45 protein-coding genes and 1 tRNA gene (2 of these 46 only partly in view) are annotated in these 57,671 nt (G+C 37.2%); 25 read left to right on the top strand and 21 right to left on the bottom strand.

Features of this window, described 5'->3' with window-relative positions:
- Positions 1–758: the 3' portion of a T9SS type A sorting domain-containing protein gene (locus BM327_RS03605; protein ID WP_090246429.1), read on the top strand. 3,649 nt of this gene lie to the left of the window's left edge; the window shows 758 of its 4,407 coding nt (coding positions 3,650–4,407); its start codon lies off the left edge, out of view; its stop codon occupies positions 756–758.
- 105 nt (positions 759–863) lie between these two features.
- On the opposite strand, the gene BM327_RS03600 is transcribed toward BM327_RS03605, so the two are convergent.
- A complete protein-coding gene (locus BM327_RS03600; RefSeq protein WP_090246427.1) occupies positions 864–2,090 on the bottom strand; it encodes a DUF4374 domain-containing protein in 1,227 nt (408 codons plus the stop codon).
- Positions 2,091–2,100: 10 nt separating this feature from the next.
- Positions 2,101–4,455 (bottom strand): TonB-dependent receptor plug domain-containing protein, encoded by a 2,355-nt coding sequence (locus tag BM327_RS03595; RefSeq protein WP_090246425.1) that lies wholly within the window; start codon positions 4,453–4,455, stop codon positions 2,101–2,103.
- 182 nt (positions 4,456–4,637) lie between these two features.
- On the opposite strand from BM327_RS03595, the gene BM327_RS03590 reads away from it, so the two are divergent.
- A complete protein-coding gene (locus BM327_RS03590) occupies positions 4,638–4,928 on the top strand; it encodes a hypothetical protein (RefSeq protein ID WP_090246423.1) in 291 nt (96 codons plus the stop codon).
- Positions 4,929–5,273: 345 nt separating this feature from the next.
- Here the strand turns inward: BM327_RS03590 and BM327_RS03585 are convergent, their stop codons facing one another.
- Positions 5,274–7,925 (bottom strand): PAS domain-containing protein, encoded by a 2,652-nt coding sequence (locus BM327_RS03585; protein WP_090246421.1) that lies wholly within the window; start codon positions 7,923–7,925, stop codon positions 5,274–5,276.
- A gap of 77 nt (positions 7,926–8,002) precedes the next feature.
- Positions 8,003–9,475, bottom strand: coding sequence for a sodium:solute symporter (locus BM327_RS03580; protein WP_090246418.1), 1,473 nt, complete (start codon positions 9,473–9,475; stop codon positions 8,003–8,005).
- 153 nt (positions 9,476–9,628) lie between these two features.
- On the opposite strand from BM327_RS03580, the gene BM327_RS03575 reads away from it, so the two are divergent.
- A complete protein-coding gene (locus tag BM327_RS03575; protein ID WP_090246415.1) occupies positions 9,629–10,426 on the top strand; it encodes a T9SS-dependent choice-of-anchor J family protein in 798 nt (265 codons plus the stop codon).
- 8 nt (positions 10,427–10,434) lie between these two features.
- On the opposite strand, the gene BM327_RS03570 is transcribed toward BM327_RS03575, so the two are convergent.
- From BM327_RS03570 to BM327_RS03540, 7 genes are read right to left on the bottom strand one after another with little or no spacing between them, the layout of a single operon-like run.
- Complete coding sequence (locus BM327_RS03570) at positions 10,435–10,860, bottom strand: hypothetical protein (protein WP_090246413.1); 426 nt, start codon at positions 10,858–10,860, stop codon at positions 10,435–10,437.
- Positions 10,860–11,537 (bottom strand): hypothetical protein, encoded by a 678-nt coding sequence (locus BM327_RS03565; protein ID WP_139230230.1) that lies wholly within the window; start codon positions 11,535–11,537, stop codon positions 10,860–10,862. Before BM327_RS03565 ends, BM327_RS03570 begins: the two co-directional genes overlap by 1 nt.
- 14 nt (positions 11,538–11,551) lie before the next feature.
- A complete protein-coding gene (locus BM327_RS03560; RefSeq protein WP_090246409.1) occupies positions 11,552–12,226 on the bottom strand; it encodes a GIN domain-containing protein in 675 nt (224 codons plus the stop codon).
- 12 nt (positions 12,227–12,238) lie between these two features.
- Positions 12,239–13,099: a hydroxymethylglutaryl-CoA lyase gene (locus tag BM327_RS03555; RefSeq protein WP_090246407.1), complete on the bottom strand. Its 861-nt coding sequence runs from the start codon at positions 13,097–13,099 to the stop codon at positions 12,239–12,241.
- Between the two features lie 48 nt (positions 13,100–13,147).
- Entirely contained in the window at positions 13,148–13,933 is a 786-nt protein-coding gene (locus BM327_RS03550; protein WP_090246405.1) for a DnaJ domain-containing protein, read from the bottom strand.
- The gene (locus BM327_RS03545) at positions 13,923–14,924 is read right to left on the bottom strand and encodes a DUF4421 family protein (protein WP_090246403.1); all 1,002 of its coding nucleotides are present in this window, start codon (positions 14,922–14,924) and stop codon (positions 13,923–13,925) included. The genes BM327_RS03550 and BM327_RS03545 overlap by 11 nt, the downstream gene beginning before the upstream one ends.
- A 60-nt stretch (positions 14,925–14,984) precedes the next feature.
- Entirely contained in the window at positions 14,985–17,021 is a 2,037-nt protein-coding gene (locus tag BM327_RS03540; RefSeq protein ID WP_170853660.1) for a S9 family peptidase, read from the bottom strand.
- A 121-nt stretch (positions 17,022–17,142) separates the two neighbouring features.
- Here BM327_RS03540 and BM327_RS03535 point away from each other — a divergent pair, with 121 nt between their 5' ends.
- Together BM327_RS03535 and BM327_RS03530 are read left to right on the top strand one after the other, a co-directional pair.
- Positions 17,143–17,910 carry a class I SAM-dependent methyltransferase gene (locus BM327_RS03535; protein WP_090246399.1) on the top strand — a complete coding sequence of 256 codons (768 nt, stop codon included), beginning with the start codon at positions 17,143–17,145 and terminating at the stop codon, positions 17,908–17,910.
- Between the two features lie 55 nt (positions 17,911–17,965).
- Complete coding sequence (locus BM327_RS03530; RefSeq protein WP_090246397.1) at positions 17,966–19,666, top strand: LamG-like jellyroll fold domain-containing protein; 1,701 nt, start codon at positions 17,966–17,968, stop codon at positions 19,664–19,666.
- Between the two features lie 77 nt (positions 19,667–19,743).
- Here the strand turns inward: BM327_RS03530 and clpB are convergent, their stop codons facing one another.
- The gene (clpB, locus tag BM327_RS03525) at positions 19,744–22,362 is read right to left on the bottom strand and encodes an ATP-dependent chaperone ClpB (RefSeq protein ID WP_090246395.1); all 2,619 of its coding nucleotides are present in this window, start codon (positions 22,360–22,362) and stop codon (positions 19,744–19,746) included.
- Positions 22,363–22,528: 166 nt separating this feature from the next.
- Here clpB and BM327_RS03520 point away from each other — a divergent pair, with 166 nt between their 5' ends.
- Entirely contained in the window at positions 22,529–22,993 is a 465-nt protein-coding gene (locus BM327_RS03520) for a type I restriction enzyme HsdR N-terminal domain-containing protein (protein ID WP_090246394.1), read from the top strand.
- Here BM327_RS03520 and BM327_RS03515 read toward each other — a convergent pair whose 3' ends face one another.
- Positions 22,994–25,267 carry an efflux RND transporter permease subunit gene (locus tag BM327_RS03515; protein ID WP_090246392.1) on the bottom strand — a complete coding sequence of 758 codons (2,274 nt, stop codon included), beginning with the start codon at positions 25,265–25,267 and terminating at the stop codon, positions 22,994–22,996.
- Positions 25,268–25,396: 129 nt separating this feature from the next.
- Here BM327_RS03515 and BM327_RS03510 point away from each other — a divergent pair, with 129 nt between their 5' ends.
- From BM327_RS03510 to BM327_RS15835, 3 genes are all read left to right on the top strand, one after another.
- On the top strand, positions 25,397–26,446 hold the full coding sequence (locus BM327_RS03510; protein ID WP_090246391.1) for a T9SS type A sorting domain-containing protein: 1,050 nt from the start codon (positions 25,397–25,399) through the stop codon (positions 26,444–26,446).
- 64 nt (positions 26,447–26,510) lie between these two features.
- The gene (locus tag BM327_RS03505) at positions 26,511–26,984 is read left to right on the top strand and encodes a YbhB/YbcL family Raf kinase inhibitor-like protein (RefSeq protein ID WP_090246389.1); all 474 of its coding nucleotides are present in this window, start codon (positions 26,511–26,513) and stop codon (positions 26,982–26,984) included.
- A 69-nt stretch (positions 26,985–27,053) separates the two neighbouring features.
- Positions 27,054–27,206, top strand: coding sequence for a hypothetical protein (locus tag BM327_RS15835; protein WP_170853659.1), 153 nt, complete (start codon positions 27,054–27,056; stop codon positions 27,204–27,206).
- A gap of 38 nt (positions 27,207–27,244) precedes the next feature.
- Here the strand turns inward: BM327_RS15835 and BM327_RS03500 are convergent, their stop codons facing one another.
- From BM327_RS03500 to rpe, 4 genes are all read right to left on the bottom strand, one after another.
- Positions 27,245–29,851, bottom strand: coding sequence for a S8 family serine peptidase (locus tag BM327_RS03500; protein WP_170853658.1), 2,607 nt, complete (start codon positions 29,849–29,851; stop codon positions 27,245–27,247).
- Positions 29,852–30,090: 239 nt separating this feature from the next.
- The gene (locus tag BM327_RS03495) at positions 30,091–30,483 is read right to left on the bottom strand and encodes a thiol-disulfide oxidoreductase DCC family protein (protein WP_090246384.1); all 393 of its coding nucleotides are present in this window, start codon (positions 30,481–30,483) and stop codon (positions 30,091–30,093) included.
- 36 nt (positions 30,484–30,519) lie between these two features.
- Positions 30,520–30,963 (bottom strand): DinB family protein, encoded by a 444-nt coding sequence (locus BM327_RS03490; protein WP_090246381.1) that lies wholly within the window; start codon positions 30,961–30,963, stop codon positions 30,520–30,522.
- Positions 30,964–30,974: 11 nt separating this feature from the next.
- Entirely contained in the window at positions 30,975–31,625 is a 651-nt protein-coding gene (rpe, locus tag BM327_RS03485; protein ID WP_090246379.1) for a ribulose-phosphate 3-epimerase, read from the bottom strand.
- Positions 31,626–32,044: 419 nt separating this feature from the next.
- On the opposite strand from rpe, the gene ffh reads away from it, so the two are divergent.
- The 6 genes from ffh (at position 32,045) to BM327_RS03455 (ending at position 39,896) form a co-directional block, all read left to right on the top strand.
- Positions 32,045–33,394, top strand: a complete 1,350-nt coding sequence (gene ffh, locus BM327_RS03480; RefSeq protein WP_090246376.1) for a signal recognition particle protein — start codon at positions 32,045–32,047, stop codon at positions 33,392–33,394.
- A gap of 227 nt (positions 33,395–33,621) precedes the next feature.
- Positions 33,622–35,697 (top strand): T9SS-dependent choice-of-anchor J family protein, encoded by a 2,076-nt coding sequence (locus tag BM327_RS03475; RefSeq protein WP_170853657.1) that lies wholly within the window; start codon positions 33,622–33,624, stop codon positions 35,695–35,697.
- A gap of 93 nt (positions 35,698–35,790) precedes the next feature.
- The gene (gene radC / locus BM327_RS03470; protein ID WP_090247602.1) at positions 35,791–36,477 is read left to right on the top strand and encodes a RadC family protein; all 687 of its coding nucleotides are present in this window, start codon (positions 35,791–35,793) and stop codon (positions 36,475–36,477) included.
- A gap of 50 nt (positions 36,478–36,527) precedes the next feature.
- The gene (wecB, locus tag BM327_RS03465; protein ID WP_090246371.1) at positions 36,528–37,673 is read left to right on the top strand and encodes a non-hydrolyzing UDP-N-acetylglucosamine 2-epimerase; all 1,146 of its coding nucleotides are present in this window, start codon (positions 36,528–36,530) and stop codon (positions 37,671–37,673) included.
- Positions 37,670–38,965: a polysaccharide deacetylase family protein gene (locus tag BM327_RS03460; protein ID WP_090246368.1), complete on the top strand. Its 1,296-nt coding sequence runs from the start codon at positions 37,670–37,672 to the stop codon at positions 38,963–38,965. Before wecB ends, BM327_RS03460 begins: the two co-directional genes overlap by 4 nt.
- A complete protein-coding gene (locus tag BM327_RS03455; RefSeq protein WP_090246365.1) occupies positions 38,958–39,896 on the top strand; it encodes a GSCFA domain-containing protein in 939 nt (312 codons plus the stop codon). Before BM327_RS03460 ends, BM327_RS03455 begins: the two co-directional genes overlap by 8 nt.
- A gap of 74 nt (positions 39,897–39,970) precedes the next feature.
- Here BM327_RS03455 and BM327_RS03450 read toward each other — a convergent pair whose 3' ends face one another.
- Positions 39,971–43,600, bottom strand: coding sequence for a TraB/GumN family protein (locus BM327_RS03450; RefSeq protein ID WP_090246362.1), 3,630 nt, complete (start codon positions 43,598–43,600; stop codon positions 39,971–39,973).
- Positions 43,601–43,846: 246 nt separating this feature from the next.
- Between BM327_RS03450 and BM327_RS03445 the strand changes: the two genes are divergently transcribed.
- The 4 genes from BM327_RS03445 (at position 43,847) to BM327_RS03430 (ending at position 47,354) form a co-directional block, all read left to right on the top strand.
- Positions 43,847–43,921, top strand: a tRNA-Pro gene (locus BM327_RS03445).
- Between the two features lie 57 nt (positions 43,922–43,978).
- A complete protein-coding gene (locus BM327_RS03440) occupies positions 43,979–44,911 on the top strand; it encodes a M23 family metallopeptidase (RefSeq protein WP_090246359.1) in 933 nt (310 codons plus the stop codon).
- Between the two features lie 171 nt (positions 44,912–45,082).
- The gene (locus BM327_RS03435) at positions 45,083–46,966 is read left to right on the top strand and encodes a sensor histidine kinase (RefSeq protein WP_170853656.1); all 1,884 of its coding nucleotides are present in this window, start codon (positions 45,083–45,085) and stop codon (positions 46,964–46,966) included.
- The gene (locus BM327_RS03430; RefSeq protein ID WP_090246352.1) at positions 46,950–47,354 is read left to right on the top strand and encodes a response regulator; all 405 of its coding nucleotides are present in this window, start codon (positions 46,950–46,952) and stop codon (positions 47,352–47,354) included. The genes BM327_RS03435 and BM327_RS03430 overlap by 17 nt, the downstream gene beginning before the upstream one ends.
- Here the strand turns inward: BM327_RS03430 and BM327_RS03425 are convergent.
- The gene (locus BM327_RS03425; protein ID WP_090246349.1) at positions 47,351–48,247 is read right to left on the bottom strand and encodes a DMT family transporter; all 897 of its coding nucleotides are present in this window, start codon (positions 48,245–48,247) and stop codon (positions 47,351–47,353) included. The two genes, BM327_RS03430 and BM327_RS03425, sit on opposite strands and share 4 nt — an antisense overlap.
- Positions 48,248–48,303: 56 nt before the next feature.
- Between BM327_RS03425 and BM327_RS03420 the strand changes: the two genes are divergently transcribed.
- Both BM327_RS03420 and pepT read left to right on the top strand, forming a co-directional pair.
- Entirely contained in the window at positions 48,304–50,073 is a 1,770-nt protein-coding gene (locus BM327_RS03420) for a MutS-related protein (protein WP_090246347.1), read from the top strand.
- A 19-nt stretch (positions 50,074–50,092) separates the two neighbouring features.
- Complete coding sequence (gene pepT / locus BM327_RS03415; protein ID WP_090246344.1) at positions 50,093–51,334, top strand: peptidase T; 1,242 nt, start codon at positions 50,093–50,095, stop codon at positions 51,332–51,334.
- Positions 51,335–51,378: 44 nt separating this feature from the next.
- On the opposite strand, the gene BM327_RS03410 is transcribed toward pepT, so the two are convergent.
- Complete coding sequence (locus BM327_RS03410) at positions 51,379–52,407, bottom strand: glycoside hydrolase family 113 (protein ID WP_090246341.1); 1,029 nt, start codon at positions 52,405–52,407, stop codon at positions 51,379–51,381.
- A gap of 59 nt (positions 52,408–52,466) precedes the next feature.
- On the opposite strand from BM327_RS03410, the gene BM327_RS03405 reads away from it, so the two are divergent.
- The 3 genes from BM327_RS03405 to BM327_RS03395 all read left to right on the top strand — a co-directional run bounded on the left by BM327_RS03405 (position 52,467) and on the right by BM327_RS03395 (position 55,946).
- Positions 52,467–54,305: an erythromycin esterase family protein gene (locus tag BM327_RS03405; protein ID WP_090246338.1), complete on the top strand. Its 1,839-nt coding sequence runs from the start codon at positions 52,467–52,469 to the stop codon at positions 54,303–54,305.
- A gap of 83 nt (positions 54,306–54,388) precedes the next feature.
- Positions 54,389–55,207, top strand: coding sequence for a 3-methyl-2-oxobutanoate hydroxymethyltransferase (gene panB / locus BM327_RS03400; RefSeq protein ID WP_090246337.1), 819 nt, complete (start codon positions 54,389–54,391; stop codon positions 55,205–55,207).
- Positions 55,194–55,946, top strand: coding sequence for a hypothetical protein (locus tag BM327_RS03395; RefSeq protein WP_090246335.1), 753 nt, complete (start codon positions 55,194–55,196; stop codon positions 55,944–55,946). The genes panB and BM327_RS03395 overlap by 14 nt, the downstream gene beginning before the upstream one ends.
- Here BM327_RS03395 and BM327_RS03390 read toward each other — a convergent pair.
- Positions 55,907–57,460, bottom strand: a complete 1,554-nt coding sequence (locus BM327_RS03390) for a L,D-transpeptidase family protein (protein WP_090246333.1) — start codon at positions 57,458–57,460, stop codon at positions 55,907–55,909. The two genes, BM327_RS03395 and BM327_RS03390, sit on opposite strands and share 40 nt — an antisense overlap.
- A 171-nt stretch (positions 57,461–57,631) precedes the next feature.
- On the opposite strand from BM327_RS03390, the gene BM327_RS03385 reads away from it, so the two are divergent.
- Positions 57,632–57,671: the start of a rhomboid family intramembrane serine protease gene (locus BM327_RS03385; protein WP_090246331.1), read on the top strand. Its footprint extends 584 nt past the window's final position; the window shows 40 of its 624 coding nt (coding positions 1–40); the start codon lies at positions 57,632–57,634; its stop codon lies off the right edge, out of view.

The following is a 57,671-nucleotide window of genomic DNA, read 5'->3' as shown; positions in this document are numbered from 1 at the left end:
AAACGCCAATTTTAAGTACCGTAGATCAAGTTTTGGTTTGTCAAGGTAATTCTGTGAATCTTACAAGTGAAATGAGTGGTTATGATGGAACTGTTTCTTGGTCCATCTTGGATCCAGGTGTTGTTCTTCAAGGAGAAACAATCTATACAACTAATATGAATTTAGGCGTATATGACGTTCAATTTAATGTGGCTAAAGGATGTTTGCAAGATTCATTAGTTGTAGAAGTTCATGTATTAGGTCCAACAGATGCAGGTACCAATGGTCAGGCTGTTTTCTGTAAAAATGAACCCATGGATTTACTGAGTGCCTTAGGCGGAACACCAGATAGCCTAGGGTATTGGACAAACGCTCAAGGGAATACATTTACGCATGATCAGTTGAATTCGGGTTCTGTTGGTGGCCAATTTATCTATACCTATACGGCAGACAATGGTGCCTGTCCTACAGAAGAGTCTGAAGTCTTTGTAATTGTAGATGAATTTTGTGATTATCTGACGACAGATGAACTTGAATTGACTTCTATAAGAGTATTTCCTAATCCTACACAAGATGACGTCTTCATTAAAGCTTCAACTGATATTTCAGGTATTTCTGTTCAATTGTTTAATGTGGAAGGGAAGAGTGTGAGTAATGCAGAGATGGAAAGGTCTGATCGTTTTATAAGGATAAACTTGTCGGCATGTGCTAAGGGAATCTATTTTTTACACTTAATGGAAAAGGGTGAATTAAATGTTTACAAAGTAGTACTTCAATAGACACTTCTATTCCTAGATAAAAAATATATCATGGATATAAAAAAAATCCCACTTCATTTAGAAGTGGGATTTTTTTGAAGTTTATCTAAAAAAAGAGAAGAGGTGCTAGTATTTGAAAATACCTTGTAATTGTCCGCCACCTATAGTTGCTCCTTTTGTTGCCGTCGCTGTTGAGGCATCTACTGCATATACTGCCGCTGAAGTACCATCGTTAATAGAAACCATTACTTTTCCATTTTCTTTAAAGAAAGGTGTTTTGTACTGACCACCGTGTAATGGAATATCGTTTACGATTTCGAAAGTTTCATTGTCTACATCAATAATAGCAATTTTACATATTGGGTTTTCCGTTGTAAATCCAGCCCAAGATCCTACTCCTGAAGCATCATCTGTAGCCACTTCAATAACACGGGCAACAATTTTTCCATTTCCTGCATACTCACCCGTCATTACTCTGTATCCGTGGTCGTCTTCTACATTCATAAAGAAAGAAGCGTCAAACTCATCCGTTGCACCATCAATTTTTAAGACTCCAGAAGGATTGTCAACTTGGGTATATCCTGCTGCATAAGAAGCTGTCGTTAAGGCATAAATGTCTCCATTTTCCGCTTCCATAATTACAGGTTGGTTTCCATAGTAACCTATAGGAGTTGAACGTGCATCTTTGATAATTTTTTGCAAGGTCATATCTGGATAACTGTAGATGGCTACATAAGCAGTATCTGTAATGGGTGTTTCCCAAGTATCTCCAACTAGCGGGTAAAAAGGAATGTATGCTTTTCCGTTTTTCAATAAAATATCGTTGGGCCAAACATTAATTTGAGTACCATTGTGCATAGGAGCGTAAATGGTTTGTGTATTGCTGCTGGTAATAGAAACACTTGTAGGGTCTATGATTTGGAAGTTACAATCAAATGCACCACCTCCCCATGGAGCTCCTATACCGAATAATACGTCGCTTTCTGCATCATATTCCATAAGGTCTACACGTTCAAAAATAAACTGACCTTTTTCTGTAAACATGCCGTTCTGCACATCATAAGCCGTAGCAAAATTTTCTGTGTAATTGAAAGCAAAATACGTGTCGTTTGTAGCTGCAAAATAACACCAACCCGTTTGTTCCACACCCATACCGGTTGATGATATGTTACCTTCAGTTACACTTTGTGTGCTTACAATAAAATCTGCCGTACCGTCTGCACTTCTTAATCCCACAACATAGCCGCTTGCATTCGCATTGTTATCTACATTGTCTTTAGGATCTTCTTTTTTACAGGCTACCATGCTCACTGTTAATAGGGACAAGGCACCTATTTTAATCGCGTTTTTCATTTGTTTTTATTTATTTTTTTGTGATGTAGTATCTCAATTTGAGATTGAAATTTCTTCCCGGTTTCTGGATTTTAAAATTGTCGTAAAGCTTACTGTCAAACAGGTTGTTGCAAGCGAGGGACAAGTTGTATTTTCCTTTTCCTCCGTTAAAAGTGATAGACAAGTTGTGCGCTATTTGTCGTGGGATAATGTTTTTAAATTCGGTAGCTCCTTGACTCGGCCACTTCAAATAAAATTCCTCCACAAATAAGCTGTGCCAGCGCAAGCTCACATGATTGCCCTTTTTTCCAAATTCCTTCGAATTGAAAGTGATGCTACCATTCCCAAAGAAGTAAGGGATGTTAGGGATTCTATCCAAATACAATGGATCGTCAAAACCAGCACTATATTGGTTAGTATTGAGCATGTTTTGGTAAGTACTGTTCAATTCAAGGTGCAGACGTTTTTTGTAGGTGTATTTAAAAGCTATTTCTAATCCGGTAACCTGAGCGCTCAATAAGTTTTGGTATTGAGAGGCAATACCAACAGCCACTCTTCGTATCATGTTTTGCGGAAGCCTGTAAATGAAACCAACTTCTCCCTGAAACTTATGTGTTTTTACTTGTTTACTACCGCCTAAACTCAGGTTGAAGTTTTGCGATTGCTCAGCGAGTAATTCATAGTTCCTTCTCAACAAGAGTCCGTCACCAAAAATTTCGTAACCTTCAGGCAAGCGATAAGCGTTTTCATAAGATGCTTTCACTTGCAGGTTTTTGCGAATGTGGTAAGTTGAAGCTGCTCCGTAGCCCGTATAATTTTGTTTGGCCTCTGATCGAATAAAATCCTCGTATTCAGATTCTGGATCTAGGTAAAGTACAGAACGTAACTGGAAAGATTTCACAAAGGCCGTACTTTCCCATTTTCCGTCCAAAAGGTTGAGGTTATAGGATAAGCCCATAAAGTTCTTTTGTAAAATGTTTGGGTTACTGAAAGGAACTTCGCTGTAGCTCAAAGTATCTTCACCTTGTCGTTGAAACCAAGAAAAAGTGTTGTTGAAAGTAAAGCTGTGCTTTTTGTTTAGTGCATAATCTACAGTACTGGTTACCAAGCTAGCTTTGTCATTAAAGGTGAAATAGCTTTTATACCAATTTAATTCACCCGAAGTGGCAGAGAAGTCCTTTTCTGTATAGTTTCCCGTCCAATCGTAAATACGTGAACTGGTGTCTACAGTAATGGCTTGCCTATCGCTATAGATGGCGGAAACCTTTAGGTCCAAACCTTTTAGCCACAAATCCTCCTTGGCGTATTTTAGGGTAGGGATGAAGGTGCGCTCTTGTGTAAATACGTGTCCTGCTACTTTGGTCATATTGGCTCCTTGCTGAATCTCTTTATAGGTTTGAGATGCGATGAATCCTATCAAAAGTCTATCTGCGTATTTTTTATTGACTACCCCCATTTCTAAAAGCCCAGTGGAACTCCTAAAGGCATCATTGAAACGTTGAATTCTTGTTGGCTCTTTGTCTATAGCACCCGTTAGAGGATTGGCCAAAAAGGCATCCATGAAATAGTTATTTTCGGAAGAAGTGTAAAAACCACTGGCATTGAGGATAAAGTTGTTTTTCGTGGTATGTCTTGCTACTAGTGCAGCTTTGTGCGTATTAAAAGAACCCAAACTGTAACTGGCATCAACAAAATCTTTGCTCTTGTTTTTGGTGACTATGTTAACAGCTCCTCCCAAAACGTCAGCACCCAAACGCACGGGAACAACGCCTTTGTACACTTCAATTCTGTCCAATAAATTTACAGGTACGATGTTAAGTCCGAAAGCTTGTCCCAAATAATCCGTTGGTAATCCATCAATAAAAAAGCGCACTTGTTTTCCTGTAAAACCATTTAAAGAAAAGCTAAAATCAGATCCTGTTCCCCCTGACTCTCTTACGCGAATGCCAGGTGTTCCATTTAAAACTTCATTTACATTTAAATTTAGGTTTTGTACAGGCTTTAAGTCTATGGCTGTGACATTATAGGCTTCTTGTTGGGTAATTTTGGTATCGGTTTCTGCACTTACAGTAACCCCTTCTATGTCTTTTATAGGTGTTAAATTAAAGGGGGAGAGTTGGGTAGTATCCTTTAGCAATTGAATGCGCGCCGTAAAGTTTTCATAACCAAAAGCGCTTACTTGTATAGTATATTCACCCGAATTGAGTCCATTTACTTCAAATGTTCCTGTAGCAGTGGTATATGCGCCTTTTCCATTGCCAAAATTTACCTTAGCATTTTCTATGACTTTCCCGTTTGCACTTACTTTTCCATAAACAGTGAGGTTTTGGGACAAGAGCGTGTTGGTGAAAACTAAGAAAAGGAAAACTCCTAAATAACGTAACATTTTTACAGCTAATTTTTTGTGCAAAGTAAGGGCTTGAATAGAGCAAGTGCAATACCTAGAGGTAGGTATTTAGAATTATTCTAAATAAATTGATCGTTCTTTTTTTTCGTTTAATACCCACGAGAATTGTAGGGTTGATTAGGCTTTAATCTTTATTTTTATAGCCCAGTAACAGCAGGGATATGAAACAGATTTTGTGCAAGTCATGTAAACAATGGTCAACGGATGAATTTAACTGTGAGCATTGTGGAAACCTATTAAATGAACACATTATACGCGAGGAGAAATACATTGCAAAGCATGGAATTCAAAAACCAAAACCTCCCGGAAAACTTGCTGTTTTTTTTGAAAAGACCCGTAATTCTAAAAATCCCTTTGTGCGTTTGTTGTACTACATTGTAATGGGGATATGGGGGATATATGTGGGCTTGGTAGTGTTCATGCTTTATTTGGCAATTGCAGCTTCTGCATGAGTATTTTAAGACACCCCCTTTTTCTGGCGTGCAACCTCTTGTACCTCTCTTATTACTTGCTTAAGCAAAGTGGCGTAGAATTGCCTTGGATGGTGCGGAATTATTTCTCAGATTTAGTTTGCCTTTTTTTAATCAACGCCTGGTCGCTTTGGATCATAAGAAAGGTCAAAGGTCAACCCCAATTAGAGCTTTCTGCCGCACAGGTATTCTTTAGTTTTTTGCTCTGTACAGTTTTGTTTGAATTCGTTTTACCAAATCAATATTCAAATATGTACACCCAAGATTATTGGGATGTTTTATGCTATTTTTTAGGGGCTTTACTTTATTATTTTTGGAGAAAAAGGGTTAGGCTTTTAATAAATAAACAGTGAACGACGTTCCTTTGCCTATTTCACTTTTAACCTCAATTTTCCCTTTCATCGCTTCTACCTGATTATGGGTGATAAATAACCCTATACCTCTTGCTTCGGCATGTTTGTGGAAGGTATTGTACATTCCAAATAGCTTATTTCTGTGTTTCTCCAAGTTAATGCCGAGGCCGTTGTCTGTGAATGTTATCGCTATATATCTGTCTAATTCCTCAGCGGAGATTTCTACATAGCTATCTTTTTTTACATCCCTGTATTTTAAAGCATTAGAAATGAAGTTAAAGAAGATGCTCTCTACATAGGCATTTATACCTTTAATGTAGTATTCTTTCTCTAGTTTGTTAAGGATACGAACATCGGCTTTTTCGGCGTTCATTCCCAAGTTATTGATGGAACTCTTCAGTACATGGTTGATGGTTATTTTAGTATAGTCGATGTTTTCACTACTTATCGTCAAAACTTCATTTAAATGTTCAACGGTATCAGAAAGTCCTTCTATAGATTGTACAAGGAATTTCAGTACTTTGTTTTCCGCTTCCTTTTTATTTTGGCGCACAAACAAGTTGATGAGTCCTGTTAGGTTATTGGTGTAGGTTTTTAAATTGTGCGATACGATATAAGCAAAATTAGAGAAACGCTCATTTTGCGTTTGTTTCAACTCTAAAAGCGTTTTTATCTGGGTTTGTGCTTCGTGTAGCTGACTAATGTCAACAGCAATACCTACGTAACCAATAATTTGCCCTTCTTCTCTGATAGGGTTTACGGTTAAAAGGACTTTAAACTCAGAGCCGTCTTTTCTAACATAGGTCCATTCTCTAGACTCAAAACCTACTTCATTGGCTACTACTACAAAAACATCATAGCCGTTTACAGGTCTATTGAATTCGCGGGTTAATTCAGCGCTACGGGCTTCCATCTCAGAAGCCTTGTGAATAATTTCCGGTGATCTTTTATGTAATACTTCCTCCTTTTTATAACCAAGTAAGTTTTCAGCACCTACATTAAACAAGTTTATTTTACCATCAGCATCTGTACCAATGATACTTACCTGGGTGCTACCGTTGACGATACTCTCCAATTTGGATAGGGTACTTCTCAAACTAATTTGGGCCTTTACCCTCGGCGTTATGTCCGTTATTTGCGAAATGAAATACAAAGGTGTTTTGTCCGCCTTTCTAACAACAGAAACGGAAAGTACGATGTAGATCATTTCACCATTTTTATGGAAATACCTTTTCTCCATTTGATAAGAATCTCTTTGGTTGTTCACCACTTCTTTGAGTAATGTTAAATCCTTATCTAAATCATCGGGATGGGTAATTTCTTGAAAAGTTAGATTTAGTAGAACTGAACGTTCATAGCCAAGCATCTCGCACAAACTATTGTTTACTTTGGTAAATGCACCTTCAGGTGAGACGATAGCCATTCCTATAGCCGCATTTTCAAAGTTATTTCTAAATGTTTCTTCCGAAATTCTTAATTGCTCTTCCGCTTTTTTTGCAACAGTTATATCTTGAGAATACATGGTTATCCCTCCAATCTCTCGATCTTTGTAATACCAAGGTTTTAATTCCCACTTAACCCATTGCTCAGTGCCATCAGCTCTAAGAAATAATTCTCCTTCGCTTTTTAAATGTTTTCCGCGTAAGGCTTCTTGATGGTCTCTTTTCCACTGCTCACCAATTTCGGGAAATACTTCATAGTGCGATTTTCCTATGATGTGATTATCCTTGATGTTGTAATCGGATATCCACTTTTCTGAGGCAGCAAGGTACTCTATGTTTTTATTGAACATGGCAATTGCAATAGGAGCTTGGTCCACAAAGCGCTTGTTTTGTTCACGGGCAATAATTTTATCCGTTATATCTTGATGAGAACCAACCATCCATTCTGGTTTGCCATCCTCTGTCCATGAAACCACTTTACCCTTATCGTGCACCCAAATCCAGTCCCCGTTTTTGTGTTTCATACGCGCTTCTACATCGTAGATGCGACTTTTCCCTTGAATATGTTCTTCTATGAGTTGATTGGAAAGTTCCAGATCATCTGGGTGACAAAATTTTATCCAAGTATCTATGCTGGTTACTCCGAGTTCTTCAAGGTTATAGCCAATGATATCGGCCCATTTTTCATTGAATACTGTTTCTCCCGTTTGTATGTTCCATTCCCAGGTTCCTATATCGGTTCCTTCTATAATAAACTTGTAACGCTCGAATTGTTGTTGCAGAACCAGTTGGTTTCGAGTATATTTTTCTTCGTTGTTAAATTCGGAATGCGCTCCAATCAGGTAACAAGTTCCATCCTCATGTGTAAAGTGTTTACAGTTAAGATGAAAATGCAATTTATTTTGTGCAGAGGTGATATAATTAATGCTTCCGCTTTTGTTCTCTTTGTTGTATTTGAAATATTCTATATAAGGAGCTAAAGCCGTTTTGTTAAGATTAATTTCTTTTAGCGCTTTATCAATTGCATTGATTTTTAAATAATCAAAACCAAACAATTTTATGAGTAGAGAAGATGCAAAAATGATTTCGTTTTTTTGAAGGTCATATATCCAATAACCGTCTATTCCAAAAGCATTTATAAAGGATAAATTCTCCTCGTTCCTTAATATAGGATGTGTAGTCATAGATTTTTTCTTCTAGCGAGGAGCAATTTAATAAAATCAAAGGTGGAATTATTAAAAAACATCGTCACATTTCAAAATTAATTTTGCTTACTAAACAATGAAGCTACATACAGGGCTGAATAACAAAGTAATCCGTTAATACCTAGTAATTCTGAACCGATTAAAAAATCACCGAAAATATCTTTTGAATGGTTCATCAGTACGATTAATGCCGTGGGTATACTTATACAAATTATCAACAATGCTGTAGCGTTTACTTTTCGCTTGCTTAAAATTCCGAAGAAGAACAATCCTAATAAAGGACCGTACGTATAGGAAGCCATCACAAACAATGTTCTTAAAACATTTTGTTCCTTGTAAATGTTCGCCAGGCAAATGGTGATAAAAATTAAAAGTGTGATACAGAGTTGAATAATCTTTCTGTAGCGCTGAGATTTGTTTTCCTCCAGTCGGTCTATTCTAAATAAATCCAGACTTACAGAGGTGGTTAAAGAGGTTAAAGCAGAGTCCGCACTAGAGTAAGCGGCAGCAATTAAACCTAATAAAAAGGTTATTCCTAATCCTGTACCCAATTCACCTTTTAAGGCGATAAGTGGGAACAAGCGATCATTGCGCTTGTCTGCCTCCATGGCGTTGAAAACTTCAAGTAATTCAGGACTCTCTTGAATGTACAGAAAAAGCATTCCTCCCAAAACCAAGAAAAGTAAATTGGAAAAGAATAAAATCACTGAGAAGCTCATCATATTTTTTTGTGCTTCCTTGATGTTTTTACAGGTTAAATTCTTTTGCATCATGTCTTGGTCTAAACCTGTCATTCCTAAGGTGATAAACATACCCGCCAGAATATACTTTAACCAATAGTTTTTTGCATTTCCATCCTCGCTTACAAACCAATCCATAGCACCTATTCCTTCCAAATGCTCCCAACTTTGCGCTGCACCAAATTGTTGCGAAATGAGGTAAATGCTTATCCCTAAAGCACCAAGCATAAAGGTGGTTTGTAAGGTGTCTGTCCAAACAATGGTTTTTATTCCACCGCGGTAGGTGTAGAGGTAAATCAAAACAAGGGTAATGAAAACCGTTACATAAAAACTCACCCCCATATCTTTGAAAACAAAGAATTGTAGTATGTCCGCCACTAAAAATAAACGTATAGATGCTCCGAGTATTCTTGAAATTATAAAAAATGCCGCGCCTGTTTTATGGGCTGTGTTTCCAAAACGTTCTCCCAAATAAGCATAGATGGAAGTAACGTTGAGGCGATAGTACAAAGGCATGAGTACAAAGGCTATTATGGCATAACCAATTAAGTAACCAATAACCATTTGCATATAACTAAACCCCAAACTGTCTACCTCTCCCGGCACAGAGATGAAGGTTACGCCAGACAAAGAAGCTCCTATCATTCCATAGGCTACCAAATACCATTTAGAATTTCTATCTCCCGAATAAAATGTAGAGTTTTTAGCTCCTTTGGAAGTGATAAATGAAATACTAATGAGTAAAACAAAGTATAGGGCTATAACCGTTAATATTAGGGTGCTCGACATCGTTTTTTTCTTTCAAAGATAAAGAAGGAGAGGTCTACATTTCGCTTGAGCTGCGAGAGTTATAAACATCCTTTTTTTACAATCTTTGTTAAAGAGTTGAGGGGAGTGCCCATGGGTATATGATACATCAGCAATTTTCCTATTTTTGTGACTATGAATAAAATTATGCTTTTTGCATCTTTGTTTGTAGTGCCTTTTGTTATGGGGCAAACAGAGGTTTTTAATGAAGATTTTCAACAAGGTGTACCATCAACTTGGACGATAGTTGATAACGATGGATTAACCGTAGACTCTTCGGTTGTAGAATTTGATGCGGCCTGGATTACGTATACAGAAGATAGTTTGTATGCAGACACTGTTGCAGCAAGTACTTCTTATTTTGATCCCATTGATAGGGCAGACCGTTGGTTAATAACACCTCCAATTAATTTAGGAGCCTATGGGAATATTCTAAATTGGGAGGCTATGTCTGCTGATCCTTCTTTCCCGGATGATTATAAAGTATTGATATCTACGACAGATAACAACATCAGTTCATTTACCGATACACTTATTTTGGTAAATAATGAAGTGCCTTATTGGTTAGAAAGAGAAGTGAATTTATCTGATAATGGTTACAACGATCAGGCTGTTTACCTTGCTTTCGTGAATACAACTTTCAATGGATTTAAGTTGTTTATTGACGATGTTAAAGTGAGGATAGATGATCCTTTAAGTATAGAAAATGAAAAGCTTGTAGCGTTAACCGTTTTTCCTAATCCAACTTCAGATATGATGTATATCTCTAGCTCGAAAGCAGTTAATTTTTCAGTAATTAACCTAGAAGGGCAGGTAGTGATAGAGCCTCAAATTGGAACTGAGTGTTCAATGGCACATTTACCACAAGGAGTATACTTCTTGCAGTATGAGGTGAATGGATCGTATGGAGTTGAAAGAATCGTGAAGCAATAAGAGGTGCCCTAATAAGGCATAGAAAAAGGAATGATATGAATGGATGCATCTTTAGAAGATGTGTCCATTTTTTTTGGATAAAAACGAATCTCATCTTTGCTAAATAGAGTGATTTGATAAGACTTTCTATCCCCATTGAAATCTAGGGTTAAAAGCGTGTCTGAGGGGTTAATGGATAGGGCATAAGTACCTTTCTTTCCCGTGCTCACATCTAGGTTGTTTTTAGGGTGTAAAAATACATAGCCCGTATTGTAAAATATCAAAGTGTTAAAGTTCGGGTGCTCTGCGTCCAATCGTTCACTGTGCTGATCCACCTCCCAAACTTTGGAATTGTCATCGTGTAAAAACTCAAGGGGCAGTATAGGTTTTAACTCACTCTCGTGTATGCAGGCTCCAAGAAAAATAGGGAGTAGTAATAGACTCAATTTACGCATTAAAACATCAATTTATTTTTACGAATACGCTCCTCAAAAAATGCTTTGGCGTTCTTTTTCATTTCGGGTGTCTCTATAGGTCCATACAAATCGGCCAAAGCTTCAACCAAGTGGTATTTACCTTCTTGGTATTGTAAGAGTACGTCGTAACGTTGATAAGTACCGTCTAGATTATCAACCAATGAAACAACTAAATCATCAAAACCACTCGGATTGTGACGTTTTTCAACCAAGTAACCTTGCACGTTGTTCATGCTAACTAATCTTCCATTTTCTCGGATGAAAAACAATAAACGACGTATGGGGTAGTCGTTCACACCTGCCTTTACTTGAAGTAAAAAGCCGTTCTCCAAACTAATCTTGTCTGAGTAAGTATAGAAAGCAAAATTCTCAGGAGAGCACAAAGACATTCCCTTTTTCCTTTCATCGGGATGAAGGGTATCGTAACAAATATTGATTTCGTTCAGCAAAGCCATTTCTATGCTGTCTTGAAAGGTCTTGTTTTCGAAGGTAGATGAAATTTCTACCTTGTTTTCAGAACTGTTTGCTGTAGCGGTTTTGGGTGCTGTTATGTCTTTCGAAATAGCTGTGTTAGGCGTGTCATCCACCTTAGTTTTAGAGGTGTCTTCATTGGAACAAGCACTTATTGCAATACTTAACATGATTATTTCTAACATTTTATTATTCAATATCATAGCTGAACTACTTTACCTCCAAGTTTTATGGTTTTATTTACTTCTGGATTTCCTTTGTAGTTGATTTCTCCACCACTTACAATTTTAGCATCGAGGTAATTTATGGCATGACAAATAATCTCTCCACCAAACTTAATTTCTGCTTTAACTTTCTTGGCTTCCAGGAAAGATGCGGCTATGTAGCCACCTGTTGCGATAGATAAGTCTAAATGGTCAGTTTTTCCTTTTAAACTTATAGATCCTCCTTGTTTTACATTCGCTTCTATCCAATTTGCATTAGAATTTACTTCTATCGTTCCTCCTGCAAAAACTTCTAGTGTCAATTTATCTCCATTAAGGTTAAGGCTTTTACTACCGGTTACAATTGCACCTTGGTGCGCGCTAATTTGTTTCAAGCCTTTGGAGTAAATTGCCATTTCTATGTTTAAATCAACTAAAGTGGAACCCAAGTATTTAATAATTAACTCATCTCCTTTGTAAACTAACTCAAGTTTGTCTATATCAAAGTCATTGCCTTTGTTAATGATTTCTATATAGTTAGAGTCACTCGCATAAAGTGTAGCTTCCATACGTCCGCTGATCTTTAGCTTAGAGAAATCTGTTAATTTTTTAGTTTGTGCTTGTATTCCAAAGCCTATGCTTAATAATGCAAAAAGGAAAAAAAGTTTCATCGAAAGTTTATTTTAAACGGGAAATACTTGTAAACTGAGGTCTAGACTGTCTCTAAAAGCATCTAAATCTAAACCTGTTTCTATGCCGTGTTTATCGAACCAATGCAACATACCTTCTGTAGGCATGTTTCCAGTTAAATCATCTTTGGCCATAGGACAACCACCAAAACCTTTAATGGCTCCATCGTAACGTCTACATCCTGCTTCATATGCGCTTTTCACTTTTTCTGTATACTCGGTTGGAGTAGAGTGTAAGTGTGCTCCAAATTCTACTTCTGGAAGCGCTGGAATTAGAGTGGTAAATAATTGGGTGATAATTTCAGGATTGGCAACGCCTATGGTATCTGACAAGGCTAAAATATTAATGCCTAACTCTTTGTAGAGACGCTCCGACCAACGGGTAACTAATTCTGGTGACCAAGCATCTCCGTAAGGATTTCCAAAGCCCATGCTTATGTATACCACAAGTTCTTTTTTCGCCTTTTGGGTGATGTTGACAATTTCTTCTAAACGTCCTAAACTTTCTTCTATGCTTGCGTTGGTGTTACGCTGTTGAAACGTTTCAGAGATGGAAAAAGGGTAACCGAGGTAATCTATCTCTTCGAATTGAGAAGCATCCGTTGCACCTCTTTTGTTGGCAACGATGGCCAAGAGTTTAGACTGTGTTTGAGATAAATCAAGTTGCTTTAATACCTCAGCCGTATCGCGCATCTGAGGAATGGCTTTTGGGCTTACAAAACTTCCGAAATCTATGGTGTCAAAACCTACCTTTAAAAGTTGGTTAATGTACTTTACCTTAAGTTCTGTGGGTATAAAATCGTGTAACCCTTGCATGGCGTCTCTCGGACACTCAATTACTTTTAATTTATCCATGCCCTAAATATAAGTAAACTGCCCGATTTTAACGACCAAAAAGATGCTTTATGCGTAACGTTTCTCTAATATTTCGTACGCTTTTTGAATTTCTATAAATCTATCTTGAGCTATACTGATTTCTAGTTCAGAAGCGTCGGTTAAACGATCGGGATGATGAATTTTAACCAATTTTCTATACGCCTTTTTGATTTTGGCAAAATCTTCTGTCGGTTGAATTTCTAATATCTTAAAAACAAGGTTGTTGTTGGTTTGAGTTGATCTGTGTTGAGTTTTCGTGTTTTGTTTTCTTTTCTGCTCTTCTTTTTGCTGATAGCTACCAATGATGGCCTCAAAGTGATGTCCAATTTTTAAACCTCTTGTAAAGGTGTGGAGGTACTTCATTTCTTTGGGGGATATTTCTCCATCCTGAAAACACATGCCAGCTATAAAATAGGCGATGTTTAATCGTTGATTTTCATTAGGGTAGTGCTTGTTGATCCATTTTACAATGCTCGCCGACTTTAAAGGCATTTTGGTGGTTGCAGCGAAAGAATTTTGAAATTCGTAGGCCGTTTCAAAGTAGTTAAACTTTTTAAGGTAGTCGTACAGGTATTTTTGCTTTTCTCTGTACCCCTCATGTTGAAGTTTCATCACGTTGTAGGATAGAGCGATGAGTATTTCAATAAAATTTTCTTTTGATTTACCGAAGCTTAAAGGTATTTCTCCTTTGGTCCAGAAGCTACTCTCGTAATAGTTTTTTCCCCATAATACTGCGAGCATGAGGAACAAAATAAATACAACGGTTTGAACAGTGTCAATTTCTAGTAGTAAGGTGTTGATATTAAGCGTCATCTTTTTTTCTCTTCTTGTATTTAAAGCGATATCCGCCGGTTAAGGTAAAAGAATAATAAGATTGTCTATAACTTAATTGATTGAAGCGTATGCGTTTGTTGTTGTATTGTGCGTTAAGCATCACAAACCAATCATCTACATTATAGCCTCCTTTAAGGTTAATATCTACACGAGGGGAGAGTCCGATAAAACCACGAGCAACTTTATCAGCACTAAAGAATTTGGTCTGTAAAACTCCTCCTACACCGGCCCAGCCTCCATATTGCCAACCGTTGATATTGTTTACATAAGCAAAACCGGGTACAGCCCCCATGTCTATGGAACTTAAATTTTGTGCTCTGTATACAGAAACAGTAGTATCAAAAAACTGATAAGGTAATATATGTTCTGGATCTGAAACACCGTGTACATCTATGGTAGGTTTAACATAGAAGGAATGTGCTTGTGCTGTATATCTTCCAGCAATTCCCATGGCGGGTTTGACTTTAAATTCTGGATTAAAAAATTTCCACGCAGCAATGGAAATGGATGAATTTTGTGTGGAGTTTTGAAGTTTGTTATTCGAATGCTGATTGCCTAAACTTGCATCAATGTTTGCAGCATTTTTTATGGCAAAACCTCTGTAAGTGTTAAGGTTTCCGTTAAAAAACCAGCCTTTCCAAGGGAAGGAAGCACTTAAGTCGAGGTATTCTGTTTTACCAAATTTATCTGTATTTCTCAAATAGCCCGGAAGCTTGAAACGCAAATTAAAACTGATCCATTTATAGGTCATTCCAATACCAGCAATAGCATTGAGGTTGGGTCTGAAATTAATGCGATCAATTTCCTGATTGAATTCTGACTTTAAGGAAAAAGGAGCGGTTCTAAATCCCATACTTGGGTGCACAATTATTCTGTCTTTGTGCATTTCATAAGGCAACTCTTGGGCACGAACAAAAAGGCTCACCAGTAAGCTCAATGTAATCGCTAATATTCCTCCTCCTTTTTTCACCGTCCACAAAAGTAAAGTAGGAGGAATTAACCTCCTAATAATCTTTATTTAATCTTGCGACTAAAGTAAATTTTCTTCTTTAAGCAGGTAGGCGTAGTTTTTAGCAATCTCTTTACGCTCTGTAGAACGACCACTTCCACCACTGTGTCCTGCATCCATGTTACAATCGAAAATCAAAGTATTATCATCTTGCTTTAACTCGCGTAGTTTCGCTATCCATTTTAAGGGTTCCCAATACTGTACTTGACTGTCGTGGTAACCCGTGGAAACAAACATAGAAGGGTAGTGCATGGCTTGTACGTTATCGTAAGGAGAATAGCTCAGCATGTATTGGTAATAATCTTCTTCCTTAGGATTTCCCCATTCTTCAAATTCTCCAACTGTCAACGGAATGCTCTCATCAAGCATAGTGGTCACCACATCAACAAAAGGAACTTGTGCGATGATGCCTTTAAATAGGTAAGGAGCCATATTGGCAATCCCTCCCATGAGCATACCACCGGCAGAACCACCTTGCGCGTACAATCCGTCGGGTTTACAGAAGTTGTTGCGCTTTAAATGTTCTGCACAATTAATAAAATCAGTAAAGGTGTTTTTCTTCTTTAACCATTTTCCGTCTTGGTACCATTTTTCTCCCATGTATTTTCCTCCGCGAATGTGGGCAATGGCAAATACAAAACCTCTTTCTAATAAACTTAATCTATATGCACTAAATGTTGTAGGTATCGTTATTCCATAAGAACCATAAGCATAAAGAAGTAAGGGGGCTTTAGCGAAATCTAGGTCTTTTTTATACACCAATGAAATTGGAATTTTTGTGCCATCATTGGCCAAGGCCCAAGTTCTGTGAGAGCTGTAATCTTCTGATTTAAAATCGGGGTTGGGAAGGGCTTTTACAAAATGTATATTCTCCTGGTGAGTGCGCATATTGTAGGCTATAACACTTGGAGGGGTGGTCATTGAATTGTAGCTGTAGTATAAAACATCACTGTTGAAATCTTCGTTTACAAATAAGGCAATGCTGTAGCATTCTTCGTTGAGTGCTATCTTGTGTGAAGATTTATCCTTCCAGTGGATGATGTTTAAACTCCTCAATCCATTTTCTCGAGAAACCACCACTACGTAATCTTTAAACACACTAAATTCTTCCAATAAAACCTCTTGTTTGTGTGTCAGAATTATTTCGTAGTTATTTCCTTTCGAGGGGTGTTGTGCAAAATACCTGAGTTCATTGTTGAGCGCATCTTTGTTCGAAAGCACTAAAAAACCTGTTCCGAAAGATTCCACTTCATATAAATGATCTTTTTCTTTTTCAAAGAAAACTTCTGGATGTTGCTCCGGTGTATTGGCGTCTATGAAATAAGTTTCAGATCGCGTAGAAGAGTAGAGGTTGATTTGTATATATCTATTGTCTTTTGTTTTGGCAATAAAGACATAAAAACGTTCATCCAATTCCTCAAAAACTAGTTTGTCTTGGCTTACCGGACTTCCTATTTTGTGTCTGTACACCTGAAATTCACGCAGAGTTTCAGGATCTTTTTTAACGTAAAACACGTGCTCATTATCATTGGCCCAAACCACACTTCCGTCAGTGTTTTCTAAAGCGTCTTTTAGAAATTCATTGGTAGTATTGTTTCTAAAAGTGATTTTATATTGACGTCTTCCCACTGTATCTTCAGCTAAAGCCAATAATTCATTGTTGGGTGAAGGAAGCCACGAGGCTAAATTGTAATAACTATGGCCCTTTGCTCTTTCATTCTCATCCAAAAACAAGAATTTTTGTTCTCCTTCTAAACGATAAAACATAGGGTAGTCCTTATCCGCTAAATTTTCGCGTTGGTACCAATTTCCTTCCATTAAAAAGGGTGCCCCTTTGTCATTCGGGTCTATATTCTTTTCGAATTCCTGAAGAATTTTCTCCTGTAACTCTTGGGTATCTTCGAAATACGTGTTAGCATAAGCATTTTCTGCATTGATGTAGGCCAATACCTCTGCATTGTCTCGCTGATTCATCCAGAAATAATGATCTGTTCTTGTATGACCATTTGTGGTAATTTCATGTGCCTCTTTACGTGCGATTGGTGCTTTGCTTTTCATCGTATTTTCCATTTTTGCGAATGTAGAAAAAATGAGAGATTTCCTGCTTTTTATTCGCTATTGCTTTAAACTGTCGCGCAAGTTTATATTTTTGTGAGGCTTTGCAATAATTAAGAACAACATGAAAAAACTATATAAGTACTTACTCAATAAATTACCACGTCCATTATTGATACGTTTGAGTTATCCTTTTAAGATGGTAGCGCCCTTATTATACAAGGGAAACAAGGTGGAATGTCCGGTCTGTGAGAAGAGCTTTAGTAAGTTTTTATCGTATGGTTCTAATGTTGCACACAGAGAAAATGTGCTTTGTCCTTACGACCTTACCCTAGAACGTCACCGTTTAATGTGGTTATATCTTAAAAATGAGAGCAACTTTTTTACCGATGACTTAAAGGTATTGCACATTGCTCCTGAACAATGTTTTCACAGTAGGTTCAAAAAGCAAAAGAACTTAGATTACCTTACGGGAGATTTGGTTTCTCCTATAGCTGATATGCACTTTGATTTGCACCAAATTCCTTTAGAGGATAACCGTTTTGATGTTGTTTTCTGTAATCACGTTTTGGAGCATGTTGATGATGCAAAGCAGTGTATGCGTGAGTTGCACCGTGTTATGAAACCTGGTGGTTGGGGTATAATGCAGGTACCGCAAGACATCAATAGAGAAAAAACTTACGAAGATCCAAGTATCACTTCTCCGGAAGAAAGAGAAAAGCATTTCTGGCAAAAAGACCACGTACGTTTGTTTGCTTTAGATTATCCAGATTGGTTAAGAGAAGCCGGATTTAAAGTGGAGGAATACGACCCAACAAAGCATTTCGCCATGGAAAAAATTGAACGTATGCGTATTAGTCCGACCGAATTACTTTACGTAGTATCTAAATAAATTTCGACTTTTTTCATCTGTTTATTTTCACTAATTTGTGTGAAAATAAACAACTATGAAACTGAAAAACCGAATACTCCTAACTTGCCTGTTTTTGGGCAGTTTAAGTCACGCTCAGGTCGGTCTAGACTTCGATGGAAGTAACGATTACGTGAATTGTGGTACCAATAGTTCCACTGCCATTACGGGTAATGCCCTTACAGTAGAAGCTTGGGTGAAAGCGGGTTCCTTTGGATCTGCCTCCACGAGTAATGCAATCGTAAACCGTATCAACAATACCTTTCAAGACAATGATGGTTTTGCCTTGAGCTTGGGGAATAATGGCGTGGTAACCGCAGAAATAGGTTACGGAACAACTACCTTTCCCTATGCCGTGCAACACAGTACGAGCGCCAACGAAGTTTCGCTGAATACCTGGACCCACGTTGCCATGACTTTTGATGGAAGTTTCTTAAAGATTTATGTGGACGGTGTGTTGTCTACCTCAACTACTGCAGATTATCCAATGACGGCTTCTACACAACCGTTAGCCATAGGGTATAGGCCACAATACAATCAAAGTTATTTTGATGGAATTATCGATGAAGTAAGGGTGTGGAATACGGTTAGAACACAGGCCGAAATTGTGCAATCCATGAATACAGGAGCTTGTTTACAGAGTCCAACAGGTTTGCAAGCTTATTATTCCTTCGAGCAAGGTACTCCTCAAGGAGGAAATGCATCCCAAGTGAACTTAACCGATGACAGTGGGAATGGGAATAGTGGTGTTTTGAATAATTTTGCCCTTTTAGGAGCTACTTCTAATTACGTTGGTGGGGCAACGGTTTCTGGAGATGTGAATTACTATTTATTGGAAAGTTCTTGTTTGAGTTATACTTCTCCATCTGGACAGGTTTGGACAACCTCAGGTGTCTACTATGATACGTTGCCATCGGCTACAGGTTGTGGTGATACTGTTTATCTAATTAACTTAACTGTGGGGAGTGGGAATTCTTCCGCTACGGTAGTAGAAACAAGTTGTGGAGATTATACGAGCAATTCTGGTGTGACCTATACGAGTTCAGGAATGTATACAGAAAACCTCCAAACCGTAGGTGGATGTGATTCAACCTTAACCCTAGATCTAACCATATTATCAGAATCCTCAAGTTCATTGAATGCTTCTGCCTGTGATTCTTATACCTCTCCCTCTGGTCAGGTCTATCTCTCCCCAGGAACCTACACAGATACAATACCTAATACTTCTGGTTGTGATTCTATTATTACCATAGATTTGATTTTTACCCCTGCGGAAGCCCTTGTTTCGCAAAATGAAATCACACTAACATCTGTGAATAATGGAAGTGGGTATCAATGGGTAGATTGTGATAATAATTATGCACCAATTTCAGGAGAAACAGCAGCAACTTTTACTGCAACTTCTAATGGGAATTATGCCTTAATATTAACCAATAGTGATAATTGTTCTGATACCTCTGCGTGCTTTTCGATTTCTACGATAGGTCTAGAAGATGAAGAATTGTTAGGTGTTGAACTTTACCCGAACCCAAATAAAGGAACATTTCAGTTAGACTTAGGAAAAAAGGTTGAGAAAATAGGACTTACAATCACCGCCGTAAACGGAAAGGTGGTTTATGCCAATGTTTTTGTAAATACGGAGGAAATAAATATTGAACAGACTTTTGAACGTGGATTTTATTTTGTGACCTTGACTAGGGAAGTAAGAAAGCAGACTCTTAAAATGATTGTGGAATAATCTAAAATTTGATCATAAAAAAAGGGAGGCGTAGGAACCTCCCTTTTTTGTGCTCTATAACTATTATGAACTTTAACTTAAAGTTGTATTTCTTCTTCTTCGTTGATGGGCTTTCTAAAGATGATTTGGTTATCTATTAAGTCCATTACAACATTTTGACTTGTGTCTATTCGTCCGGCTAAGATCTCTTTTGACAAGGCATTTAATACTTTTTTCTGTATTACTCTTTTAATAGGACGCGCTCCAAAGTGCGGGTCAAATCCTGTATCAGCTATGAAATCTATCGCGTCTTGCTTAAACACTAGGTTGATGTCGTTTTTCAATAAACGCTCTTTTAATTGCATCAATTGAATGTCTACTATGCTAACGACATCTGCCTTAGAAAGCGGAGTAAAGAGTATAGTTTCGTCTATTCTGTTTAAGAATTCTGGACGAACACTGTGTTTTAAAAGATTGAAAACTTCACGTTCTACTTGTTCTTTAGTTTCCTCTTCAGTTCCTGGTATCATGGCATCAAATTTCTCTTGTATGATGTTAGATCCCATGTTGGTTGTCATGATAATAATGGTATTCTTAAAGTTGACCACTCTACCTTTATTGTCTGTTAATCTTCCATCATCCAAAACTTGTAGCAAAATGTTGAAAACATCAGGATGTGCTTTTTCTATCTCATCCAACAATACAATAGAGTAGGGCTTTCTTCTCACCGCTTCGGTAAGCTGACCACCTTCATCGTATCCAACGTATCCCGGAGGCGCTCCTACCAATCTACTCACACTGTGTTTTTCTTGGTATTCACTCATGTCTATACGCGTCATTGCTAACTCGTCATTAAACATGAATTCTGCTAAGGCTTTGGCTAATTCTGTTTTACCAACTCCGGTTGTACCCATAAAAAGGAAAGATCCTATAGGTCGGCGTTCATCTTGCACACCGGCGCGACTCCTTCTTACTGCGTCACTCACCGCTTCAACAGCCTCGGTTTGTCCTACCACTCTGCGCCCCAATTCATCTTCTAACCTTAACAATTTAGAACGCTCAGATTCTAGCATTTTAGATACAGGTATTCCCGTCCATTTTGAAATTACATCTGCAATCTCAGAAACGTCTACCTCCTCTTTAATCATTTTAGTATTGGCTTGAAGTTCGGCTAACTTTTGTTTGTTCTGCGCTAAACTTTCTTCTGCTTCTTTAATTCTTCCGTATCTAATCTCGGCTACTTTTCCATAGTCACCCGCTCTTTCAGCTTGTTCCGCTTCCAGTTTGAATTGCTCAATGTCTTCTTTAGCTTGTTGTATGTTATCGATGATGTCTTTCTCCGATTTCCACTTGGCCATGAAGCTATCTTTCTGTTCTGTAAGGTTGGCTAATTCAGCAGAGATGTTAGCTAATTTCTTTTCATCCTTTTCACGCTTTATTGCCTCTCTTTCAATTTCAAGCTGCATAATACGTCTTTCTATCTCATCTAACTCCTCTGGTTTAGAATTGATTTCCATACGTAATTTTGACGCTGCTTCGTCTATTAAATCTATAGCTTTATCGGGTAAATGTCTGTCCGAAATATAACGTTGAGATAATTCTACAGCTGAGATTATCGCTGCATCTTTAATCAAAACCTTGTGGTGATTTTCATACTTTTCCTTAATACCTCTTAAGATAGAAATAGCATCCTCTGTAGAGGGTTCATCTACCAATACCGTTTGGAAACGTCTCACCAATGCTTTGTCTTTTTCAAAGTACTTTTGATACTCATTCAAAGTAGTGGCACCCACAGCTCTTAGTTCACCTCTAGCTAAGGCTGGTTTTAAGATGTTAGCGGCATCCATAGCGCCTTCACCACCTCCAGCACCTACTAAAGTGTGTATCTCATCGATGAATAATATGATTTCTCCATCCGATTTGGTTACCTCTTTGATTACAGATTTTAATCTTTCCTCAAATTCACCTTTGTATTTGGCTCCGGCTACCAAAGCACCCATGTCTAGGGCGTAAACTACCTTCGTTTTTAGGTTTTCAGGTACGTCTCCCGATATAATTCTGTGGGCAATACCCTCTGCGATGGCTGTTTTACCAACACCGGGTTCACCTATAAGTATGGGGTTGTTTTTTGTTCTTCTGGTAAGAATTTGCAACACCCTTCTAATTTCGTCATCTCTACCAATTACCGGGTCTAATTTCCCCTCCTTGGCCAAGGCGTTTAGGTTGTTGGCGTATTTGTCTAAAGATTTGTATGTTCCTTCTTGACTCTGTGATTTTACACTGTCTCCATTTCTTAAATTCATGATTGCAGCTTTGAGTTCTTTTTTAGTAATCTTTTGATCTTTCATCAAGTTGGCTACTTGATCTGATCCTTCTAATAATCCCATGAACAAAATCTCTATACTTAGAAATTCGTCTTTGAATTCGTTCATAAGTTTAAATCCTGCGGTAATGGCTTTGTTGGCATTTTGACTCAAATACACTTGTCCACCCGAAACCTTAGGATAAGATTGAACAATTTGTTGATTCAATTGCTCAAATATGTTTGCATTAATGTTGAGTTGCTGTAGAAGGAAAGGAAGAACATTTTCATCCACCTTAAACATGGAACTCAAAATATGCCCAGTTTCAATGGCTTGGTGACCGAGCTCAGTTGCCATCTGCTGTGCACCTCCAATTACTTCTTGGGTTTTGGTTGTTAATTTATTTATATCCATTGTGATGTTCTTTTTTCTCTCTTCTTGTCAAATTTGAATCCAAGTGAATTTTTAGGATGATTATCGGAAAATATGGCATGTAAATACGTTGTACACTGACTATTTGTCTGTTTTATTTCTTAGATACAGACGTTTTTACCTTCTTTTCTTATGCTATTTTTGCTCCATGCGTCCAGAAGAAATTATGCGTCCGTTGAATTTGCCGAAAGTTCCCTTAAAACTCACTCGTAAAGATGGAGTAGTTTACGTATGGGATGCTTTTCGCAAGAAGCAACTGGTCTTAACCCCAGAGGAGTGGGTGAGGCAACATATTTTATTGGCCATGGTTAATCATGCAGAATATCCTTTGCATTTGATTAGTGCAGAACATGCTTTAAACATTAACGGACTCACGCGTAGGTGTGATGGCGTAGTATTTAAAGATGGAAAGCCTGTACTCATAGTAGAGTGTAAAGCTCCGCATATACCCTTGGATGAAAAAGTGATGCACCAAGTTGCACAGTATAATTTTAAGCTGCAAGTAGATTATTTGTTACTCACTAACGGACTTCAAACCATCGTTTGTAAAATAAACGCAGCGGAGCAAAAGCTAGAATATATTCAAAACATACCTAAATTCTCTACGCTTTAATTACTTCTTTTTATAGAAATAAAGCAGAAGAAGGGGAAGGATAAATAAATCGGCAATCACAGCAGAAACCAGGGTAATACTGATCATCATTCCCATGTAAACGGTACCTAAGAAATCTGAAAAGATGAGTAAAAGGAAGCCTGAACATAAAATGATAGAAGTGAGGATGATGGCTCTTCCCGTGCTCAGATAGCTTCTTTTAATTGCATAAAGCACACTTTTACCTTTGTTCATTTCTAGCTTAAATTTACTTAAGAAATGTATCGTATCATCTACTGCGATTCCAAAAGATATGGTGTAAACAATGGCCGTTGTAATTTTTAATTCTATCCCGAAATAGCCCATTACAGCCGCTATGAGTACCAAGGGTAAAATATTAGGGATGATGGAAATCACGACCATTTTAAAATCTTTAAAAAGCAAGCCCATGATAAGTGCAACAATGAGGGTTGCCAGTAAGAGTCCTTTAACCAAGGAACCAGAGAGGTAAGACATATTCTTGTCTAAAATATGCGCAGTACTCGCCAATTTATATTTGAAAGATGAATAAGGAAATTCCTTTTCAATAAAGTCGTAAAAAGCTTTATTTCTGCCCGTTGTTTCTATGTTTCCAAGATCTGGTAATGTTCCTGAAATTCTTGTGATACGAGATGTGCTGTCAATTAAACTGGATAACAAATGAGTTTTGCTTTCGTTCATTTTTAATTGACGGTAGAAAGTGTTGATTTCCTTTTGTTTTTGAGGTAGCTTGAAATAGGAAGTATCACCCGCGTGTGCAGATCTGTTTGCAATGGAAAGCACAAAGGGAAGACTGAGCTTAACATTTACACCGTATTCTTGCGTTAGGTATTTTTCTATTGTATTGATCTCAAGTAATGCGTTTTTATCGAAGAAATTGAAATTAGAATCAGGTGCTTCTATCGCTAATTCGAAAGGACGTACCCCTCCAAAGGTATCGTCTAAAAAATTAAAGTTTTGCTTGATTGCTGAAGATTCTTTTAAATCATCCATTAAGAAATTGTCTTGTTTTAAAAGACTAGCTCCATAACTACAGATGATTAAAAAGAGGAGACTAAACAGGGTTATTTGTTTTCTTCTCTTTAGTGTAAAGGCAAATGCTTTGTGCAGAAATTTATACCAGTTTCCTCCTTTGGCTTTGCGGTGAACTATTTTAGGAGTTTTTGTAAAATAGAACAGTATAGGGAGTAAAGAAAAGGTAAGGATGAAAGCAACAAAAACACCTATTCCCGTTGCCATTCCGAATTTCTGAACGGGTTTTACTTCTACTAAGAACAAACTAAAGAAACCAACTGCTGTGGTTAGAGAGGTTAGAAAGGTTGCCAACCCAACTTCTTTTAAAGTGGTACGAATCGCTTCATTTTTAGCAATCCCTTGGCGCAATAATTCTATGTACTTGGATACAAAATGTATAACGTCAGACATCCCAACAACAAACATGATGGACGGAAGAACAGTAAGCAATATGTTGATGGGTTCGTTGAGTAATGACATGATGCCCAGTATCCAAATAAGCGAAAGCACTATAACTAGTAAGGGGAGTATGAGTCCCCATAGAGAACGAAATGCCAACCAAAGTACAAGGATTATAAGCAGTATGCTCAGCGCCAGAAAGAAACGCAACTCTACGGTCATGGTATCTATGTAGAATTTTTGCCCTATTACTCTACCAGACATTCTTACCTTATCAAATGTATGGGTACGTGCAATGCTGTCGAGCTCGCGGTTGATTCTGTCACTTTTTACCTTACTTAAATAATTTTGGTGTTGTATGATAAGTGCAGCAGCTTTAGCATCATGGCTTACAAGGGTGTTTAAAAGTTCCTTATTTTCATAAATATTGGTAGAGTCAGTGCTCAGTGTAGTGTCTGACCAGCTTATGTACGGTCTTTGACTTGTTTTACCATTTTTATAGACGAAAAACTCTTGTTCGTTGGTAATGGCACGTGCATTTTTTACAAGGTCTAGTTCTTCTATTTCTTTTCGGAAAGCTTCTAACTCTTCTAAGAAAGGAAGGTTGAAAATTCCACCTTTATTTTCCACGGAGATGAGTATGAAATCATTGTCTGTAGAAAAATTTTGACGGTAGTCATAAAAGTAATCGGCCTCTTCATCATTGGCTGGGAAAAATTCTTCAAAATTGTAATTGAATTGAAGTTGGGTAGCTTGGTAGGAAAATAACACCGTTAAAAGGAAAATACTACCACAAATAATAAAAGACAATTTTTTGAAGGAACTCGAGCCAACCTTTTTCATTCTAATTTCGTTTCTTGAGGTAACAAAACTAAGGTTTAAAAGTTTGTTAATTGGACTTAAAAACCGAAAGAAAAAATTAATTAAGAATTACTTATATTTGTTGACAAGTAAAATACAACCTCATTATCGATGAAGAAAAATATACTATTAGCAGCTTTATTACTAGGAACTAGTTATGTAGGTGCTCAAATTACACAAGCAGATGAGCCAGCAGTAGGTGCATCGATAAACCTATACATTATAGATTCATTAGCACCCGAATATGAAAACGTTACCGGTAATGGTGTTACTTGGGACTACAGCACATACGGAGGATATGGAGCATCATATGCTAGATTACTAGAAAATGTAGATCCTGCCTCAACACCAAATGCATCTACTTATGCGAGTTCAACTTCAGCTATGAGCTTGCAAGATGGTTTAACAAGATTTAGTAACTCTACTGCAACTGAAGCAAATTCTCAAGGATTTGTTTTCAATGAAGTAAGTTTTGGAGAGATGCGTTTGGTATTAGATGCTGATGAAGCTCAGATTGCATCTTACCCTATGAATGTTTCTGACCAAGTGATTGATTCTTACGCAGGAACTTTGTACTACAGTTTTAATGGAATACCTACAAGTTCAGCTACAATTGGTACGGTTAGTACAACTTTTGATGGAGAAGGTACTTTAATGTTAGCGCAAGGAAACACTTTCAATAACGTAAAAAGAGTAACTACAATAGACACATCTGTGGCAACAATTGCTGCTATAGGTTCTACTTTAGAATTAGTGAGAAGACAATACGATTACTACGATTACGCAACAAGCAAATTACCTATCTTTAGTATTGTTTACTTCAAAATAAAAATGCAGGGAGCTACAAACCCCTTATCAGAGTCTAAAGTAGTATTATCATCTATTTTACCAGTAGGGTTTGTTGGTGTTGAATCAGTGGAATGTCCAACGGGATGTGAAACTAAAGTTTTCCCAAATCCAGCGACGAGTAAATTAAATGTTACGGTTGGAGAAGACGCTCAAGTAAGTATTTACTCTATGACAGGTGAGTTAGTAACTTCTAGAACTGTGAAGAAAGGAATGGATGCAAAATTTGATGTTTCTGAATACTCTCAAGGAGTTTACTTAGTGAAAATAGAAGGAAACACAACACGTAAAGTAGAACGTGTGGTGATACAATAAGAAGATTACTTTTAATCGATGAAGGGATGAATTATTATTCATCCCTTTTTTTATTTTTGAAAGTATGAAGAATTTTAAAGTAACAAGTACAAGTTTAGAAAGCCAGATGAGCAATAGACAAGTCTTTAATGACTTTGGTTTATCAGGTGATAATTTATCTCCGGAGTTGAGTTTAACAGGTGTACCAGAGGGTACGGGTAGTTTTGTTATTATTTGTCATGATGCCGATGCGCCAACACCATCTGGATGGTGGCATTGGTGTGCGTTTAATATTCCGGCAACATGCCTAGAGATAGAGGAGGGTGGAACCAACCTTCCGAATACGGTAGTTGAAACAAAAAATGACTTTGGAAGTTATGGATACGGTGGAGCTTGTCCGCCTCCAGGTCATGGTGATCACGCGTATACTTTTACCGTTTACGCCATCAAAGAAGCTCATTTAGATTTGGATAAAGACACTACGCCAGCTATGGTAATGTTTATGATAAAAGACAGTGTTTTGGCCAAGGCCAGTTTAGTAAGTTATTTTGGTAGATAATTTTTTTGACTTGTGCAATAAGTGATAGTTGGATGCGTTTTTAAGGAAAGAACCAAAAACACATCGCGTATGTTAAACAGATACAATACAACTATTGCTCCGGTGTCTAAGGAGTTGAAAAAAGGACCAAGTAAAGAAAGTTTAGAGTTTATACTCAACTACAGCAAAAGCACAGAGCTGAAAAAGAATAGAAAAGAAGGATTAGTTTTATTTTTAAACTAATAAAAAAAGGAGGCTAAATTTAGCCTCCTTTTTAATGTTTATTGTTTTACAATTCTCTTGGTAATGCTTTGATTGTTTACACTTAACTTAATGAGGTAAACTCCTTTTGGATAAGAACTAATATCCAACGTTTCACCGGCTTGGTATTCTGAAAAATTCCCCATTTGCCTTCCATCCACACTAAATATGCTGATGTTCGTGTTTAGCGGAACACCATACAATACAAAACTACCTGTGTTCGGGTTTGGCGCTATAGAAATTTGATTTTCAAGGTCCACTGCATCCACACCTACGTTACTGTTGATATTGATACAGTAGTCTTCTACTTCTCCCCAAAAGTTTTGTGCGAAACATGGAGATGCTGTTGAAGAGCTTCCAAAAATCATAAACCTTACTCGGGTTCTTCCTAGAACTGCATCCGTAGGGATGGTTACATTTTGTGTTACTTGTGAATTGCTAGAAAAATCCATGATTAATTCACTGTTTTCAAAAATTCCATTTTGGTTGAAGTCTATCCACGCTAAAAGATCATCTGTAAAAGCTCCACCGGTATAGCCAGGTTGAATAGAAAAAGGATATGTATTTCCTGGGTGAAGTATTACTCCTGTGTTTTCTGTAGGCCTGTATCCATCATTATCTCCTGTAATTAAATTGAAATTATTAATCATGATTTTATTGATGAATTCATATTGGGTGTTTCCATTGTCAACCGCACAATATGCCACGTCTGTACATGCACCACATCCTGTGGTTTCAAACTGTTCTATGTTAGAGTTTGTAGAGGAGCTGTCTGCACAAGTTGTGCTCATTTGTATGTCATACACTGTACACGTATCCAAGCCTGTTAATGCATAAGGTGAACTTACATTGTTTATACTCGTCCAAGCACCACTTCCGGTCGGTGCATATTCTAAGGTGTAGGCTGTACCCACAGTTACAGAAGGCCAACTTATACTGGCATCAGCAGCACCAAGAACACTTATAGCTGCTTGAGGGGCGTCACAACATCCGTCGGTTTTAAAGTAAAGCGTATCTGAATAATTGCTAAGGTTACCTGAACAATCACCGGCAAAGCGGACCATGTAATCTGTACAATAGGTAAGGTTACTTATGCTTATGTTACTGCCAGAAAAGCCAACAGAATCCCAAGTAGTAGCGCCTTGTTCTTTGATGTATATATAGTTGTTCGGACTAAAGCTTCCAACATTAAATTCTGCCATTCCACCGTCATTGCTAACTAAAGAAGAGGTATAAGGAGTAATACATCCCGTACCACAGTTTCCCATGATTTGGAGTATCATGTTGTTTACATTCAACCTTCCTCCAGTAACACACTCACTTGCCAAAGATGGAACAGCATCAACCGTATTGAGCAGGTTTAAGCGCACGTAATTGGCTCCTGCTTGAGGGTTTGAAGCGTAAATAGACGCAAAAGAAGCACAAGGAGCTGAGTAGGCCAGGGCTATCGCTCCAGCTACACATGGTGAAGCAAAACTAGTACCTGAAGTTGTAGCATAACTGCTCGAACCTGATGGCAATAAGACGCTTTCACCTGGCGCTGCTAAATCTATGGTTGTAGCTCCATATCCGGAGAACGTTCTTTGGTCGTTGTGGTTAGAAGCCGTTACAGATATCATGTAATCTGATCCACATGCAGTAGGCATGTCTCCACCAGTATCTACGTTAAAGTTTTGGTTGGTGGTTGCACCACAGTTGAGTATTCCATGAACACCTAATGTATCGTAGTATGCACACCATAAAGGGTAGTTTGCAGGATTGGCTCCATCAATACCCCAAGAAGCATTGGTTGCCACAACAAAGGCACCGTTACTACCAGCAGATTGATTGTATAATTTTCTTTGTGTTAGGGGATAGTCATAGGCAGCTATTACACTAGACTCTGACATGTTAAAGCCTGACACTAACATCATTTTTACATTATGATTAACACCTGTTGATCCAATTCCGTTATTGGCTGATGCTCCTATCATACCCATAACAGCTGTACCATGATTTCCAGAAGAGTGGGTGTCTGAATTTAAATTGACATTCCATCCGTTTACATCATCTACATAACCATTCCCGTCATCATCTATATTGTTGTTGGGTATTTCATGGTGATTGTGGTAGATGTTGTTAACCAAATCTGGATGGTTCATATTGGCACCTCCACCTTCCAAAATACAAACGACAATGGTATCGCCTGTGGCAGTTACTCCACCTGTGGTAATATCCCAAGCATCTGGCGTGTCTATATCATTATCGGTTGTACCTCCGGTTTGCCCTGTGTTTTTATGGTGCCAAGTATTGGCAAATGAAGGATCTGTTGGGATCGTCTCTCTTTCTTGAATAAAGTGATTGTTTTGTAAGTTGATTACGCCTTTACAAGCTCTAACTTTAGACATGGCCTGTGCATTTGATATAGTAGCGTCTGACCAAACTAAAAGGTAAATACTCATGTTTTTGGAAAGCAAACTAATGTCTGTTTGTTCTAATCCATTTTGAGCTAATTCACTTTGAAAAGCTTGAAGGTTGGTGTGAGGTTGAAGTTGCACGAGTAGTTGTTGGGGGGCAAAAGCTTTCTCCTGAGCCGAAGAAAACATTATGAGCGCGCAACTCATCATCAGGGTTATTACAAATTTCATAGGGTTTATATTTTGTCTCATAAATTTACACATAAAAAAGTGGCGAATAAATATTAATGTTTACTTTTGTTTAGATTTAATCTAAATAAAATGAAGATAGAACAACAAGAGCGCACTTCTTTACTTTCAACTCAGGTATTTATGCAAGAAGAGTCTGAATTTTCTTTTTGTTGTGGCAAGAAAAAATGCTGTAAGAAGTATAAGAAGAAAGGCAAGCCTTGTAAAAGTTGTCCGAAGTTTTAATACTCGAACATACTTTTTTCCTCCGGATTTGGCACATAACATTTTTGCCTGCTAAGCTTTAATCTATGCTTAGCAATCCAATTATAAACAAAATCGCGTATGGGCTTTGGTACAATCAAGACCACGGAGCATATATTTACCGGAAATTTTAAGTCCGTAGCAAGACGTAAAACTGCACTCGATTTCTTTCGGAGTTTACCGGATTTTAACGTGTAAATTGTGGAGAGGTCGGTTAGATCTATTCCAAAAGGAATTAATTCTTCTTTGGCCTTTTTAGATTGAAGGGGAATAAAGCGATAAGCATCGTGCTTTCTATTTTTTAAAATAAATGCCACGGACGCATTGCAAAATCCACAATCACCATCATAATATACCTTTGTAATTTCCACTTTTTAAAAGTACTAAAAAAGGAGAGTGATTGCGGTTTAAAGTCCTCTTTTGTAGAGTAGATAACTGTGTGTTTTAGCGGGAAGTTCTAATTGTTTAAAAAGTAAACTTATTTTTCCTCTGTGGTGGGCGCTGTGTTGAAATAAATCAAAAAGAAGGTCTTCTATTTTGTAGTTGTGGTAAAAGCCCAGATTATTCTCCAAAGTGTATTGAGGGATGTCTTGTTCTAAGATACTCTGTGTTCTTAAGTAATTATCATGATGCAAAGCCTCAAAATCATAAATGGAAAAACTGTCCCACAATTCTGACTCTTGTTCTTCTTTTAACAGCGATTGATTGAGTTGATGGTGGTAGTTGATGATGTGCGACATCTCTTTTTTTACCGCGCCGTTGATATGATCATCGTGTAAACAAATATGGCGCGACCAATCAAGGTTACACGCCATATCGTATGCTAATTTATCTTCTAAAAAAGCCTTCAAAATCTACGAAATTAAAGTGCTTTTAATTTGTCTATAGTTGCGTTTGGATTTTCAGAGTTGAAAACAAAACTACCTGCTACTAAAACATCAGCTCCAGCTTTGATCAAGTCTCCTGCATTGTCTGCATTTACACCTCCATCTACTTCAATTAAGGCATGAGAACCTCTTTTGTGGATAAGGTTAGACAACTGTTCTACTTTCCAAATGGCGTTTTTAATGAATTTTTGTCCGCCAAAACCAGGGTTTACAGACATAATTAAAGCCAAATCTATATCTTCAATTACATTCTCCAAAACCTCTACAGGTGTATGTGGATTGATGGCAACACCCGCTTTCATTCCTGCCGCTTTAATGGCTTGGATAGTTCTGTGCAAGTGCGTACATGCCTCGTAGTGAACTGTTAAAATTTCAGCTCCAGCATCTTTAAAATCTTGGATGTACTGATCTGGATTGTCTATCATCAAGTGTACGTCTAAAGGTTTTTTAGCGTGTTTGTGAATTGCTTTCATTACTGGAAAACCGAAAGAAATGTTAGGTACAAATGAACCATCCATGATATCGATGTGGAACCAATCTGCGTTTCCGTCATTAATCATTTCTACATCTCTTTGGATGTTTGCAAAATCACAGGATAATACTGAAGGAGCAATTTTATGTGCCATGTCTGTTTTTAATTTGCAACAAAGATAGGTTTTATTTGATTTTTTGAAGAATCCTGCCTCCAGTTTATCTATGAATTTTAAAGGAAGTGCTATCAAACAGGGGGAGAAGCGGTAGCTGGCTTTACAGATTTTTTTAGTAGCCCTTAAAGTAAGGTAACGACCGCCGGAAGTTGTTTTACTTTTAGGGATACTTAAAAGCGAGAAAGCTACTTAAGCGGATGACCCGGTGGCGCATTTTTAATTTCTTAAATTAAGAAAGCGACAGTTTGCCAACTAAAAATGAACTTTCAACACCTTTTGTATAAGGATGTTAGGGCTTGTTGTTTAAATGACTTAATTCGGCTTAAACTCTAGCGGCTATTTTCATGGTAAACTAACCTTAAAATATTATCTTTGCTCCCCGATAAAAGAGAAAAATTATGTTTGATAATCTTACCGAGAAGTTTGAAAGAGCGTTTAAAGTATTAAAAGGACAAGGACAAATTACTGAAATTAACGTAGCGGAAACCTTGAAAGAGGTGCGTAGAGCGTTATTGGATGCCGATGTTAACTTTAAAACAGCCAAAGAATTTACGAATACTGTAAAGGAAAAAGCTTTAGGTAGAGATGTATTAACAGCGGTTTCTCCAGGTCAATTAATGACGAAGATTCTTCACGAAGAATTGGTGAACTTAATGGGTGGAGAAGAAGTAGAATTAAAGTACCAAGGAAACCCAGGTATCATTTTGATGTCGGGTCTACAAGGTTCTGGTAAAACTACTTTCTCTGGAAAATTAGCCAACTTCTTAAAGAATAAAAAAGGGAAGAATCCTTTATTGGTAGCGTGTGACGTTTACCGTCCGGCAGCCATAGACCAGTTGCACGTATTGGGTGAGCAATTGGGCGTAGAGGTTTACTCAAACAAAGAAGAAAAGAATCCAGTTAAAATTGCTGAGGCGGCTATACAGCATGCAAAAAGCAAAGGATTTAACGTAGTAATTGTCGATACAGCAGGTCGTTTAGCGATAGACGAGCAGATGATGAACGAGATTGCAGACGTTAAAAATGCAATTAAGCCAACGGAGACTTTATTTGTTGTTGACTCGATGACGGGGCAGGATGCTGTAAATACGGCTAAAGCCTTTAACGATAGAATAGATTTTGACGGAGTTGTTTTAACGAAGTTAGATGGTGATACACGAGGTGGAGCTGCCTTAACCATTAAAACGGTTGTTGATAAGCCAATCAAGTTTGTAGGTACGGGAGAGAAAATGGAAGCATTGGATGTTTTCTACCCAAAACGTATGGCTGATCGTATTCTTGGAATGGGAGACGTTGTTTCCTTAGTAGAAAGAGCGCAAGAGCAATTCGACGAAGAAGAAGCGAGAAAACTTCAAAAGAAAATTCAAAAGAACCAATTCGATTTTAACGATTTCCTAGGTCAGTTACAACAGATCAAGAAAATGGGTAACGTTAAAGACTTGATGGGAATGATACCAGGAATGGGGAAAGCCTTGAAAGGAGTAGAGATAGAAGACGATGCCTTTAAACACATCGAAGCAATTATCTTATCTATGAGTCCGTTAGAAAGAGAAAACCCAGCGGTTATTGATGGATCTCGTAAGAAACGTATCGCAAAAGGTTCTGGTACAAATATCCAAGAAGTGAACAAATTATTGAAGCAATTCCAGGATACGCGTAAGATGATGAAAATGATGAGCAACAAGAAGAACATGATGAGCATGATGAAACAAATGAAAGGTATGCGTGGAGGTATGCCAGGTATGTAATTCTTGTACTGATAATATTCAAAGCCCTGAGTGAATTCTCAGGGCTTTTTTTGTGAATTTAATTTAAATTGAATTTTTCTAACAAAATGTTTTATTTTGATTTTTAAGTAGTTACCGTTTATGCATGAAATCTTCCGTTTAAAAATTAAACAATATTTAATTAATATGTAGTTAATCTTAACATGATGAAGCGTTTAATTTTGCGAGCCAATACTAAAAATAACAACATGCAAAAATTTACGCAAAGGCTTGCGTTTACAGCATCACTCGTGCTGTCGTTAGCTTCTAGCTCCTTTGGTCAGATAACCGAAGATTTTGAAACCACTCCTTTAACCGGGTGGACTTTTTACCAAACTGAATCTGATGATCCTGGATTTGTACAAACAAGCTCACAAGCACATTCTGGTTCATCTTCTTTCTTTCACGATGATAATAACTTAGCGTTAACATCAACATCTTGGATGGTTTCTCCAGCTTACACATGTGGAAGTAATGATGAATTGATTTTCTGGTTTAGACAAAATTTCACAGGTTCTTATTACAATTACAGTGGTGTACATATTTCAACGGCAAGTAATGATCCTATTACTAACCCGGGAGACTTTACAGAGATTGAGGAATTCAATGCAACTTCGTCTACAGGGTTCTCAGAGGATGTTTGGACAGAGTACGTATCTTCTTTAAGTGCTTATGCGGGTCAAACCATACACATTGCTTTTAAGTATTCGGGAGATTTTCAACATGAATTTTACATCGATGATTTTTCATTAAATGCAGCACCTACCTGTCCAGAACCAGAGCTTTTAACGCTTACTACTATAGATGCTTATAGTGCAGGAGTTACATGGACTGTAATGGGTTCAGAACCTGCATGGGAGTTGGAGTATGGACCAGCAGGGTTTACTCCAGGTACAGGGTTAACACAAATTGAAACGAGTAACACTGGAACATTGAGCGGATTAAATCCGAATACGGCTTACGATGTATATGTAAGAGGACTTTGTGGAGTTGGTGATACATCTATTTATTCAAACGTAGTTACTTTCAATACCAATTGTTTAGCAATGAATGGTTTGGGTTACTGTGAATCTTTCGATTCTGATTCTCAAAACGAAAACTGTTGGAGAGTATTAGATAACAACAATGACGGAGACACTTGGGATTTGAATTACCAGTACAATACAAATTCAGGAGATCAAGTTGCGATGTTGTATACAGATTATAATTCAGGGAATAATGATGACTACTTAATCTCTCCAAATTTAATTTTAACAGGAAACGAGGTGTTCAAATTCTCTTACCGTGTTCAAAGTTCGTATGAAGCGAATGATTTTCAAGTGTTATTATCTACAACAGGAAGTAACCCTGCAGATTTTACAGACACTCTAATGGCTTTGGATACCTATGATAATACTACATACATGGATACTTCTCTTGATTTATCAAACTATACAGGTCAAGTTTACATTGCGTTTAATGTTCCTCCTGGAGGATTAGATGGATACAGACTTTTCATCGACGATGTGTGTATAGAAGTATGTATTCCAACACCAGGTGTGGATGGACAACAGAATGTTTGTATGACAGATTCAGTATTGAACTTAAATGAAGTAGCTACTAAAAATTACAACAACGGTGCTTGGTATTTCCCAGCTAGTCCAATTGATTTATATGATGATAGTTTGATTAACATTCAAGGTCTTCCTCAAGATAACTACCGTGCGATGTATATTTTGGAGACAGGATGTGGTATTTCGGATACAACATTTGCAGATTTCTCTATTTACCAATTGTCTTCAGCTGGAGGTGATGGAATGATAGATGTTTGTAAAAATCAACCTATTAACTTGTACGAAGGTTTGGCTGGAAATATAGATTTAGGAGGTACTTGGGTAGATTACCAAAATCAAGTTTTGGCATCATCTCAGCCTATAGCACCATCTATTCCAGGTAGCTTTAACTACAGATATTACGCGAGTAATGGAGTTTGTCCGGAGGATACATCTTTATTAGTCATTAACGTAGGTAGTTGTGATTATTTAGGACTTGAAGAAGAGATGATGCAAGCGGTTAGTGTTTATCCTAACCCAACGCAAAACCTTATCAACATTGAAGCTCCAACAGATTTAGTTGCTGATGTTAACATAATCGACAGCAAAGGAAGAGTGGTATTTACACATGTAAGAGCATTCGATCAGACTGCTGTTTTAAGTGTAGATATGAGTCAATTCGACAATGGAATTTACTTTGTTCAGTTGATAGGAGAAGCTACTACGCAAACTTTGAGATTTGTAAAGCACTAAGCTAGAAAATAGATGAAGAAAAAGAGGTTCTTGGAGAAGGACCTCTTTTTTTGTGTTTTAAATTTTCGTAACTTCTGGTCAAAATCAACCCCCATGGAAAACCTAACGATAAAACACTGGGCCGAAGATGATAGGCCCAGAGAAAAAATGATGCTTAAAGGCCGAGGTGTACTGAGCAATGCTGAACTCATTGCCATACTCATAGGTTCAGGATCTCGTCAAAAAAGCGCCGTTGAATTGGCCCAAGAAATTCTTACTTTTTCTCACAATTGTTTGCACCAACTCTCTAAACTGAGCATAGAAGAACTCATGCGTTTTAAAGGAATAGGAGAGGCCAAAGCCATAAACATATTAGCAGCCCTAGAATTGGGTAGGCGCCGTAAAAGTGATGAGAAAGTAGAGCTTGTTCAAATCGACAGTAGTAGGGTGGCCTATGATTTATTTGCACCCTATCTCATGGATTTAGAACACGAAGAATTTTATGTGATGGCCTTAAATCGTTCCAACCGCGTTTTAAAAATTCAATGCGTCTCAAAAGGAGGTAAGAATGGAACCATAGCAGATGGTAAAATCATTTTCAAATTCTTGGTAGACCAAAATGCTACCGGTGCCATTTTCGCACACAATCACCCTTCTGGAAATTTAGATCCGAGTCATGAAGATATACGTATGACCAAAAGGTTTGTGGAATTTGGAAAACTCATAGACCTCGAGTTAATAGACCACATAATAGTGGCTGGAGATAGCTATACTTCTATGATGGATAATGGGATGATATAATTGCGTTGAGTACTTCCGTTTATCCTAGATTTCCTTATTTTTGGTCACGTATGAAAAAGAAAGTAGTTACAATTATAGGGGCGCGACCGCAGATTATTAAATCTTCAGCTATTAATAGAGCGGTACGAGAAAAGTTTGCAGATCAATTAGAAGAAATTATTGTACACACCGGGCAGCATTACGACGAGAATATGTCTGATGTTTTTTTCGGTGAAATGAATATTGCAGCTCCTAACTACAACTTGGCCATAGGTTCTGGATCTCATGGGGTTCAAACAGCAGAAATGTTAAAGGGTATAGAGGAGATTTTAATAAAAGAAGCTCCAGATGCTCTTTTGGTTTATGGTGATACAAACTCCACTCTTGCCGGAGCTACTGCTGCCAGTAAGATGGGAATTCCTGTAATCCACGTAGAAGCTGGTTTGCGATCTTACAACAAGGCCATGCCAGAAGAAATAAACCGCGTAGTTTGTGATCATTTATCTACTTTGTTGTTTTCTCCTACCGATAGTGGTGTGGAAAATTTGGTGAAAGAAGGTTTTGATGTAGAAGCTTCTGCTCCCTACAACGCAGATAACCCTAAGGTGTTTAAATGTGGTGATGTAATGTATGACAATAGCATGTATTTTGCAGAATTAGCGAAAGAAAAAGCTACTGTTTTGAAAGAACATAATTTAGTACCTGGTACTTTTGTTTTGTGTACTATACACCGCCCTTCAAATACAGACAGTCCAGAACGATTAACTGCAATTTTCGAAGCTTTACTGGAGGTGGCTCACCATGGAAAGGAAGTGGTTTTACCTTTACATCCAAGAACCAAGAAAATGTTGGCTACAAGCCTCAGACCTGATGTATTGAAGGAGGTAGAGAATACAGCGACATTAAAAATTATTGACCCAGTTTCTTTCTTTAATATCACCGCTTTGGAACAAAACTGTTTGTTTGTTATTACAGATAGTGGAGGTCTACAAAAAGAAGCCTTTTTCTTCAATAAACCTTGTGTAGTTTTAAGAAAAGAAACCGAATGGGTGGAGATTGTTGAAAATGGAAACGCAGTTTTGGCGGATGCAGATAGAGAAAAAATAAAGGAAGCAGCGTTTCGTTTTATTAAGGGGGTAGATATGGATTTCCCTTCTTTTTATGGAGATGGACATGCAGCAGAATTTATTTGTAAGGAAATAATCGCGTTGAATTGATAACTATATATTCGGATAGTATAACCGAGCGTTTGCTCTTTACTTTGGCCTTTATTTTTGAAGATAGAGGTGTGGAGTATGAAGTGATTAACGATTTTAAAAAGTATGAGTCTTTAGAAGGACCTAAAATCTGTTACTCCCATTATCCGGATGCCGATGGTTTTCAAATTTACCCGGCCAAACTCTTGTTAGAAGAGGACGTAGATTATCACATTGAAGAAAAAATAGAATATGTAGAATGGGAAGGTGTTCAGGTATTTGCCTTCGAAAGAATTCCGGATATCTGGGCTTCCATATTTTACTTTATTTCAGACTATACCAATCAAATTAATAAAGAGAGAGATGAACACAACAGAGCCTTGGGTTCACTCTCTTTAGCGGCTCAATACCAACTTAACGACAAGTTAATTGCAGAGCGATGGTGTGAGGCTTTTTTAGATATACTCCTTCGCAATGGATTTGAATTTGAAGTCAAGAAATTACCTTTTCGTTGGATACCCAGTTTTGATATAGATAACACCTTTGCATACAAGCTAAAGGATGGTTTGCGCTCTTATTTGAGTCGAGTTAAAGACCTTATCAAGCAAGATAGAAGAAGAAAAATAGAACGTCAATACGTCTTAAGTGGTGATAAGAAAGACCCTTATGATACCTTTGATTACATTGTGGGCTTAAAGGAGCACGGACTTCAACCTATTGTGTTTTATTTGCTGGGAGATTACGGAAAGTACGATAGAAATATAGCTTGGAATGATGTAAGGCATCAACGACATATACGCAACTTAAGTAGAGAAGTAGATGTTTATTTGCACCCGAGTTATAAGAGTAATTATGATTTCTCTCAGTTGCAAGAAGAAAAGCGCCGTTTAGAGTCTATAATTCTTAAAGAGGTAGAAAGCTCCAGACAACATTTCTTAAAACTAGTGGTACCAACTACCTATAATCAAATGATGAAGGCCGGTTTTAAGGATGACTATTCTACCGGCTATGCAGATTTGTACGGATTTAGATTGGGAACAGCCCGACCAGTTCATTTCTTTGATTTAAAGAAGAATTACCAAACTGAGTTGAAGTTGCATAGTATTGCCTATATGGATGGAACCTTGAATCAATACCTTGGATTTACTATACCTGAGGCCAAATTAGTTGTTCAACAATTGTTTGAAGAATGTAAGCGTTACGGAGGAGATTTTATCTCGCTTTGGCACAATGAAACGCTTGGTGATTACGGCATTTGGAAGGGGTGGAGAGAAGTACATGATTTAATGATAGAATTGAATAAAGATGCGTAAAACGGAGGTAAAAGCCTTAAAGAACAAGCTTAGTTTGGATTACGATTCGAAATGCGTTTTTGTAGGAAGTTGTTTTTCAGAAAACATAGCCGAGCGCATGCGTAACTGTGGATTCAATGTAGTAAATAATCCCTTAGGTGTTTTGTTCAATCCTATTTCCGTAGCCCATGTTTTAACCAACCCCAGCGAAATTCTAAAGGAGAGTTCTTTTCTGCAAAAAGACAATATTCATTTGAATTGGCATGCAAACTCTAAAGTTTATGGTGCCAATGGTTTGGAGAGCTTTCAGGAAGAAGTAACCAAGCTACTAGAAGATTTTAACCAGAATTTGGCATCAGCAGATGTACTGTTCATAACCTTTGGAAGTTCTTTTGTCTACAAGTATAAAGCGACGCAAACTCGTGTGGCAAATTGTCATAAAGTAGTGCAAAGTGAATTTGAAAAGGAACTTTTAACTGTGGATGAAATGCTTGTAGTTTGGAGACGAGTATTAGCGGTTTTAAAAGAACAAAATCCAAGGCTTAGGATAGTGTTTACGGTTAGTCCTGTGCGCCATATAAAAGATGGTTTGATAGAAAACAATAGAAGTAAGGCACGTTTGTTTGAACTTGTTACAGCCTTAGAGCACGAAGACTGTACTTATTTCCCAGCCTATGAATTGGTTATGGATGAATGCCGTGACTATGCCTATTTTGAAGCGGATGGAGTTCACCCAAATGCATTTGCGGTTCAGAGAGTATGGGAGTACTTTTTCGAAACTTACTTTTCTAAAGACACACAAAAAACGATGCAACAGTATCTTAGCTTTAAACACTTTTTTGCCCACAAAGCCTTGCATCCAGAGAGTGATGAACATATTTCTATTGTGCAAAAACAAGAAGGGAAATTTAAAGACTTTTTAGAGAATCATCCCAATATAAAACATCAGTAGTACTTCGTAGTATTAGCAAAATAAAAAAGCCCCTCGAATAAACTTCGGGGGGCTTTTTGTTGCATTGTTGTTTGTTAATAGTAACCGTAGTATCTCGAATTTTCTTCCAATTCACTTGATGCTCTTGGGTGATCTTTTAATTCGAAAGCTTCAATTAATTTACTCAATTGTTTGTCCAATTCTACCGTTTCTAAAAGTTTTCTAGATTCAGTATACACAGGGAAAGCTTTTACGCCATTGGTGTTTTTAACCTCTACTTGGTCTTTTTCCTTTTTGTTTTCAAAATTGGCAATGGTGTAAGACTTGATGTACCATTCATCTTTGTTCCATCCTGTTTTCTCTGATGTTTTAAAGAAGTAAGTGGAGTAAGATTTACCTTCAAATTCAAAATCTCTTTTTTCTAAAAAGGCGATGGTATCGTTTTCTGGTTTGTATTCGTTGTTCTTGTAAACGTAAGACTCCAAAATCGACCTTTGATTTTTGTATTCTTCAGGGAATAAATCCAATCGATTTACTTCCATCAACGCCTGGTACAAGTTGTAACGCTTGTTGATGTCTTTTGCAAATTCTTGTATTAATTCTTGATCAACTTCATCGTTGTATTTTGCCTGAAGTCCTATGTAAGTTGTAATCACTCTATCATCTTCTAAACTCAATAGACGTTCAAAAAACGCTTTCATATTCTTTTCATTTCTGAAAGGGAAGAGCAAGACTATGTATTGTTCTAATTCAGAAAGTTCGCGTTTTGACGAAGTATTTGAACTGTAAGAGTTGTATCCTCCATAACCGCTGTAATAAGAATTGTTGTTGTTATTGTTCTTTTTAGCCAGTTGTCTTTTCAACTCAATACGTGCGTCATTTAGAATTTGATTTCTGTACTTCTTAACACTTTTGGTTTTCATTATTCCTTCCGTTCTAAGATCTGTGAGCAAACCAAAAATTGGCTTTCTGTATTCATCTATAGATTGGTAGTCCATTAAACTAGGGAAAAGTTCTGCAGCCAACTCTAAGGTGTCGTAATAAGAAGAGAACACGTAGTTAATACCTGATGAGTAAGCAGATAAAGGAATATCATTGCTCAACAATTCCATCATTTGTTCCGTAGCTCCTTTTGTTCGTTGTCTTGCAAAGAACCTTAAGATGTCGGTTTGAATTTCAGAGTTTTCGTACGACTTGTTGTATAAATCAACCAAATAAGGTATTACGGTTTCATCTTCTTCCCAGAAAGAACCAATTCTGTAAATGAATTTCTCTTTTAAGAATTTTTTATCATCCGGGAAATCAAAATGATCTACAAAGGCTTTTAAAGAATCTATGTCTTCTTTGGTGAAAATTAAACTGCCATAAGAATCTAAAACTATAGAGTCGTTTGCTCTTAAAGCTGCGAAAAATTCATCCGTTTTATCTTCGAAGATATCTCTACCTATTAAAGTGTCTGCAGGTTTAAAGTTATTGAAGAACTCATCAATAAATTTGTTGCTCGCAAAAGAAGTGTCTATAGTAGCTTCTAGTCTATACTTCACCCCATGCTTAATTACATTTTTCACCTTGATGGCTTTACTACATGCAGTGTCTGAGATTATCATAACGTGGTAAGGGTTACCGTGTTCTATACCTCTTTCTTTAAAACTTATAATGTAGTCATCTTCATACCTTCTTTCGTAATAATTCCACAAACTATCTGCATTGTAGAACATTTCGAAATCGTGGTAACGCAACATGTTTACGTTAATCTTATCACCATTTTCTGTGATGTACCTGTTAGACTTATAAAATTCTTCGTAAGGTTTCTTCTTGTCATCGTCATCGGCAAAACGGTTTAAATTGGTATTCGATTTTTTCGACATATCTAAGAAAGAAACCGTAGAAAAGTGAACAAAGGTATCCACTACAGGTTTGTAAGCTCCCTCGTATTGAACTGGTGCTAATTTGAAGCTGTTAAAAAAGTTTTCTGCTGTTTGGTCATTTTTAGTTTTGATCCCAACCAAGTAGAAATACATACCTTGTTTGAGCGTCATTAAATGCAACTTTACATCAGAAGCACTATCTACTTGAGCACTTGAACGTAAGGTTCTACTGTATCTTAACGTACCAAAGTCACCATAATTGGCGTCTCCGTAAACTTCTAAATCTTCATAAAAACGTTTTTGTATTTGTTTCAATTCGAAGGTGTCTACTTCAAACAAGCGGGTATCATTTAATTGAACGCGTTTCATAAAGTAGTAATCGTTTGTTGCGGCATTGTGCGCTTCCATTTCTCGGTTACCCGCTTTCTTCATGTTCACAAAACTGTAGTTTTCTGGCACTTCGAAAGAGAAGTCTTTGTATGCACTGTTTATGGTAACCATCTTATTATCTTCGATGTTCTTGAATTTCAAGCTCGCAAATAATTGATCTCCATATTGCTGTGCAAAGGTCTTTTTACCCGATAGTTTGAAGATGATCACTTCCATCGGTGTTACAAACATTTGGTAATGCTGGTAGTCGCCGTTCTTTAATTTGTTTTTCACTTCAATTCCAGACCATGGTCCGTTAGTGATGTCTTTTTTAGACTCTATATCTCCAGGTATATTTTCGAAAAGCAAATCACGGATTACTTCCAAATCTATGTTTTGGTCGTCCTTTAAAAATTGTTTAGTGCTAATTCTTGTTATCGTAATAAATGAACCATTGGTTAAGTCCGTTGAAATATAGTTCGTGGTATTTTCTTGACTCCCTAAGTTAAACAGTTTGTCAGGAAGATTGATGGTAAAGTACTCATCATCTACCGTTTGGGGCGTATAGTTTTGTGCTATAAATAACTCCTCAAGTTTTTCTTGCTCGTTTTCGGCCACTTCTGTTCTTTCAGAAGTATAGGCTTTTACGGTGTAACCTAAATCTCTTAAAAGTTTAATTACTCCTTCTTCACCAGGTAGGTGAGCGGCACCTATTGCAGAGAATACAGATCCTTTTTTCATGATGCTGTCCATTACTTCCACCATGTTGTGATTACGCTTGTAGAGCATGTAATCCATGTAATGATCTGTATGTAAACCTCTGTCTAAAGAATCTAGTAAACTAATATTACGGGTACGATACGCCTCTTGCATAATGCTGTAGTAGTTATCGTCTACCAATAATTTCTGCAGCCATACCTCAGGTTTATCTTTTCTCGAGTTTTCAGAGGCTATGTCAACCAACATTTGTGACTCGTCTAAATCTTCTAAAGCAACAATGGTCTTGTTTTGTTTTTTACCCGCTTGGTAAATGAACATGTCCAGGTAAGTGTCCTCTTGAAAGTCTTGCATCTGACTGCTCGAACGGTAAAGAATACCGTTTAATAGGTTGTTGTCAAAAGACATTAAGTTACCTACTAATTCCTTTTTTGGATTGTCTACAGAAAAACCGTCTTTATAGAAACCCGATTGGCGATATCCCCATGGACTGTAATAGTTGGAGTAGTAACCATCTTCATTATAATGTTCTAACCAGGTAGAAGGATCTGTTTCCAAAGCCACCATATCGGCTCCGTTCAAGGCTTTAAAAAATACATCGTCTAGTCGGAAGGCAATTTTAGCACTCACGTGCATGGTTCCATAGAGATAAGAGTTCTTTTCTAGTCCATTACCAGAAATTTCCCAGAGTAAACTTTTTTCTGAAGGAAGTTCCTGTGCGCCTACACCCAAGGATAGAAAAGAAACAAAAGCGATAAGTTTTAATTTCATTTTAGCAGTTATTTAAAGAATTTGATCGATTCATAGAGCTAGTCTCTAACTCCATAATACTAGTTTCATTAAATGTAACAAAGGATTTCTATTCTAAGCAGCTTTTCTGGCCTGAAAAAGGTCATTTGTGGATTAATGTGAAGTTTTCTTGAAAACTTTTGCAGTTTTTAACACATTTTTGTTGAGCATAATTTTCGGCTCTATTTGTAAAAGGGGAAAAGGAAGTTATATTTGCAAGCTATAATTCGGGATGTAGCTTAGTCCGGTTAAAGTGCGCGTCTGGGGGGCGCGAGATCGGAGGTTCGAATCCTCTCATCCCGACTACTGTTTTATTGCAATGATGATGTCCGGTAAATTCGGACATTTTTTCTTTTTGATATGAAGACGAAATTATTTCTACTGTTAGCATGTATAGCTCCAGCCGCTTTGTGGGCACAAAATATAATGGACACCATTAAATCTGAAAATGGAGATGTTGTAATTTACGATGATAGAACTTGGGAATACCTAGAAGATCTAAATTTCGACGGTGTTTTAAATGACGAAATTTACAGCATGTTCTGTGAAGATTCTCTGTACAATTTTGTGCAAACGTGGGATAATGAAGTGTGTTATACTTCTAACAAAAAGAATGATCCTTCTAAAATTAAAGATACAGTTTGGACCTGTGTGTTAGATTCTTCTTACAATACTTTTGTAATGCCATTCGATGGTAAAATTACTTCTCGTTACGGATATAGGAGAGGACGTTACCACAATGGTATTGACATAGATTTAGTTACCGGTGATACTGTTTATGCTGCCTTTGATGGAAAAGTAAGATATGCAAAATACAACCCAGAAGGATTTGGGAATTTGGTAATTATACGTCACTACAACGGCTTGGAAACCTTCTATGCCCATTTATCGAAACACTTGGTTGCTCCAAATACTTGGGTGAAAGCAGGAGACCCTATAGGTTTAGGTGGAAACACTGGGCATTCCTACGGTTCGCACTTACACTTTGAGGTAAGGTTTTTTGACGCGCCAATGAACCCTGAGGAAATCATAGACTTTAAGAATAAAGTGGTTAGAGATCAGAACTTATTTATTTATGGTTCTTTGTTTAGACCAGGAGCAGAGCCTTCCTTCTTGGCGGATTCTGATTTAAATATTAATGGGGAGGCAAAGAAATATCACAAAATTAGATCTGGAGATACGCTCGGACATTTAGCCAGTAAATACCACACTTCTGTAAGCGCCTTGTGTAGGTTAAACGGTATTCGTCCGACAACTACTTTGAAGATAGGAAGAACCTTGCGCGTTAAGTAAGGGCTTCATTTTCTTCTACTTTACTTTTTTTCATTAAAACATTCAACTTATTGAATAATTGAACTAAATTTAGTTGCTATCACGTATTCGGGTTTAATGACTAAATTGGGTTTTATTGAAATTGTTCAAAAAATAGTATTGCGCCTAAGTATATACTATTCTCTTTTTATCATGTTAGCATGGTGGTTTGAATGGAATGGGGTGATTACTCTTATTTCCGAAACAGCTACCATGAAATTCAATACTGCCCTGTGCTTTGCACTGGTTGGAGGGGCTATTTTTTACAGAAGAAAAAAGGTTCTTTCCAACGTCTACGGGGTATTGGTGGTATTAATAGGAGCTTACACTTGTTTGGAGTGGTACATAAGTTTACCTTCTATTGACACCCTAATTGTGCACGACCATTTAAGTGCACAATTCCAAGGAAGAATGTCGATTTTTACAGCAACGAACTTCATAGGATTAGGTAGCGCCATATTAATTTCTCAGAATGTAAAAGCGAAATGGCGTTGGGCAGCACAGTTATTTTTATTGGTCGTTTTTGTAACTTCTCTTTTAGTACTTATTAGTTTTTTACTCAATAGTCCTTTAGGAAAGTCAATTAGTTATATAGATACCTTGTCGTTTGAAACCTCTTTACTGTTTCTTCTGCAAACTGTAATCATTTTCTCCTTGTCCGAAAAAATTGGCATTGCCAAAGTGTTTTTGGGAGAGTTAGAAGGAAGTGTTGTGTTCAGAAAAATGGTTATACCCGTTGTTTTTATTCCGGTTATACTTAGTTATGTTTTTATTTTACTTATACGTAAACACGAATTAAGTACCAGTGAAGTACTCGTTCTCTATACGGTCATAATTTCTACTGTAGGGTTGGTAACCGCACTTATATTGGCATACTTGCTTAACGTTAACAATTTAAAGAAGAACGAATTAATTGAAAAGGTAGACACGTCTCATTTAGAGCTGAAAACTTACAAGGATGCTCTGGATCAAATTGCCATGGTGATCCTTGTAGATAAGCAGGGAATTGTTCAGGAGGTAAATCAGAAATTCACAGAAATAACAGGTGTTTACGAAGAAGATGCCTTGAATAATTATTTGGTCAAATTACTTCCTTCAGGTAAGGATGATAAACGTTTTTTTACACCAGAATGGACAGAAAAATATAGTGATAGAATTTGGGAGGGTGAACGTGCAAATGTTACGAGATCAGGTAGGAAAATTTGGACACAGAATTTTATCATTCCCTTTAAGAATAAAGAAAATGAAACGCATCAATACCTTATTATTAAGCAAGATATAACCCGAAGAAAAGAGATTGAAATTGAACAACAAGAGGATTATATCAAGAAACTAGAACAGAAAAATAAAGAGTTAGAACAATTTACCTACATAGCCTCACATGATCTTCAAGAACCTTTGAGAACGGTTACAGGATTAGTGAATCTGTTAAAGAAAAAATACAGTAGTAATTTTGATGAGATGGGCTTGAAGTCTATGGATTTCATGACTCAGGCTACAGCGCGTATGAAAGACCTTATTAAGGCGCTTTTGGATTACAGTAGAATAGGTACAAGTTTGACGCTGGAAAAGGTAAACCTAAATGATTTATTAAGTCAGCTGAGTAATGACTTGCAACAATTATTGACCGAGAATAAAGCAAAGTTAATTGTACATGATTTACCTACCTTATCTTGTTACAAGACGAACGTTTCGCTGGTTTTTCAGAATTTAATTTCTAATTCTGTGAAATTTAGAAAGGAAGGTGTTGATCCTGTGATAGAAATAAGCGCTAGAAAATTGAAAAATGAATGGGAATTCACCGTTCAGGATAATGGAATTGGAATAAAACCGGAGCATAGTAAGAAAATATTTACTATTTTCCAGCGATTACATTTAAATAACGAGTACGAAGGAACGGGTATAGGCTTGGCACACTGTGAGAAAATTGTGAATTTACACAGAGGTAGAATCTGGGTAGAAAACAATGGGGAACCAGGTAGTTGCTTCAAATTTACCCTCTCAACTTTAACACATTTATATGAAAAAGAAAGTTAATTGTATTTTGTTGATCGACGATGATGAACCAACAAATTACCTCCACCAGATCTTGTTAGAAGACATGGATATCGCCGATGAAATTATTGCCATGCAAAATGCAGAGGAGGCCTTGGAATTTTTGAAATCTGAAGAAGAAGGAGAACATCCTCAGCCTGACATCATATTTCTAGATATCAATATGCCCGTTATGAATGGTTGGGAGTTTTTAGAAGAGTACAATAAACTTCCAATAAGTCAGAAAGGAAAACATGTAATGATCATGTTGACAACCTCTGTAAATCCAGATGATAAGCACAAGGCAAATCAAGATGGAATAGTTCAAGATTTTATCAATAAGCCCCTAGAAGAAAGTGTTGTAAGGAAAATTGTTGGTGAGTTTTTCTAAGCTTTTTTAGCCTTTTTAAGCATGGTGTTACCGAGTATTCCAATGAGTACTATGGTAATACCCAAATAGGCGTAAAAGGAGATGAATTCTCCAAAAATGAACATACCTACCATTAAAGCATAAATACTTCCTAGATATTTAAAGGGCATTACTGTGGCAGCCGGACCGTAATGCAAGGCTTTGGTCATAAAGATTTGAGCAAATTGTGTAAATACACCTATGATCAATAAGATAAACCATTCTATCCCCACAGGTACAACAAATTCAAAAAAGGAGAGTACTAACATGATGGGAAACGCAACCATGGGGAAATAAATGACCACGTTGATAGGGCTATCTGTCTCCTTACATTTAATAATCGCCAAGTAAGCCACTCCAGCACTTAATGCAGAGAAAATTCCAAGTCCTACCCAAATTGGGTCAATTTCACTTACCTTGGTATTGCTGCTAAGGTATTTAGAGATTCCTATAATAAACACACCCGTTAAAGCAATTAAACTAAACAACCATTGTTTTTTGGTAACCTTTTCTTTAAGAAAAAGATAGGTAAAGAAAACCGTGAAAACTGGTGATAAGTATTGAACAGTTACGGCAATGGCTATGGGCAGGTGATTGAGGGTGTAAAAGAAACTCGTTAATGCTGTAACACCACAAATACCGCGTATAATTAACCATTTTTTATTCACTCCAAAAACCGGTAGATTTTTTCGTTTTATTATCGCATAGCTAATGATTAAGGAGATAATAGAACGGAAAAGAACGATTTCATGTACAGGGTAGACTTGTAGACCTGGAAGTAAGGCATCAGATCCTGCTCCAAGTGTTTTTACGAAAACATTTACGATTAAAAACATTAATCCTGAGAGGACGATGTATAGTATTCCTTTGTTCATTTGGCCGCAAAGGTAACTTGCTGAGTTGATATTCTCTTTTATCTTTGGAAATAAAAGTGTCGCCCAAACAATATTACCAAGAAAGAATAACCTTTCTACAAGAAAAACTAGCCCTACTTCAAAAGCAAGCCAACCGCTATGTAGCGTTAAGGTTACTGTTCTTTTTGGCCATTCCTTTTTGTATTTATTTCTTCTTTAACACTTTGTACTTGGCCGTTTTAAGTGCTCTATTTTGTTTTGGAATATTCCTTTACGTGGTTAGAAAAAGCATAGATGTTAAAACGCATATCAAGTTCAACACCGCTTTGGTTCAAATCAATACTGATGAATTAAAAGTTCTAGAAGGTGATTTTAGCGCCTTTGATAATGGAGAACAGTTCAAAAATCCACAGCATCCTTTTACGTATGACATGGATTTTTTTGGAACAAAAAGTATCTATCAATATTTAAATAGAGCCGTATCTGTAAAAGGAAAGGCCTTGCTTGCCCATCAATTGAGTGAAGGAGTGGAACAGGTTGAGGAGTATCATGCTGCTACGGAAGCACTTTTAAATGAACTTACTTGGACACAGGAATTTAGAGCAAAAGGTAAGATAGACGAAGGGAAGGATGAAATATACATAGACACCTGGTCTAAGGAGGAGCTTAAGCTTCCTAAATGGGTAAATGTTTCCAGAATAGTTTTTCCCATCATTGCTGTGTTGGCTTTGCTGGCTAAAATTCTAGAAAGAATTTCAGATAGTAGCTTCATGCTCGTTTTAATGTTTTGTTTGCTGCCGGTTGGACTTTTATTGAAAAGAACGAACGAACAAGCCAGTAAACTTTCTAAAATTCAAGGCAGGTTAGATGCGTTGCGCGGACAGTTAACCTTAATGCGAGAATTGAAAGCTTCTAGCGCGTTGATAGATAATGCCAAGTCAAAATTATTTGAAGGCAATCACAGTGCTGATCACGCATTGGAACAACTTAAGAAAACCCTCGAACGCTTTGATTTGCGCATGAATTTTATGGTTTCTATTGTCTTTAACATGTTTGGTGCTTATGATTTGCAAATGATGCATAGTCTGCACAAATGGAAGCAAAATTATGCCACACATATAGGTGAATGGGAAGCAGAACTTCTACAAATGGAGGTACTCATCTCACAAATGAATTTCCGCTATAATTATTCAGACCAACTTTGTTACCCGAAACTCTTGAATAACCCACATGCGGAGATAAAGGTACAGGCTATTGGTCATCCCTTTTTATTAAGTGGCGCTATGGTGAGTAATGACTTTGGACTCAAAGAAAAAGAGCAGTTTGTGATTATCACAGGTCCAAATATGGCGGGAAAATCAACCTTTTTGCGTAGTGTGGGTGTGAACCTAGCTATGGCAAAAGCGGGATTTGCTGTGGTGGCACAAGAATTTGAATTCCCTAACCTTAAGTTGTATTCAAGTATGCGAACGGCTGATAATTTAACCGAAGAAAGTTCATATTTCCATGCAGAATTGATACGTTTGCGTTTTATAGTGGATGCTATTGATAGGGGGGAGAAAATCTTTATTGTTTTGGATGAGATTTTAAAAGGAACCAACAGTAAGGACAAAGAAGAAGGTTCTGCTAAATTCTTAAAAAAGCTGATTGTTTTAAACACAAAAGGAATTATTGCAACCCATGATTTGTCGCTTACAACCCTAGCAGATGCTGATGACAGAATAAAGAATCAATATTTTGACAGCATCATAGCAGGAGATAATATTAGTTTTAGTTACACCATACATGATGGGGTGGTGAAAAACATGAATGCAAGTTTCTTGCTCGAACAAATGAAATTAGTTTAATACAGCATAAATAATATATATGGATACGATAGGAGTAGCAGAGCGTTTAATGAAATACGTTCAAGTAGATACAGAGGCAGATCCGACGTCAGAAACTTTCCCTTCTACAATGAAGCAAAAAGATTTGGCAGAGATTTTAGTTCAAGAATTAAAAGATCTTGGAATTGAAGATGCCTATATGGATGAGTGGGGATATGTGTTTGCAACCATTCCTTCAAATACCACGAAGAAAGTACCTACCATTTGTTTTTGTGCACATATGGACACTGCTCCAGATGTTACAGGGAAAAATGTAAAACCTATTCTACACAAAAATTACGATGGATCACCTATCGTTTTACCAGACGATAATTCTCAGGTTATCACTACAGATAGACATCCTTATTTAAAGGAGAAAATTGGAGATGATTTAATTACAGCGAGTGGGTTAACTTTATTGGGAGCGGATGATAAGGCAGGAGTTGCTTGTATCATGGATTTTGCAGAGCACTTGATGAAAGATCCATCTGTGGTTCACGGAGATATACGTATTTTATTTACACCAGACGAAGAAGTGGGTAGAGGTGTGGATAAATTAGACATGGATAAATTGAATGCAGATTACGGTTATACTTTAGATGGTGGAGTTCTTGGGAGTATAGAAGACGAAAGTTTCTCTGCAGATGCTGTAACCGTGAAAATTCAAGGTATTAGTGCTCACCCAGGTTACGCCAAGAATAAAATGGTGAATGCCTTGAAGTTGGCAAGTGAATTTATCGATGCTTTACCAAAAGATGCTTGGTCTCCTGAAACTACTTCAGGTAGAGAAGGATTTGTGCATCCTGTTGCTGTAAATGGAGCCATGGAAGAATGTACAGTTCAATTCATTATAAGAGACCACGAAACTTCTAAATTGGCCGAATATGAAGCGCGCTTAGAAGCAATAGTTAAGGAGGTTGTAGAGAAATACGCTGGATGTTCGTATACTTTTGAAGTTAAGGAACAATACAGAAATATGAAGGAAGTATTGAAAACGGTTCCTTTTGTTACCAACTATGCAATCGAAGCGATGGAAAATGTTGGAGTTACTCCTAAAAATGTAATTATCCGTGGAGGTACTGATGGAAGCCGATTGTCTTTCATGGGATTACCTTGTCCAAACATCTTTACAGGAGAAATGGCCATTCACTCAAGACACGAATATGTAAGTGTTCAAGACATGGAGAAGGCTGTAGCTACCATGAAAGAATTGGTTCAAATCTGGGAAAGAAACGCAGAATAATTAATTTTAAAATAAACAGAAATAGCCATGTCCTTAGGATGTGGCTATTTTTTTTGCAATTGCTTAAAAACCTCTAAACTTGGCTTTCCCTGTGGTGTATAGCCATCTTTACTTTGGGGTAAACCGTGTGAGTTGGGGTACCACTTCCATAAAAAACCTCCTGCAAACCAATCTTGGTGGTAAACACTTTGAAAGTAACTCCTGTAGGCATTGGTTTGGTTACTGAGGTTTACTTTTTCTTGGTGATCATGTTTCCAAGGCTCGTGTGCATTTTTTTCTATGGATCTGTATCCCCATTCGGTAAAAAGGACTTTTTTGTTGACACGTTTAGAGAGTTCAGATAATGATTTGCACCATTTCTCCCAACCTTCATTTAGGTTATCTACACTTGGTTTATCTGCAGAACTCAAAGGATAATAAGCATCGCTTCCTATGTAATCTAAGGATTGCCAGAAGTGAACTTTTTCTACTTGATCCCAGTTTTCTGCGTAAGTTAATTTTCCAGAATATATAGCTTTGACGCTGTCTATTATTCCTGTCCAATATTGAGGACGCTGCGCCACAAAGTTAGCGAGTTCAGTGCCTATACAAAAGATGTCTATCCCACAAGAATCAGCGATATGGGCCATTTGAAAAATGTACTTGCTGTAGTCGTTCTCAAATTGTTGCCATTCAGTATCGGAGTTGAAATGGATGTGACCGGTAAATAGATCATGTCCCCACAACTGTGGTTTTAGCATCACTTTTAAACCTTGACCTTGCGCAGATTGAATGGCTTTCACCACACCAAGTGGTTTTTCACTTTCCCACTGAAAAGGAGCATTATAGATGATTTGAGCATTGTTTTTTCGAACAAAGGCAAAGGGTGAAACGGCCACCCAATTAAAATTGTATTCCACCAAAGGAGCAAAATCCTCCTCCTCCAAATAAGATTTTGGAGATACCATGCTTATTCCATTTACTTTTTCTTCGGAATAGGATAGGGACTTAACTTCTCTCTTACTCGCTATTTTACCCGAGTCTGAACAAGACAAAAAAATCAAAAGGCCAAAGAAATAAAATAACTTATTCATAGTTTCTATAGGTAAGAATACTCCTTAATTATTGGTATTTTCACTAAAAATAAGCTTTAATGAAGAATGTTGCTCTTATACTTTCGCTTTTCGTCGCAAGTTTAACTTTTGCTCAGGAAGTTGAAGGATTGCAAAAAATCCAATTAGATTCTAGCGCTCAATACGATGGATTCGAAGTCTTTGATGACTATGTGGGTGATAAACGTATGGTTTTTAGTGGAGAAAATCATAGGTATTCCTTTTCCAATAACTCTTTGAAGTACAAACAAGCTATGTACTTGTACGACAAAGGATTTCGCTATCTCACCATAGAATTAGGGGAGGGAATAGGTTATTTGTGTAACGAGTACATTCACACAGGCGACGAGCAATTGTTGAAGCTATTGTTTCGTTCAGATAATTATGAGGGCTATCCCATGTATTGGTTGTTGGAGCGTTTAAAGAACTTTAACCAAGGGAAAGAAGAAGCCAATCAAATCAAAATGGTAGGGTTGGATTACACAAGATATCCAACGTATTCCCTAGATGCTATGGCCTATATACTCGAAAAAAATAACCTGCAAGATTCTTTGCCAATTTACTATGAGGATATACGCGTAATTGCCAATGCTCAGGATTCTGAAGATGAATATGGTTTTCAAGAAGGTACCCGTAGAATTGAAACCTTTGATATCACCGCTAATTTTAAAAGTTACACCAACAAACTTTTTCAACTCTCTGTGAAGAAGCTTTTGTTAGAATATGCGCAAGATAGAAAGGAATTTCAACGACTATTGCCTGAGGATGAATTTAAGAAATTTGATTTTCTAATGCATGAAATAGATATCACCTTAGATTGGTATAGGGGTGATGGAATGACCTATCAAATTCATACCGGTAGAGAAAGACATTTGGCCCAAAAAGCCAAGGATATTCTTAAGTCAGATAGCACAGCAAAGATTAGCGGACAATTTGGTCGTTGTCATATACGCAACGATGAATTTTCATTTCCGTGTTACAGCATAGATTTAGATTCCTTTGTTCGCCGTATTCAAAAGGATAGTTTGTATGAGAAGGAAGTTGCTATCATTCCTATAATTTATTTAAACGAAGATGATGTTGCACTGCATGAAAACACAACTGTTCGCAAATTAAAACATGTCTTAGAGAAAGGAAATATTTACATTTATCAAACTAAGGCCGAACTTTTGGAATACAAAGAGGAGGAGAAGAAGCCAAAATTCTATTACATCAATACTATGAATGTGATGGAGGATAAACTCTTTAGTAATAAAGAAAGTAAGGATGAGCTACTCAAAGATTACAAGGATAATTTTGAAGAAGTGTCCATTTTAGAAATGTCTGTTTCTCAACGCATGGTTAATTATAAAAACTTGAACAATGATTTGGGATTCAATTTTATAACATCCAATAATCCGAGTTTAAGTCTGGGGTATTTTTATAGCACGGGAACCAATCACATTAATTTTAGGTTTAATTATACTCTTCCTGTAGAGGCATCTTTAGATAGTGCGAGTTATAAGTATACCCAATGGAGTGTTTCAGAAAATATAGGATTTAATTCCATTTTTGTAAAGAACTTTTCTTTGTATCATGGTCTCAAGTTAGAGGCAGGACAAGCCAAATTGCGCGAGGAATTGGTAGTAGGAAAAGATGAGTTTTTATATGGTTTTGACACAGAGAAAAGAACCTACAAGAATCCTTTTTTTAATTTGGGCTTAACCACAGGGTTTCACCTTAAGTTTTTCCCAGTCACCTTATTTTTAGAAGCTTCCTACATGGTAGATGTTACGCAAAAGAAATGGCGAAATAGAAGCATTATCAGTCAAAGTTCTGAGTTAAGTTTTTCAGGTTTAGAACTAAGAGCAGGTTTGGCCTTTTACTTAAGAGAGAATTAAGAGTTTGGATGACAAATACTCAAGCTTCTTTTATAAGGAAATGTTTAAAATTCCTTTAAATTTGCTACCTAAACGCAGAAAAAATGTCAGTTCATAATAATAAAGCAAAGCGTGTTACAACACATGTTCTTCAGGAAATGAAAAACAGGGGAGAGAAAATATCTATGTTAACAGGATATGATTTCTCTATGGCACGCATTATAGATACAGCTGGAATAGATGTTATTTTAGTTGGAGATTCAGCATCGAATGTAATGGCAGGTCATGAAACTACATTGCCGATTACTTTAGACCAAATGATTTACCACGCTTCTTCAGTTGTTAGGGCTGTAGAAAGAGCCTTGGTGGTTGTAGATATGCCTTTTGGTGCCTACCAAGGTAACTCGAAAGAAGCCTTGTCTAGCGCCATAAAGATTATGAAAGAATCTGGTGGTCATGCCGTGAAAATGGAAGGTGGTCAAGAAATTATTGAATCTATAGAGCGTATCCTTACTGCTGGTATTCCGGTTATGGGGCACCTTGGATTAACGCCACAGTCTATTTACAAATTCGGAACTTACGTGGTAAGGGCCAAAGAAGAGGAAGAGGCAGCTAGATTGATAGAAGATGCCAAAGCCTTAGAAGCAGCAGGTTGTTTCTCTATCGTCTTGGAGAAAATTCCGGCACATTTAGCGGCTAAGGTAGCTCAAGAAGTTTCTATTCCTATCATAGGAATTGGTGCAGGTAATGGCGTTGATGGTCAAGTTTTGGTGGTGCACGATATGTTAGGGATTAACAATGAGTTTAACCCGAGATTTTTAAGAAAGTACCATAACCTTTACGAAGAAATGTTAGGTTCTTTCCACCGTTATATCGAAGATGTGAAGTCAGGTGATTTCCCGAACGAAAATGAACAATACTAATTCAGAAATAGCGTATGAAAGCTGGCTCAAATGGGCCAGCTTTTTCTTACTTAGCGCAAAGGGTATAGCTTATCTTTTATACCCCGAAAACTTTTTGGATAGCTCCTTTTTGAATACCACTTACCTTGGAGTACCTTTGCTTCTTGCTGCCTGCTTATTACATGCTCCTAATTGGTCTTTAAAACAGTTTACAGCATATCTTTCCTTCACAATTCTTTTCTTAGATAACTGTAACAGCTTTTATTTATCTTCCTTTTTACCGCATCAATTTATAGAACATACTTTAATGATGTTTACGCCATTGCTTTACTTGGTGGTGTTGAAACAGGGCTTGGAAAAAAATCTAAGGAAGTTAATGTTGGCGGTGTCTTTAACCTTTGTAGGACATGGTGCTTTTGCGGTAAGCTGGAATCATATCCCGAGTCATTTCTCTGCTATGACTCAATTTATTTTAGGTCTTGAAGGTGTTTACATCAAAAGCTTTTTGTTGACCATGGGAATATTGGATTTCCTCGCAGCAATATTCATTTTTACCCAAAAGGCAAAGGGTCCGGCCCTCATGTATATGGTGGTCTGGGGCGTCTTAACCAGTCTTGCAAGATTTGTTTACGGTTTTGAAGCCGATCTAATCAAAGGAGTTTTAGGAACCTTGTACAGATTTCCGCATTTCATCGTACCCCTTGTTTTGTATACAGATTACTATTTCAAAAGACGAAGCCATTCTTCATCTTTGTTGTAAACATTTAAGTAAAAAACTATAGCATCATTACTATCCGTTCCAACACTGATGTAGTCTACAAACACTGGAAAAGGATGGTTTAAAGGAATGGTTTTTTGCGTTCTTCTTGCGATCAAAACATCCAAACTGTCTCTGTTATAAACATTGGTATCTCTTTCTAAAATATACCCTGCTAATTCTAGTGGGTTTTGACATCGAATACATCCGTGAGAATATGATCTAACTGCCTTGTCAAAGAATTTCTTTGAGGGTGTATCATGTATATAAACACTGTGTTCGTTAGGGAACAATAGCTTCACCAAGCCTAAACTATTATAACTACCTCCATCCTGACGAACACTGTAAGGGAAGGAGTTTCTACCAATTTTCGACCAATCCACCTGTGATGCATCTACACGAGATCCGTCCTTGAAGATTTTATAATTATTTTTAGCCAAATAATTACTGTCTTTCTTAAGGTGAGGTAGTATTTCTTTCGAAGAAATAGAGTAAGGAACATGCCAGAAAGGGTAGGCAACTATGGTTTTCATATCCGCCGTAAACTGAGGTGTTCTGTTAAAACGTGTACCTACCACCACGCGGTGTTGACGTTTTAAACTATCGTTGATGTACAAACTTAATTCATACGCGGGTATGTTCACCCAAATGTATTTATCAGGTAAGGAATCTTTCCAGCGCCATTTATCTAGAGCAAGCACAGTTCTATTGTATTTACTGGCATTCGATTCATTCAATGCTTCTACCGTATTTTTTCCCAAAACACCATCTGCTTCTAATCCATTCATGGTTTGGAATTTCATTAAAGCAAGGGTGTAAATGGAATCGTCTATTTCGGGTCCATCAGTAAAACCTTTGGTGTACAAAGCAAGTTTAGCTTCTTGTTTACTTTGTATGCTATCTTCTTTGGCCGAGGAGATTTTGTAGGCTATTGTGTCGAGTTTATAAGTCTTTACAAAGGCATTAATTCCCTCCAAAGTCTTGGTGAAATTTTCGTGCGGAGTACTATGACGAAGTATGTTTTGTTCCCATGTACCTATTTTCTCTTCCTTAATAAATTTGCTTAAATGATCAGGAGATAAGGGAGATAGTGGTTTGATTTGCTTTTGCACCGTATCTATGAAGCCCTCTTTTAAATCGTTCAATAAATAAGCAAGTTTTAAGGTGATTAGATTTTCTTGTTCGATAAGGTCTAAATCATGAAAAGACGGGAGTTCTTTGTACCTGTTAAGCGGGGTGCAGAAATAATAGTAATTGTTGAGTAAATGTTGTAGCGTATCACCGTCGGGTAACAATAGGCTGTCGTTCACCCAAAATCTTTGGTAGTCATTCGCTGCATAGAAAGTATTCAGAAATTTAAATTGAGCGGGGTCTAACTTAAGTTGCTTAAAATTGGAAGCTTTAAGTTGTTGTTCAAAGCGTTCCTGTTCGATGGGTAACTCTTCGGGTTTAGAGCTAGGAGAGTTACATCCGACAAGAAGGATGAAGACAGCGGTATATAATAGTAGGTTTCTCATTTTTAATAGCTTATTCTATCGCAGGTGTAAAATCAGTTAATATATAGTAGTGCATGAATATTAGTTCTAAAATAATGAAAAATAAGTAGTTCTTTATTTTAACGAATAAAGATTGATAAAAAATTCTTAATCCTTAGCTTTGTTCTTAAAATTAGGTATATTTTCGACTTTATGAGTTTCTCAATTACCCTTGTTATTATCATTATTACCG

This window comes from Lishizhenia tianjinensis, assembly GCF_900116425.1.
GTDB classification, from domain to species: domain Bacteria; phylum Bacteroidota; class Bacteroidia; order Flavobacteriales_D; family Crocinitomicaceae; genus Lishizhenia; species Lishizhenia tianjinensis.
The sequence above is the reverse complement of the archived record's forward strand: the minus strand, read 5'-3'. Positions and strand labels throughout refer to the sequence as shown.

Excerpts from the sequence above, each read along its gene's own strand:
- BM327_RS03600 (WP_090246427.1), bottom strand. The coding sequence starts at position 2,090 with ATGAAAAACGCGATTAAAATAGGTGCCTTGTCCCTATTAACAGTGAGC.
- BM327_RS03595 (WP_090246425.1), bottom strand. The coding sequence starts at position 4,455 with ATGTTACGTTATTTAGGAGTTTTCCTTTTCTTAGTTTTCACCAACACG.
- BM327_RS03590 (WP_090246423.1), top strand. The coding sequence starts at position 4,638 with ATGAAACAGATTTTGTGCAAGTCATGTAAACAATGGTCAACGGATGAA.
- BM327_RS03585 (WP_090246421.1), bottom strand. The coding sequence starts at position 7,925 with ATGACTACACATCCTATATTAAGGAACGAGGAGAATTTATCCTTTATA.
- BM327_RS03580 (WP_090246418.1), bottom strand. The coding sequence starts at position 9,475 with ATGTCGAGCACCCTAATATTAACGGTTATAGCCCTATACTTTGTTTTA.
- BM327_RS03575 (WP_090246415.1), top strand. The coding sequence starts at position 9,629 with ATGAATAAAATTATGCTTTTTGCATCTTTGTTTGTAGTGCCTTTTGTT.
- BM327_RS03570 (WP_090246413.1), bottom strand. The coding sequence starts at position 10,860 with ATGCGTAAATTGAGTCTATTACTACTCCCTATTTTTCTTGGAGCCTGC.
- BM327_RS03565 (WP_139230230.1), bottom strand. The coding sequence starts at position 11,537 with ATGTTAGAAATAATCATGTTAAGTATTGCAATAAGTGCTTGTTCCAAT.
- BM327_RS03560 (WP_090246409.1), bottom strand. The coding sequence starts at position 12,226 with ATGAAACTTTTTTTCCTTTTTGCATTATTAAGCATAGGCTTTGGAATA.
- BM327_RS03555 (WP_090246407.1), bottom strand. The coding sequence starts at position 13,099 with ATGGATAAATTAAAAGTAATTGAGTGTCCGAGAGACGCCATGCAAGGG.
- BM327_RS03550 (WP_090246405.1), bottom strand. The coding sequence starts at position 13,933 with ATGACGCTTAATATCAACACCTTACTACTAGAAATTGACACTGTTCAA.
- BM327_RS03540 (WP_170853660.1), bottom strand. The coding sequence starts at position 17,021 with ATGAAAAGCAAAGCACCAATCGCACGTAAAGAGGCACATGAAATTACC.
- BM327_RS03535 (WP_090246399.1), top strand. The coding sequence starts at position 17,143 with ATGAAAAAACTATATAAGTACTTACTCAATAAATTACCACGTCCATTA.
- BM327_RS03530 (WP_090246397.1), top strand. The coding sequence starts at position 17,966 with ATGAAACTGAAAAACCGAATACTCCTAACTTGCCTGTTTTTGGGCAGT.
- clpB (WP_090246395.1), bottom strand. The coding sequence starts at position 22,362 with ATGGATATAAATAAATTAACAACCAAAACCCAAGAAGTAATTGGAGGT.
- BM327_RS03520 (WP_090246394.1), top strand. The coding sequence starts at position 22,529 with ATGCGTCCAGAAGAAATTATGCGTCCGTTGAATTTGCCGAAAGTTCCC.
- BM327_RS03515 (WP_090246392.1), bottom strand. The coding sequence starts at position 25,267 with ATGAAAAAGGTTGGCTCGAGTTCCTTCAAAAAATTGTCTTTTATTATT.
- BM327_RS03510 (WP_090246391.1), top strand. The coding sequence starts at position 25,397 with ATGAAGAAAAATATACTATTAGCAGCTTTATTACTAGGAACTAGTTAT.
- BM327_RS03505 (WP_090246389.1), top strand. The coding sequence starts at position 26,511 with ATGAAGAATTTTAAAGTAACAAGTACAAGTTTAGAAAGCCAGATGAGC.
- BM327_RS15835 (WP_170853659.1), top strand. The coding sequence starts at position 27,054 with ATGTTAAACAGATACAATACAACTATTGCTCCGGTGTCTAAGGAGTTG.
- BM327_RS03500 (WP_170853658.1), bottom strand. The coding sequence starts at position 29,851 with ATGAAATTTGTAATAACCCTGATGATGAGTTGCGCGCTCATAATGTTT.
- rpe (WP_090246379.1), bottom strand. The coding sequence starts at position 31,625 with ATGGCACATAAAATTGCTCCTTCAGTATTATCCTGTGATTTTGCAAAC.
- ffh (WP_090246376.1), top strand. The coding sequence starts at position 32,045 with ATGTTTGATAATCTTACCGAGAAGTTTGAAAGAGCGTTTAAAGTATTA.
- BM327_RS03475 (WP_170853657.1), top strand. The coding sequence starts at position 33,622 with ATGCAAAAATTTACGCAAAGGCTTGCGTTTACAGCATCACTCGTGCTG.
- radC (WP_090247602.1), top strand. The coding sequence starts at position 35,791 with ATGGAAAACCTAACGATAAAACACTGGGCCGAAGATGATAGGCCCAGA.
- wecB (WP_090246371.1), top strand. The coding sequence starts at position 36,528 with ATGAAAAAGAAAGTAGTTACAATTATAGGGGCGCGACCGCAGATTATT.
- BM327_RS03455 (WP_090246365.1), top strand. The coding sequence starts at position 38,958 with ATGCGTAAAACGGAGGTAAAAGCCTTAAAGAACAAGCTTAGTTTGGAT.
- BM327_RS03450 (WP_090246362.1), bottom strand. The coding sequence starts at position 43,600 with ATGAAATTAAAACTTATCGCTTTTGTTTCTTTTCTATCCTTGGGTGTA.
- BM327_RS03440 (WP_090246359.1), top strand. The coding sequence starts at position 43,979 with ATGAAGACGAAATTATTTCTACTGTTAGCATGTATAGCTCCAGCCGCT.
- BM327_RS03435 (WP_170853656.1), top strand. The coding sequence starts at position 45,083 with ATGTTAGCATGGTGGTTTGAATGGAATGGGGTGATTACTCTTATTTCC.
- BM327_RS03430 (WP_090246352.1), top strand. The coding sequence starts at position 46,950 with ATGAAAAAGAAAGTTAATTGTATTTTGTTGATCGACGATGATGAACCA.
- BM327_RS03425 (WP_090246349.1), bottom strand. The coding sequence starts at position 48,247 with ATGAACAAAGGAATACTATACATCGTCCTCTCAGGATTAATGTTTTTA.
- pepT (WP_090246344.1), top strand. The coding sequence starts at position 50,093 with ATGGATACGATAGGAGTAGCAGAGCGTTTAATGAAATACGTTCAAGTA.
- BM327_RS03410 (WP_090246341.1), bottom strand. The coding sequence starts at position 52,407 with ATGAATAAGTTATTTTATTTCTTTGGCCTTTTGATTTTTTTGTCTTGT.
- BM327_RS03405 (WP_090246338.1), top strand. The coding sequence starts at position 52,467 with ATGAAGAATGTTGCTCTTATACTTTCGCTTTTCGTCGCAAGTTTAACT.
- panB (WP_090246337.1), top strand. The coding sequence starts at position 54,389 with ATGTCAGTTCATAATAATAAAGCAAAGCGTGTTACAACACATGTTCTT.
- BM327_RS03395 (WP_090246335.1), top strand. The coding sequence starts at position 55,194 with ATGAACAATACTAATTCAGAAATAGCGTATGAAAGCTGGCTCAAATGG.
- BM327_RS03390 (WP_090246333.1), bottom strand. The coding sequence starts at position 57,460 with ATGAGAAACCTACTATTATATACCGCTGTCTTCATCCTTCTTGTCGGA.